This window comes from Sporomusa sp., assembly GCF_035561155.1.
In the GTDB taxonomy this organism is placed as follows: domain Bacteria; phylum Bacillota; class Negativicutes; order Sporomusales; family Sporomusaceae; genus Sporomusa.
Genome location: NZ_DATMYD010000084.1, coordinates 1 through 42,224 on the forward strand (window position 1 = coordinate 1; position 42,224 = coordinate 42,224).

The 42,224-nt window shown below is 45.0% G+C and carries 46 protein-coding genes, 1 pseudogene and 1 riboswitch; of the genes and pseudogenes, 2 read left to right on the plus strand and 45 right to left on the minus strand.

Annotated features, from left to right (window positions below):
• Window positions 1-199 precede the first annotated feature (199 nt).
• From VN447_RS10900 to VN447_RS10935, 8 genes are all read right to left on the minus strand, one after another.
• Complete coding sequence (locus VN447_RS10900; protein ID WP_325525384.1) at window positions 200-733, minus strand: 2-oxoacid:acceptor oxidoreductase family protein; 534 nt, start codon at window positions 731-733, stop codon at window positions 200-202.
• Window positions 733-1,557: a thiamine pyrophosphate-dependent enzyme gene (locus tag VN447_RS10905; RefSeq protein WP_325525385.1), complete on the minus strand. Its 825-nt coding sequence runs from the start codon at window positions 1,555-1,557 to the stop codon at window positions 733-735. Before VN447_RS10905 ends, VN447_RS10900 begins: the two co-directional genes overlap by 1 nt.
• Window positions 1,557-2,696 carry a 2-oxoacid:acceptor oxidoreductase subunit alpha gene (locus VN447_RS10910; protein ID WP_325525386.1) on the minus strand — a complete coding sequence of 380 codons (1,140 nt, stop codon included), beginning with the start codon at window positions 2,694-2,696 and terminating at the stop codon, window positions 1,557-1,559. Before VN447_RS10910 ends, VN447_RS10905 begins: the two co-directional genes overlap by 1 nt.
• Window positions 2,693-2,902 carry a ferredoxin family protein gene (locus tag VN447_RS10915; protein WP_325525387.1) on the minus strand — a complete coding sequence of 70 codons (210 nt, stop codon included), beginning with the start codon at window positions 2,900-2,902 and terminating at the stop codon, window positions 2,693-2,695. Before VN447_RS10915 ends, VN447_RS10910 begins: the two co-directional genes overlap by 4 nt.
• Window positions 2,903-3,066: 164 nt before the next feature.
• Window positions 3,067-4,035, minus strand: coding sequence for a TAXI family TRAP transporter solute-binding subunit (locus VN447_RS10920; protein WP_325525388.1), 969 nt, complete (start codon window positions 4,033-4,035; stop codon window positions 3,067-3,069).
• A 191-nt stretch (window positions 4,036-4,226) separates the two neighbouring features.
• Window positions 4,227-5,762 (minus strand): glycosyltransferase family 39 protein, encoded by a 1,536-nt coding sequence (locus VN447_RS10925; RefSeq protein ID WP_325525389.1) that lies wholly within the window; start codon window positions 5,760-5,762, stop codon window positions 4,227-4,229.
• Window positions 5,763-5,775: 13 nt separating this feature from the next.
• On the minus strand, window positions 5,776-6,696 hold the full coding sequence (locus tag VN447_RS10930; protein WP_325525426.1) for an NAD-dependent epimerase/dehydratase family protein: 921 nt from the start codon (window positions 6,694-6,696) through the stop codon (window positions 5,776-5,778).
• A 13-nt stretch (window positions 6,697-6,709) separates the two neighbouring features.
• Complete coding sequence (locus VN447_RS10935; RefSeq protein ID WP_325525390.1) at window positions 6,710-7,564, minus strand: ChbG/HpnK family deacetylase; 855 nt, start codon at window positions 7,562-7,564, stop codon at window positions 6,710-6,712.
• Window positions 7,565-7,700: 136 nt separating this feature from the next.
• Between VN447_RS10935 and VN447_RS10940 the strand changes: the two genes are divergently transcribed.
• Entirely contained in the window at window positions 7,701-8,039 is a 339-nt protein-coding gene (locus VN447_RS10940; protein ID WP_325525391.1) for a hypothetical protein, read from the plus strand.
• A gap of 59 nt (window positions 8,040-8,098) precedes the next feature.
• Here VN447_RS10940 and folE2 read toward each other — a convergent pair whose 3' ends face one another.
• From folE2 to VN447_RS10985, 9 genes are all read right to left on the minus strand, one after another.
• Window positions 8,099-8,887, minus strand: coding sequence for a GTP cyclohydrolase FolE2 (gene folE2 / locus VN447_RS10945; protein ID WP_325525427.1), 789 nt, complete (start codon window positions 8,885-8,887; stop codon window positions 8,099-8,101).
• A 31-nt stretch (window positions 8,888-8,918) separates the two neighbouring features.
• On the minus strand, window positions 8,919-9,605 hold the full coding sequence (queC, locus tag VN447_RS10950) for a 7-cyano-7-deazaguanine synthase QueC (RefSeq protein WP_325525392.1): 687 nt from the start codon (window positions 9,603-9,605) through the stop codon (window positions 8,919-8,921).
• 31 nt (window positions 9,606-9,636) lie between these two features.
• The gene (locus tag VN447_RS10955) at window positions 9,637-10,716 is read right to left on the minus strand and encodes an HD-GYP domain-containing protein (RefSeq protein ID WP_325525393.1); all 1,080 of its coding nucleotides are present in this window, start codon (window positions 10,714-10,716) and stop codon (window positions 9,637-9,639) included.
• Between the two features lie 115 nt (window positions 10,717-10,831).
• Window positions 10,832-11,782, minus strand: a complete 951-nt coding sequence (gene rnhC / locus VN447_RS10960; protein WP_325525394.1) for a ribonuclease HIII — start codon at window positions 11,780-11,782, stop codon at window positions 10,832-10,834.
• Between the two features lie 10 nt (window positions 11,783-11,792).
• Window positions 11,793-13,001, minus strand: coding sequence for a nickel pincer cofactor biosynthesis protein LarC (gene larC / locus VN447_RS10965; RefSeq protein WP_325525395.1), 1,209 nt, complete (start codon window positions 12,999-13,001; stop codon window positions 11,793-11,795).
• A 9-nt stretch (window positions 13,002-13,010) separates the two neighbouring features.
• A complete protein-coding gene (gene larB, locus VN447_RS10970) occupies window positions 13,011-13,763 on the minus strand; it encodes a nickel pincer cofactor biosynthesis protein LarB (protein ID WP_325525396.1) in 753 nt (250 codons plus the stop codon).
• A gap of 2 nt (window positions 13,764-13,765) precedes the next feature.
• A complete protein-coding gene (gene larE / locus VN447_RS10975; RefSeq protein ID WP_325525397.1) occupies window positions 13,766-14,584 on the minus strand; it encodes an ATP-dependent sacrificial sulfur transferase LarE in 819 nt (272 codons plus the stop codon).
• Window positions 14,585-14,733: 149 nt separating this feature from the next.
• On the minus strand, window positions 14,734-15,192 hold the full coding sequence (locus VN447_RS10980) for a hypothetical protein (RefSeq protein WP_325525398.1): 459 nt from the start codon (window positions 15,190-15,192) through the stop codon (window positions 14,734-14,736).
• Window positions 15,193-15,343: 151 nt separating this feature from the next.
• On the minus strand, window positions 15,344-16,318 hold the full coding sequence (locus tag VN447_RS10985) for a 2-hydroxyacid dehydrogenase family protein (protein ID WP_325525399.1): 975 nt from the start codon (window positions 16,316-16,318) through the stop codon (window positions 15,344-15,346).
• Window positions 16,319-16,563: 245 nt separating this feature from the next.
• Here VN447_RS10985 and VN447_RS23290 point away from each other — a divergent pair, with 245 nt between their 5' ends.
• The gene (locus VN447_RS23290; protein ID WP_414714901.1) at window positions 16,564-16,752 is read left to right on the plus strand and encodes a CC/Se motif family (seleno)protein; all 189 of its coding nucleotides are present in this window, start codon (window positions 16,564-16,566) and stop codon (window positions 16,750-16,752) included.
• 16 nt (window positions 16,753-16,768) lie between these two features.
• Here VN447_RS23290 and VN447_RS10990 read toward each other — a convergent pair whose 3' ends face one another.
• The 28 genes and pseudogenes from VN447_RS10990 to VN447_RS11125 all read right to left on the minus strand — a co-directional run.
• Entirely contained in the window at window positions 16,769-19,861 is a 3,093-nt protein-coding gene (locus VN447_RS10990) for an efflux RND transporter permease subunit (protein ID WP_325525400.1), read from the minus strand.
• Window positions 19,862-21,004 (minus strand): efflux RND transporter periplasmic adaptor subunit, encoded by a 1,143-nt coding sequence (locus tag VN447_RS10995; protein ID WP_325525401.1) that lies wholly within the window; start codon window positions 21,002-21,004, stop codon window positions 19,862-19,864. It lies immediately after the preceding gene.
• 214 nt (window positions 21,005-21,218) lie between these two features.
• Window positions 21,219-22,310 (minus strand): 3-dehydroquinate synthase, encoded by a 1,092-nt coding sequence (gene aroB, locus VN447_RS11000; protein ID WP_325525402.1) that lies wholly within the window; start codon window positions 22,308-22,310, stop codon window positions 21,219-21,221.
• Window positions 22,291-22,824: a shikimate kinase gene (locus tag VN447_RS11005; RefSeq protein WP_325525403.1), complete on the minus strand. Its 534-nt coding sequence runs from the start codon at window positions 22,822-22,824 to the stop codon at window positions 22,291-22,293. The genes aroB and VN447_RS11005 overlap by 20 nt, the downstream gene beginning before the upstream one ends.
• A 27-nt stretch (window positions 22,825-22,851) precedes the next feature.
• Entirely contained in the window at window positions 22,852-24,207 is a 1,356-nt protein-coding gene (locus tag VN447_RS11010) for a secretin and TonB N-terminal domain-containing protein (protein WP_325525404.1), read from the minus strand.
• 7 nt (window positions 24,208-24,214) lie between these two features.
• Entirely contained in the window at window positions 24,215-24,769 is a 555-nt protein-coding gene (locus tag VN447_RS11015) for a hypothetical protein (protein ID WP_325525405.1), read from the minus strand.
• Window positions 24,770-24,808: 39 nt separating this feature from the next.
• On the minus strand, window positions 24,809-25,882 hold the full coding sequence (locus VN447_RS11020; protein WP_325525406.1) for a chorismate synthase: 1,074 nt from the start codon (window positions 25,880-25,882) through the stop codon (window positions 24,809-24,811).
• Between the two features lie 26 nt (window positions 25,883-25,908).
• Complete coding sequence (locus tag VN447_RS11025) at window positions 25,909-26,502, minus strand: type 4a pilus biogenesis protein PilO (protein ID WP_325525407.1); 594 nt, start codon at window positions 26,500-26,502, stop codon at window positions 25,909-25,911.
• A gap of 2 nt (window positions 26,503-26,504) precedes the next feature.
• Window positions 26,505-27,035 (minus strand): PilN domain-containing protein, encoded by a 531-nt coding sequence (locus VN447_RS11030; RefSeq protein ID WP_325525408.1) that lies wholly within the window; start codon window positions 27,033-27,035, stop codon window positions 26,505-26,507.
• Window positions 27,022-28,128 (minus strand): type IV pilus assembly protein PilM, encoded by a 1,107-nt coding sequence (gene pilM / locus VN447_RS11035; RefSeq protein WP_325525409.1) that lies wholly within the window; start codon window positions 28,126-28,128, stop codon window positions 27,022-27,024. The genes VN447_RS11030 and pilM overlap by 14 nt, the downstream gene beginning before the upstream one ends.
• On the minus strand, window positions 28,115-28,387 hold the full coding sequence (locus VN447_RS11040; protein WP_325525410.1) for a late competence development ComFB family protein: 273 nt from the start codon (window positions 28,385-28,387) through the stop codon (window positions 28,115-28,117). The genes pilM and VN447_RS11040 overlap by 14 nt, the downstream gene beginning before the upstream one ends.
• Before the next feature lie 37 nt (window positions 28,388-28,424).
• A complete protein-coding gene (locus VN447_RS11045) occupies window positions 28,425-28,895 on the minus strand; it encodes a hypothetical protein (RefSeq protein ID WP_325525411.1) in 471 nt (156 codons plus the stop codon).
• 41 nt (window positions 28,896-28,936) lie between these two features.
• Entirely contained in the window at window positions 28,937-29,470 is a 534-nt protein-coding gene (locus VN447_RS11050) for a PilW family protein (RefSeq protein WP_325525412.1), read from the minus strand.
• Window positions 29,471-29,472: 2 nt separating this feature from the next.
• On the minus strand, window positions 29,473-29,889 hold the full coding sequence (locus VN447_RS11055; RefSeq protein ID WP_325525413.1) for a hypothetical protein: 417 nt from the start codon (window positions 29,887-29,889) through the stop codon (window positions 29,473-29,475).
• A gap of 16 nt (window positions 29,890-29,905) precedes the next feature.
• A complete protein-coding gene (locus VN447_RS11060) occupies window positions 29,906-30,355 on the minus strand; it encodes a type II secretion system protein (protein ID WP_325525414.1) in 450 nt (149 codons plus the stop codon).
• A gap of 4 nt (window positions 30,356-30,359) precedes the next feature.
• On the minus strand, window positions 30,360-31,091 hold the full coding sequence (locus VN447_RS11065; protein WP_325525428.1) for a prepilin peptidase: 732 nt from the start codon (window positions 31,089-31,091) through the stop codon (window positions 30,360-30,362).
• Window positions 31,092-31,161: 70 nt separating this feature from the next.
• Window positions 31,162-31,587 carry a type II secretion system protein gene (locus VN447_RS11070; RefSeq protein WP_325525415.1) on the minus strand — a complete coding sequence of 142 codons (426 nt, stop codon included), beginning with the start codon at window positions 31,585-31,587 and terminating at the stop codon, window positions 31,162-31,164.
• 37 nt (window positions 31,588-31,624) lie between these two features.
• Window positions 31,625-32,848, minus strand: coding sequence for a type II secretion system F family protein (locus tag VN447_RS11075; RefSeq protein ID WP_325525416.1), 1,224 nt, complete (start codon window positions 32,846-32,848; stop codon window positions 31,625-31,627).
• Window positions 32,849-32,884: 36 nt separating this feature from the next.
• Window positions 32,885-33,943 (minus strand): type IV pilus twitching motility protein PilT, encoded by a 1,059-nt coding sequence (locus VN447_RS11080; RefSeq protein ID WP_325525417.1) that lies wholly within the window; start codon window positions 33,941-33,943, stop codon window positions 32,885-32,887.
• A 14-nt stretch (window positions 33,944-33,957) separates the two neighbouring features.
• Window positions 33,958-35,637: a type II secretion system ATPase GspE gene (gene gspE / locus VN447_RS11085; RefSeq protein ID WP_325525418.1), complete on the minus strand. Its 1,680-nt coding sequence runs from the start codon at window positions 35,635-35,637 to the stop codon at window positions 33,958-33,960.
• Between the two features lie 61 nt (window positions 35,638-35,698).
• A riboswitch (cyclic di-GMP riboswitch) is annotated at window positions 35,699-35,782 on the minus strand.
• A 108-nt stretch (window positions 35,783-35,890) separates the two neighbouring features.
• Window positions 35,891-36,745, minus strand: a complete 855-nt coding sequence (locus VN447_RS11090; protein ID WP_325525419.1) for a shikimate dehydrogenase — start codon at window positions 36,743-36,745, stop codon at window positions 35,891-35,893.
• Between the two features lie 95 nt (window positions 36,746-36,840).
• The gene (locus VN447_RS11095) at window positions 36,841-37,620 is read right to left on the minus strand and encodes a carbon-nitrogen family hydrolase (RefSeq protein ID WP_325525420.1); all 780 of its coding nucleotides are present in this window, start codon (window positions 37,618-37,620) and stop codon (window positions 36,841-36,843) included.
• 11 nt (window positions 37,621-37,631) lie between these two features.
• Complete coding sequence (locus VN447_RS11100) at window positions 37,632-38,135, minus strand: YqeG family HAD IIIA-type phosphatase (RefSeq protein ID WP_325525421.1); 504 nt, start codon at window positions 38,133-38,135, stop codon at window positions 37,632-37,634.
• 296 nt (window positions 38,136-38,431) lie between these two features.
• Window positions 38,432-39,628: a hypothetical protein gene (locus VN447_RS11105; protein WP_325525422.1), complete on the minus strand. Its 1,197-nt coding sequence runs from the start codon at window positions 39,626-39,628 to the stop codon at window positions 38,432-38,434.
• A gap of 18 nt (window positions 39,629-39,646) precedes the next feature.
• Window positions 39,647-40,168, minus strand: a complete 522-nt coding sequence (locus VN447_RS11110; protein WP_325525423.1) for a prepilin-type N-terminal cleavage/methylation domain-containing protein — start codon at window positions 40,166-40,168, stop codon at window positions 39,647-39,649.
• The gene (locus VN447_RS11115; protein ID WP_325525424.1) at window positions 40,146-40,664 is read right to left on the minus strand and encodes a type II secretion system protein; all 519 of its coding nucleotides are present in this window, start codon (window positions 40,662-40,664) and stop codon (window positions 40,146-40,148) included. The genes VN447_RS11110 and VN447_RS11115 overlap by 23 nt, the downstream gene beginning before the upstream one ends.
• A gap of 380 nt (window positions 40,665-41,044) precedes the next feature.
• Window positions 41,045-41,371, minus strand: a complete 327-nt coding sequence (locus VN447_RS11120) for a hypothetical protein (RefSeq protein ID WP_325525425.1) — start codon at window positions 41,369-41,371, stop codon at window positions 41,045-41,047.
• Window positions 41,372-41,955: 584 nt separating this feature from the next.
• Window positions 41,956-42,224: pseudogene (locus VN447_RS11125) on the minus strand (IS4 family transposase); the annotation flags it as partial.

A 42,224-nucleotide genomic window follows, 5' to 3' on the forward strand; every position in this document is an offset into this window, starting at 1 on the left:
TTGTAAAAACTAGTTTGTACATGATCCCAGCGGAACATCACTCAACCCTCTTTCTACCTGTCTTTACTAGTAGTATTCGACGGCTAAGACCTTTTTTCTTTCAAAATCGGTGAAAAACAAGAGGGTTTTTAAGCAGACTCAACAGGACTAAAAAAGGAGTCTCCCAAATTGGAAGACTCCTTTTTTACATGATGCCCGCTTATCTTTCAGCCTGCCCTAAGGCAAAGCCAGTTTCCAGCGCTTTTTTATTGAGTTCTTCTGTGCCTTTAGGGACTCTGGCCAAAACAGCCTGAGTCAGACAATCAAGCCCGACTACACCGGCAAAACCGGCAAGCGCGCCTAAAGCAACGATATTGGCAACCATAACATTGCCTAGCTCATTACGGGCAATATGAGTTATCGGTAGTGCCAGTTTTTTTGCATCTACTGCTGGTTGAGTTTTAACCAGCGTAGTATCGACAATCAACCGGCCCCCCTGTTTTAAGAGATTAATATATTTGTCGCACGCTTCCTGGCTCATAGCAAGGAGAATATCTGCCGAGGTTGCTTTTGGGTAGTCAATCTCTTCATCACTGATAATGACTTCAGATTTACTGGCTCCTCCCCGGGCTTCGGGACCATAAGACTGGGTCTGGATTGTCTGCTTGCCATCGAGAATAGCTGCCTCTGCCAGAATGATGCCTGCTAGAATAAGACCTTGTCCGCCGGTACCGCTCAAGCTAATTTGCCACATTACTTATTCCCCCTTTTGGCCTGAACATGAGCAATAAGCTTGTCATATTCGGCAGTATATTCAGGGGCTTCAGACCGGTGAAGCTCACCGATTAGAAACTTATCTTTGAGCTGTTCTGGTGTGAGTTTGGATGCTGCTTGAACAGGAATAGCTTTTTCCTTCTGCCATTCCATCATTTTAGCCGCCGAACCCATCTTGTTTTTACGCCCGTAAGAAACAGGACACTGAGTAATGGCGTCAATAACTGAAAAGCCTTTGTTCTCGATACCTTTCACAATAAGGTCAGTCAATAAAGTCGCGTGATAAGCAGTGGCCCGGGCTACATAGGTGGCACCTGCAGCAGTGGCCAACGCTCCAATGTCAAACGAGCGCTCAATATGCCCAAATGGCGCGGTACTCGATTTACTTGCCACCGGGGTAAGCGGTGACGACTGGCCCCCCGTCATGCCGTAGATATTATTATTAAAGATAATTGTCGTAATATCAATATTACGTCTGGCAGCATGAATGAAATGATTGCCGCCAATAGCCGTAGAGTCGCCGTCACCGGTAATTACCAGCACGTTCAGTTCAGGGTTGGCCAGTTTAATACCGGTAGCGAAAGTCAGCGCTCGGCCATGTGCCGTATGTACGGTATTAAAATTCATATAGCCAGACGCCCGTGACGAACAGCCGATCCCTGACACAATGATTGTCTTATCCTGTTCTAGCCCCAGCTTATCAATAGCACGGATAATAGATGCTAACACTATACCATTACCGCAGCCAGGACACCAAATGTGTGGAAAAGCTGATGGCCGCAAATATTTTTCAATGTCTGCCATTATTTAGCACCTCCAGCAGCGGTGACAATAGGCGCCAGTATTTCTTCCGGCTTAAACAGTTCACCATCGACTCTGGTTACAGACACAACTTTGTCTTGGCCCACATACCGCTCGATTTCACCGGCGAGTTGGCCATAATTCATTTCTGGTACAATTACTTTTTTAGCATTACTCGTTACACGCTGAACTACATGTCCTGGAAATGGCCAAATTGTTATTAATTTCAAAAGGCCAGCTTTAATTCCCTGCTCGCGGGCATCCTTAACAGCAGCAATGGCGGCACGGGCAGACCCACCATAGGCCACCACCACTACTTCGGCATCGTCAAGAAAATGCTCAGTATACAGCGTCAGCTCATCCTGGGCATCTTCAATTTTGGTATGAAGACGTCCAATCAGTTCTGCAGTAAGTTCATTGGATTGCGTAGGCTGGCCATGGTAATTGTGTACTAAGCCAGTAACATGGTAATAGTAACCTGAGCCAAACGAAGCCATCTCCGGAACACCGTCAGCCTTAGGTCTATACGCCTGATACTCACTGGGCGGTACTGATGGCAGCTTACGGTTCACTATCTCAATCTCATCCAGCGCCGGTAATTCCACCCGCTCACGCATATGGCCAATTACTTCGTCCAGCAACAAGACAACAGGAGTACGAAATTTTTCAGAAAAATTCACTGCTTTAACGGTTACATCAAAACACTCACGCACTGAGGCCGGCGATAGAGCAATGACGCCGCGGTCGCCATGACTACCCCAGCGAGCCTGCATAACATCACCTTGGCCAGGTGAGGTAGGCTTGCCAGTACTTGGGCCTAACCTCTGTACGTTGACAATGACTACCGGAATCTCAGCAATTGAAGCATAGCCAATTAGTTCCTGTTTTAGTGAAAAACCTGGTCCACTGGTAGCAGTAAGTGCCTTGACGCCAGTTAAGGCAGCTCCACATACGGCGCCCATACTAGCGATTTCATCTTCCATTTGGATAAACTTGCCGCCCAGCTCGGGAAGCTTCTCGGCAAGTATTTCAGCAACTTCAGTACTCGGGGTAATGGGATAACCGGCGAAAAAGCGGACTCCCGCCGCCAGAGCACCCTCGGCACAAGCCTGATTACCCTGCATTAAACGCGCCTTGGTCACTTGGTATCCCTCCCAGCATTCTCTTCTTTAGTTACTTTAACGGCATAATCTGGGCAGCGAAGTTCGCATTGACCACAGACAACACATTTATCAGGATCTTTTACGTAAATTTTGCCCATGTCGTCTAAGTCGAGGACAGATTTAGGACAAAAGTACACGCAGATACCACAGCCCTTACACAGCTTTGGCTTAACAGACAGTGCCATAACAACTTTTCACTCCTCTTTCAGGTCGTGTCGAATTACGGTTGACTATATCCTGTATTATTATAAGCTATAATAATGGGTTATTCAATATTTCCTGAATATACTTAATATAGTTTCACCTAAAGGCCGACACCCTTAATGAAATTTACTCCTAATATTAACCCCTATTTAAGTACACCCTTTTCTTTAAAATACCTTGCTGCACCAGGATGGAAAGGCACTGGCATTCCTTTAACAGCCGTTTCCAAGGTAAGTTCTATACCTTTAGCGTGAGCTTGGGCTAACTCAGCTTGGTTTTCAAACAGCGCTTTAGTAATATTGTAAACCACATCTTCTGGTACTTGCGGGCCAACAATGAGTGTAGCACTTACAGCCACTGTTTTTATGACTTCAGACTGGTCTTTGTAGGTGTTAGCCGGGATAGTAAAAGAAGCCAGGAACGGATACTTTTGAGTTAGCCGGGTAATCTTGTCGTCAGCTAATGATAGAATTATTATATTCTGCTGGGAAGAAACATCCTGAATAGCCGAGTTGGGGATACCAGCTGTAACCAAGAAAGCATCAAGACGCTTACCCTTGAACTGATCAGCACTTTCAGCAAAGGAAAGATATTGGGGAGTAAGGACTTGGTAGTCTAAACCGAAAACATCAATAAGCTGGCGGAAGTTGGCTTCGGTACCACTGCCAGGCGCGCCAACACCTACTTTTTTTCCTTTCAAATCAGCAATTGTGTTAATACCGCTGTCAGGGCGCACCACCAGTTGGATAACCTCAGGATATAGTACTGCAATACCAGTCAGGTTAGGCAGCTTCTCTCTGAACGATTCTTTGCCATTATACGCATAATCTAACATGTCGCTTTGAACTATGGCCAGTTCTGCCTCCTTTTTATTTACAAGACGCAGATTTTCAATAGAAGCCCCAGTCAATTGGGCAGTTACATTGACGTTCTGAACCTTGCTGTTAAAGATTCGGGCCATTGCGCTACCAAACGGGTGATATGTTCCTGCCGTACCGCCAGTAGCCAGAATCATTTGCGTCGGCTTTTGTGATGCTGCTCGGTTGCCACCGCAACCGACCAGGCTGGCAGTCACCATTATACATACCAACAAAACAGCTAAAACTTTTTTCATAATCTCCCCCCTTAAAGATAATGGTATCAGCATATCTAAATGGAATTACATTTAGTAATAATATTGAATGGCACTGTAACTTTTCCCTGCTTTGCACCACTGCAAGGTTATAAAAAAAGATCACCTAGGCACATTTACCTAGGTGTATGAGTATATGTTTACATTAAAACATACGGCTCTTGAGTCCCATGTTATTCTTTAATTAAAATCATTCTATCAGCAGATTCAGACATAACTTTGACCTTATTCCGGTCAGCTTCTGTCAGTTGCTTATATTCGGCCTGTTGAATAACAATATAGGCTTTACCTGGTGAATTAACTACAGCCGCTAATTCCTGTGCCTTTATTTCACTTCCATAAATATTTGTATAAAAGGTAAATCCAGGATGAAGAAACTTAACAATATAGACTGGAGATCTGCCATCATAGTTGGCTACAAACTCCTGAGCTATATATTTCGAGGTAAAGTATGGGGCTGCTCCCGAGAACAGCATGCCGACAAGCACCATGGAAAATAGCAACATTCCAATTACCTGAGTGAAAAATGCTTTACCTATCTGTCTTCGCCATATAAATAACACTGTACAAAGCACCATTAAGATGAACAGTGCGGTCGAAATCATGATTCCAGCAGACAAGGCAGGCATCAGCTTCAAGCCAGTGAACATACCCGCAATAAGCAGCGCAGACAAGACAGCGAGTATAATCGGCCAAGCAGTCCTTCGTTCTCTTGAGGCCCAAATCCGGTCAATATACCATCCGACAATAAGTGCCAGCGGCGGATACATCGGCAATATATAGGATACCAATTTAGTTTGGGATATCGAAAAAAAGATGAAAATGAAAGCTGCCCAGATATTCAAAAACAATAATACCTTGCTATTCTCATGGCCGCTTTGCGTTATTGAAGCCCATATTGATTGGAGAAGCATTGATGTCCACGGAAAAAAACCTAATATTAACACTGGAATAAAGTAATACCAAACTACTAATTCCGGGTGCTCTGGAGAAGTAAAGCGGGTTACATTGTGAAACCCCAGAAAAGTGTCAATAAAAGCGCTGCCATGAACGCTGTACATAAACAAATACCAGGGTAAAGCAGTAACCGCAAATAATCCAATTCCTGTAGGAATTTTCATTTCTTTGAGTAGGCGAAAGCGACCAGTAGCAGCTAAATACAGGAATATGACAGCACCGGGGAACAGAAAACCCACTGGCCCCTTAGCAACTGTAGCCAAACCAGCAAAGATATACATTACATAGTAACGCTTTGTAATAAAGCCTAACAAAGCAAGTGTCAGACAAAAATTCAGGGTAATATCAGTAACAGCCGCTTTACCAAGATAAAAATATTCAATACTTGTTGCTAAGACTAGTGCCCCGGCCATCGCCGCACGTTTATTAAACAAGTCCCGTCCAAACCAGTACAATGCTAATACTCCAGCTACGCCCAAAAGCGCCGAGGGAAAGCGAGCCGAAAACTCACTAATCCCAAAAATTTGGAAAGCACCAGCTACTAACCAATAGTACAGTGGAGGCTTATCATACCAGTATTCTCCATAAATTCGTGGAGATAAAAACTCGTTAAAACTCATCATTTCTTTGGGAGTTTCAGCATAAACAGGTTCATCAGGATCTAATAATGGAATGCTCCCTAAGTTAAAAAACATAATAAGCAGAGCAATAACTGCAACAATCCAAAAACTACTATCTAACCGCCTGAGCATACTCGTCCTCCGTTTATTTATTTAAAGAATAATATGTTCGCTGCAAACCTTCCGCCAACGGCATCTGAGGCTTCCAATAAATATCGTTAACAGCAGCGCGATTTGATAGCATTGAGTGATAGATATCCCCTGCTCTGGCCGGTGAGTATAGTTTATCTACTTGCTTACCAGCTGCCTCCGCCAATATAGCAACCAAGTCATTAACACTAATTTGCGTCTGAGTGCTAATGTTATATACCCGGTTTGCCGCCGTCTGGGGTGCCGTAAGCGCTTGACAGTTTGCTTCAGCCACATCGCCGACATAGATAAAATCTCGGGTTTGTCCGCCATCACCAAAAATATGGACAGGTTGATCCTGATAAATTTTACGGGTAAAAATGCTGACTACCCCGCCTTCGCCGCCTTCGCCCTGTCGTTCGCCATAAACATTGGCATAGCGAAGAGCGACATAATCTACCCCGTGGATCTGACTGTACAGCGCCAGATATTTCTCACCGGTTAGCTTAGTAAGCCCATAGAAAGAAGCTGGATTAAGAAGGCCATCTTCAGCGATCGGCAGGCTGTCTGCATCCCCGTATACGGCCGCACTTGAAGCAACGACTACCCGTTTGACACTCGTCCGGCGGCACGCTTCCAATACATTCACCAAGCCAAGCAAATTCACCCTACAGTCAGTGTCCGGATGCTCAATTGAATACGGCACTGCTGTCTGAGCCGCAAGATGCACAACATAATCAAACTTTTCCCGGACAAACACCTCTGGCAAGTCATTACTTACTATATCCATTTCAATAAACTTTGCACCGGCGTTAATATTGGCACGCAAACCGGTGCTCAGGTTGTCTATTATAGTAACATCCCACCCTCTGTCGATCATTTTATCAACAGTATGTGAGCCAATAAAGCCGGCGCCGCCAGTCACTAATGCTTTCATCATCAATCATCCTTTATCTGTTATTCATACTGCCAAACGACACAAGCGCAATCTTGCGTTTCTTTAAGCAGTCTGCTACCCGTGGGCTGGTAACAGCGCCCAGTTCCTTTTGCCAATGATAATCCCAAGCAAAAACAGGATTTAATATCGCATCATCCAGTCCAGGATGAACCATAATTTCAGCAGTGCCGTCAGGCAGATTGTCAATAATTTTGAGAAAGAATCTTTCTTCCATACTACCGCCGGCTAACATGCCGTAAAAATGGTCAGGCACAGTCAGTCTGGCACGCCGCGCCTTCAACCGGGCCAGACTAGCCAAAACACTAAGACCAGAGCGGCCAATGATCCGGCCGGCAGATGGTCTAAACCCTCCAAAGAAAAGCAATGGTTCAGCCGGAATTCGTATGGCCGGGATACTAAATTCCCTGGCAATATCAATGACAACATCAATAATCCCCGGTACGATATGCATATGCTGATGGCTGTCCAGATGAGTAACATGAATTCCAGCCGCCAACACTTTTTTGACCTGGGCCGTAAGTTCACGGTGCACATCACCAAGGCGGATGCTTGCAGAACAGAATTTTTTTAAAAATACCGGATATTTAGTACAAAGCATCCCGTCTTGATCAACCAGCGAAGATATTTGCTGAGGTTCAGCTGCCGGGCTTCCGCCTACCAAGGTAAGATGGACGCCAATCCCAAGCTTCCGGTGATCGGCCGCTAAGGCAGCCGCATGGGCAAAAGCAGGGGCGCCGGCCATGATCGTGGTACTGGTTATACATCCATTAGTATGTCCTTTAATAATCCCAAGATTAATATTCTCGTGCAGGCCAAAATCATCAGCATTTACGATTAATTTTTTCATAGCTACCTCGATGGTAATTTTTACACATGTACAATCACTGGTGGGCAAAAAATCCCTGGTATGACTTGATAAGCGATTTCTGATACTATTATTGGCCACGCGGCCAAATAATAAAAAACAGGGAGGTAATCACACTATGACACAATCCAAACAAAGCAAACAGGCTGAAAGCAAACAGCAATATGGTACTATGACTGCTAAACTGGATGCCAACAACGATTACTCCAGCAGTACTTCCAGCAACTCTGCCACTTCCGGAACTGCAGGAACTGCAGGAACTGCAGGAACTTCCGCTACCTCTTCTACTACTGCTTCAAATGCTGCTACCTCAGCTGATCTGAACCAATTAAGCAAATTGGCTAAACAATCCCAAACCGGCAGCGCCACCTCGGCTGCTACCAATTCTAAAAGCCAAATGGCCAACCAGACTATGACTGCCAAATATGACGCAAACGGCGACTACAGCGCCGAATAACAAGGTAAACCAAGTGCGGCGCCGGACTATTCTCACTGAATGGTCCGGCGCCGCTCTATTTACCTGGCAACTATCTCGGTATGCGCGGCATAGGCGCTGTGGTTGTGAATGGATTCATAGTTCTCGCATTCTACTTCAAACCACTGGACGCTATCTATCTGGCGCAACGTGAGTACTAAATCCCTAAGCACATCTTCAACAAACTTTGGGTTTTCATATGCCTTCTCAGTGACATACTTTTCATCTGCGCGTTTTAAGAGTGGGTATACCTGACAACTGCCTTGCTGTTCCATCAATTCTGCCAGATCTTCAATCCAGATAAATCTGCCGTGCTGATGTTTTATCTTTACCCGCATAATGCCTCGCTGATTATGCGCTCCGTACTGAGATATTTCTTTACTGCAAGGACACAACGAAGTAAACGGTACAGTAATACCAAACATAAAGTCCAGATGTTCACCCTTGGCCAGGCTGGCTGAAAACATACAATCATAGTCCAACATACTTTTGAAACCGCTTATCGGAGCCGTTTTTTCGATAAAATATTTAAAATAGATATCAATATGCGCCCGCTGGGCATGTAAGCGGTCAATGGTGTCTGTCAGCATATACTCAATTTCCTTATAGGACACCGGTTTTTGACTCCAATCGCTGAGGATTTCAATAAACCGGCTCATATGCGTGCCTTTAAACTCTTGGGGCAAATCAACCGTAAGCTTAATTTTTGCCAGCACCGTCTGAAACGAACCGCTCTTGGTCTTAATTAAAAACGGTAAGTGAACGTCACTGACTCCAACTTTTTGAATAGCGATACCGCGCTCGTCGCAGCTGTTTTGAACATCTTTAATGCTGTTGCGTCCTTGAGTCGTTTGATTCATTTTATTCACTCCTAGTACGATACAATATAGGGTCAGTCAGGCCAGCCTCGGCAAATCCCTTAATGCGAAGGAGACAACTGTCACATTGTCCGCAAGCCTCAGCTCCACCCTGATAACAACTTGTTGTCAGGTGAAGCGGCGCACCCAGCCTGTTCCCTAACAGCACAATATCCCTTTTGGTCAGATTTATCAGCGGCGTTTCAATCATCGTTTTCCGGCCATCTTCGGTAGCCGCTTTTGTAGAATAATCGGCTAACTGCTGGAACAAGGCAATAAACTCAGGCCGGCAATCAGGATAACCTGAGTAATCAAGCGCATTAACGCCAATGTATACCCAGTCAGCCCCAGTTACCTCAGCATAGCCAAGCGCATAGCTTAAAAAAATTAAATTTCTGGCAGGTACATAAGTAACGGGTACCCCGGTAGCGCCGATATCCCCTTCTGGAACAGCCAAACTAGTGTCTGTTAGCGCGCTGCCGCCAATAGCCTCCATATTGGTCTCAATGACCAAGTGACGGTCAACATTATAATGCTGAGCTACACTGGCTGCAGCTGCAAGCTCCCTGCTATGCCGCTGGTGATAGTTAAAGCTGATTGGTAAAAGCTCATACCCCTCACTGCTGGCGACAGCCATACATACAGTCGAATCCAATCCGCCTGACAGCAGCACAACTGCCTTTTTGTTCATAAGCGATCCCCTTATCCTGTGTTTATTTACATTAAGCCCTGACAACGCTAACAATGCTCAGGCTCTTATTACGTTCCAAATCTATATATTCTTGGTCCTGAGTCACAACGATCGGCCTAGAAGCCATAAATTGTCCTAAGTAAATAACCTCAGCGTGCCGGCCATCGCTTAATTCAACGATATTGCCAACAAAATAGTCGCGAACGTTATTTAAGAAAACGGTGCTGATAGCCGGATCAAGTTTGTTGAACATTTCTCCAACAATCATTTCGACAACAGCAAAGGGCGAAACTTTGCGATGATAAACACGGTCAGAAGTCATCGCATCGTAGATGTCTGCAACCGCAATAATTTTTGCATATTTGTGAATTTTATCACCAGAAACAGTGAAGGGGTAGCCGCTACCGTCAAAACGCTCGTGATGCTGGAGAACTCCGTATATGACTCCTCTTGGGGCATTTGGCGTATCACGGACCAGCTGATAGCCTCTGATTGTATGAAGACGCATAATCTCCATTTCTTCATGTGTAAGCTTGCCAGGCTTATTCAGTATTTCAAGTGGAATCTGGGTCTTGCCCACATCGTGCAACAACCCGGCGAGCACCAAGTCTTGTAATTTTTGACCGGCATACCCAAGCCATTTGCCTAACACTCCGCAAATAACAGCAACATTAACAGAGTGGTGAAAGGTATAGTCATCCTGCCGGCGCACCATATGCATATGATTAATTACGCCAGTTGAGTTGATAAGCGGTTCAATGGCATTATCCACTAATTCACGCATTGTAGTAAGCGGCACTTCTTTAAAAAAACGAAGCTTTAAGAAAGAATCTTTTAACAAACTTACCGTATGGTCATAATCAGCATAAAACTTCTTCTGAAGAACTGTTTCCGGAATGGAAAAATCGATTTCAATCTCTGAAGATAACAGTTCTTTAATAAACACAGTGCTAATATCCCAGAACTTTAAGCCTTCAATCATGCTCGCTGAAAGAATTGTGCCTTCACTTAAAATGACTTTATCATCATGGGTCAGTACCATTCGTCCAATTTCCATGCCAGACTCTACAGCGCTAATAGGATACGGCTTAATCCGGTACTTGGTACTCACCTTTCTTCCCTCCCCCGCTCAGCTGGCCATCTGAGTCATTAGCGAAAAAGTTACAATATTAACAATATAATTTTACATGATTTCGTTTTTTCCTGCTAAAAAATTACCAAATTACTTATATCTGCTCAAAAGTCTTAAAATGAAGCTTACAAACTTGCTTTAGCGCGTCTTTTCCATACTTACCGGCAAAATCGCGAGCGACTGGCACCACATGGACTGCACCCTTGGGCAAGGTTATGCCAAAGCGGGCTGTAAGAGCAGCCATGCTTCCTAAGAAACGATCCCGGGCCAAAATAGAGGCTGCAGCAACAGCAACATTTCGCTCAGCTTTGTGCATCTGAACCAGCGTAATCGTCCTGCCTTTTTCCATAAGCTCGGCCTGAATAAACCGCTCATGCGCAAATTGGTCAGCTAAAGCAAACTGTGCCGGTTCTTTAGCAAGCAGACTTTCAAGCGCCCTGGCATGTGAGAACGCCAAAAGGTGATTAAGATTTCTCCCTGCACTGCTAAATTCACTATATAACGCGTTATAATCGGCAGGTGTCCACTCCAGCTCCACAAATTTCCCGGCGCATTCCTCGCGGATGCGCTCTGCCAGCGCTCGATTTTTCTCATCTGACAGCGCTTTGCTGTCTTTTACACCAACTGCTGTAAGTCTACTGGCTGACTGGGCGTCAACAAGCACAGCAGCCACGACCAATGGACCAAAAAAGTCACCCTTGCCTGACTCATCAAGGCCAATCCATTTATTATCAAAGTCTTTTACATATTCAAAGCCGGGCGGGCGTCCGGCAAGCATTTGAGACTGTGCGGATCCCGCCCCCGGGGCAGTTGGTGTTTGCCCTTGGGTGATGGCCGAAACTGCCTCTTTAAGCGGTGACTGCGAGCCTCCTACTACAATACTAATGCCTTTCTTGCCGCTATAAATATTGACGGTTACAACTTCCTGGCCATCTGAGACTTTTAGCTGCCTGCCGTAATTAATTGGCTTATCTGCAGTTATTTTAAGTCCAGCTTGAGAAAAGCGTTCAGACAAAACAGCCAGCCTTGCGCTTAATATATCCATTCAAATACCTCTAACAAAATGACATAGCTTCTTTAAGAGCTAAATGCTGGATTACCTTGAGCGGCAGGCCCAGCTCCTCGGCTATTTTACGGCAGTCTTCATATTCGGGTGCCACATTACATATCTTACCCCGGTATGAACTAATTTTTACCTTTACATCTCCCCAGGGAAGCCCCACAACTATAAACTCGCGATTGGCCACAGCCCTTGTTACAGGATAGAAACGCATACCGATTGACGTTGTCTCTTCTAAAATAACCTCAGCTATTTTTGCCTGACAGTCCTCCATCAATAGCGCCGATAATTTAGTCGCTGGCCGGCCTTTTTTCATGATAATCGGTGTCAGCCAAACGTCAAGCGCACCTGCATCAAAGAGTTTCTCCATTATATAGCTGTAAAGCTCAGGGTTTTGATCATCAATATTGGCTTCAACCACCAAATATGCCTTGTCTTCCTGTCCCTCTATTTGTCCTTGTATGGCGTCTGCCGGCATTTCTCCCAGATATAGCCGTAAAACATTGGGAATATCCAGTTCCCACGTACCGGCGCCATAGCCAATTTGACTACTAATAAAGCCGTCAGGCATGGGGCCGTAACCTTCGCCCAGCGTTGCCAGAACCGCCGCTCCAGTCGGGGTTACCAATTCTTTAGCAATATCCCCTTGGTAAAAGGGGATACCGCGCAACAGTTCAGCGGTAGCCGGTGCCGGCACCGGAATAAGACCATGACAACACTTGACAAAGCCACTGCCGACATGAAGACGGGAAGCATAAATTTGTTCAACGCCTAAATAATCAAGCGTCCAGGCAACCCCAATAATATCGACAATCGAATCAACGGCGCCCACCTCATGGAAATGGATTTCGTCAATCGGAACGCCGTGAACCCGGGCTTCGACCTCAGCCAAACGGGTAAATATCCGCTTACTCGTTTCTTTAACAGCAGGTGTAAGTGCTGAGTGATCGATAATGCCCACTATGTCAGCCAAATTGCGATGATGATGCCCAGAATCATCTACTTGGACATCTAGATATAAGGCACTGATACCACCTTTATCAACCCTTGTTATTGACAACTCGTATCCGGTTACAGGCAGTTTTGCCAGTTCGGCCCGGAGTAGTTCTTCAGGCGCTCCGATGTCAATTAAAGCACCAAGCAGCATATTACCGCTGATGCCGGCAAAACAGTCAAGATATATAATTTTACGTTTTCCATCCATAATTTCGAATCACCTCATATGATTAATAATACTTGCTAACCGGCCTGCACCAAAACCATTATCAATATTGACAACACCGACTCCGGCCGCGCAGCTGTTGAGCATACTTAATAACGCAGATAGACCGCCAAAATTAGCACCATAACCGATACTTGTCGGCACAGCAATAACCGGTTTTGCCGCCATGCCGCCGACTACACTGGCCAGTGCTCCTTCCATACCTGCTACAACAATAAGAACATTGGCCTCTTCAATCAGTTTCCGTTGGTCAAGGAGACGGTGAATGCCAGCCACACCGACATCATACACCCTTTTAACTTCATTGCCCATCATCTCGGCAGTAATGGCAGCTTCCTCAGCCACTGGAATATCACTCGTCCCGGCACTCATAACTAAAATAAACCGTTCATTATCCACCGGAGGTTTTTGGCGTTCGATAGTAATTAACCTGGCCAATTCGTGATACTCGGCATCAGGCAAAACTCTTTTTACTGCGTCATACATCTCTCTGGTGGCCCTTGTAGCTAAAATACTGCGATTATAGTCAGCAAGCCTATTCATAATGGCAAGAACCTGCTCCACTGTTTTCCCCTGGCAAAAAACCACTTCGGCAAAGCCTTGCCGTAACAGTCGGTGATGATCAAGCTTTACAAATTCCAAATCTTCATAAGGCAATATTTTCAGTTTTTCAAGCGCTTCATCCAGCGATAGACCGCCTGCCTTAAATTCTTTAAGCAGACTGCTTACATAATTAATATCCACTTCTACACCTCGTCCAGCGTCTCATTCATGCTTCCTGTGCGATATCCGTTTAAATCAAGTGTAACATATGTAAACCCAAGCTTCTTAATACCTGCCACTATGTCCGCCACAACCTCTGATTGAGTCAAAAGCAGCATAGCTTCAGGCTGCACCTCAATTCTGGCCAGCGTATCGTGGTGACGGACCCGTATCTGGCCTGAACAATACCTACGCACCAATTCCTCGGCCTCTTCAACCTGGTTTAACCGCTCAGGGGTAATCGGCAAACCATAACTCAGTCGAGATACCAGGCAGGCAGCACTGGGCTTGTCCCAGGTAGGCAATCCCCATTCCTTCGATACTGCTCTAATTTCGGCCTTGGTAAAACCCGCGTCAAACAATGGGCTTTTTACTTTAGGCAATTCGGCAATCGCCTTCATGCCAGGCCGAAAATCCCCCAAATCATCGGCATTCGTTCCTTCAGCTACCCAGCCATAACCCTGCTGCTCAGCCCAGGCAACTAATGCTGAAAAACGTTCCTTTTTGCAATAATAACACCTCTGGGACGTATTGGCAACAAAGTCAGCATTATTCATCTCGCTGGCCGCCAGTATTACATGCTTGATACCAATGGCCTGTGCAATAACCTGCGCATCAATTTTTTCCCTTGCCGGCGACGACTCCGAACAAGCCGTTACCGCAATAGCTTTATCTCCCAGAAGCCTATAGGCAGCTGCCGCTAAAAATGTACTGTCCACACCACCCGAGAATGCAATCGCCACACTGCCCAGCGTTAACAGAAAATCATTAAGTTTATTTACTTTATCGTGCAATACAGTCATTACAGCATCCTCCAATTTATTATAGCTACTCGAAGAGATTACCACGCTCTCGATATGGCAACATAAAGACATAATGTCCCTTATGGGCATTATGTCTTTATAAGAATTCAATATGAACAGTCAAAATCCTGTTTGGGGTTATCTTTTTTTTAGTTCTGCAATTGGAGAACTGGATGAGAGCTTTTCAATAGCACTTCCAAGGTCTCAATAATTTTTAGCTGTGTTTCTTCCATCAACAAAATTCCATGATTTAATAACATAATTTGCGGCTTAAGCCGAATTTGCGTCTCACGGACAGCCATTTCCAAATGCCCGATAGCTAACTCCATTTGTTCAGCAGCAGCCAAAACCTGACTATCAAGCAATCGCTCTAACAGTATATAATGGTAGGCTTGCACTAGCTGCGCAGCCTGGCTGTAGCCCTCACTATTGTAGTGATAACGGGCAAATTCTGAAAAATGATTAACAAACTCGGTAAATTCGTGATTGGTAGCGAGCGTCATATCAGATACTGCACTATAGATTAGTTTGTTTAGCTCATGAATATAGCTATTTTGCACCCTCATTAATGCCAGCAAATTATTAAGGTCTTCCACCTGGTTAAACAATGGCATCACCCCCAAGGCGGCGCGTCTAAGAACATTATAGTGTATGTTATTCAGTTTCTAAGTATTATGTCACTAAAGAACAATGAAAGCCGCCGCTGAGCTGTTCGGTAAGAACGCCCGGCGGCGGCTAAAAACCTTTTTCTATACTAGTTTATTTGTAAATATCAGGATTGACGCAGGTAAGAGGCTTGTTGCCGGTAAGGACGGCAATAATATTGTTAGCGGCAATTTCAGCCATGGCGTTCCGGGTTTCAATTGTTGCATTACCAAGATGCGGTGCCAGAATAACATTGTCGAGCACCTCAAGACCTGCAGTCACTTTAGGTTCAAACTCGTAAACGTCAAGCGCCGCACCGGCAATTGTTTTATTTCTCAGCGCCTCGAGCAAAGCTGCCTCGTCAATAAGCGGACCACGTGCTGCATTGATAAGGAAAGCTGTTGGCTTCATGCTGGCCAGTTCTTTAGCACCAATCATATGCTTCATCGAAGGATTGTAGCTCTGATGGAAAGTCAAGAAATCAGACTGCTTGATTACGTCTTCAAGCGGCATGAATTCAAGCCCCAGCTCTTGTTCTATTTCAGGGCTTAGACGGGTACGGGTATAATATATTATTCGCATGTCAAAGCCTTTGGCACGTTTAACTACCGCTTTACCAATGTTGCCCATGCCAACAATCCCCAGCGTCTTGCCTGTTACTTCGACCCCTAGGTGATACAGCGGCGCCCAACCGGTAAACTTGCCGGCGCGCGTGGTTTTATCACCTTCAACAATGCGGCGGGCAATAGCCAAAATAAGACCCCAAGTTAAATCGGCAGTAGCATTAGTTGAAACTTTAGGGGTGTTAGTCACTGGTATTTTCCGGGCCGTGGCTGTAGAAACATCAATATTATTAAAGCCAGCACCATAATTGGCAATAATCTTTAAATTAGGATTCGAGTTAATAATATCAGCATCAATACTGTCAGAAAGCAGGCAAAGCAGCGCATCTTTGCCTGCCAGGCCATCAGTAATCTCCTGTTTACTTAAAAGGCGGAGGTCGTTATGCATTGTTACTTCAAAATGCCTGGACAGCATATCGGCCGCAATCTGAGGAATAATCCCCGAAACAAATACTTTCTGCTTCATGTCAACAGCTCCTTTTTATTTACCTGCCTTGAATGTATTATCATTATATATTTTACCAAATTTCGCTTATTTATGGTAGACTCCACCAGCAGGATAACCTGTCTTTCATAACGAATAATTGGGGAAAGAAAATCAAGGAGGCACTTTTTATGGCAATGCTTTCAATGACTGACCAAGCCCTTGAATATATCAAATCCCGTGGAAAACCGGTATATCTTGAACTTTTTCAGGTCATTAGCTGCTGAATTGATTTAAGAGAAAGCCCGGCTGTACGCCTGGGCCAGCCGCGTAACCCTGAAAACTACAATCTTGAAGAAATCCGGGGCATTATGGTATATATCCCTCATGAGCTGCCCAACATACCACTGACCATTGCCCTCAGCAGCTTTTTCTGGTTTAAGAGACTAGTTATTGAAGGCTGGCAGCTAGCCTAAAAAGAAAGCCCTGGCGTTAAACGCCAGGGTTTCTTTCTGTCATATTCGGTTTTACTGTTTTAAAATAATTTTGCATCTTATCAATGAGAAGATAGACCAGCGGGATTATGACAAGCGTCAGAAAGGTCGATGTGATTAACCCACCGATCAGCGAGACACCCATCGAGGAGCGAATTTCAGCCCCTGCGCCAATACCCAACGCAATCGGCAACATCCCAAAGATCATAGCCATGGTAGTCATTAAAATCGGTCGCAGCCGCACAGAACCAGCCTCTACCAGCGCATCAATAATCGGCACCCCTTGCTCCCGTTGCTGATTGGTATAGTCCACCAGCAAAATAGCATTTTTCGTTACCAGACCCATTAGCATGATAACACCAATCAGGGACATAATGTTGATCGTATTTCCTGATATCAATAAGCCAAGTACAGCCCCAACTAAAGAGAAAGGCAATGACAGCATAATTGTCAACGGATGAATAAAGCTTTCAAACTCGGCTGCCAATACCATGTAAATCAGAATAACGGCCAGTATCAGTGCTTTACTAATCTCTTTAAACGAGCTTTCCATCATCTGCGCTTGGCCTACCAGCTTATGAGTATAACCCAGCGAGAGATTGAGACTAGGAATAATTTCTTTCACTTTAGCGATTACTTCGCCGGGAGTAGTGCCAACCGCGTTAGCATAAACAATGACTTGCCGTTGGCGGTCTTCGCGGTCAATCTGAGTTGGGCCGGATGAGAGCTTGACTTCAGCAATGTCCCCCAGCCGGATAAAGCCATTCTTACCGCTAATACGAAGATTTGCCACATCTTCCAGACTAAGCCGATTTTCCTGTTTTAGCTGGACACGCATATCATAGTCACTGTCAGCCACATTATATTGATTTTTAGCCGTTGAGCCTAGAAAGGCAATTTGTACAGCCTTACCGGCTGCAGTCGCATCTAGTCCAGCATCACCCAACCGGTCTGGATCAAATTTCACCTGGACCTCAGGTTCAGACTGCTCACTCGATATGTCAACATCGGTAGTGCCGGGAATCTGCTTAATTTTCTCGGCCAGTGTACTGGCATACATGTTTAGCGTATCGAGTTCCGGACCCCGCAGCGCTACCTGAATCGGACGGGAATCGCCTCTGCCCTGGCTTTGTCCTGTCGATACAGATACCTTTAGCCCTTTGACATTACGGAATTTAACGCGAAGTGAATCCATAATCTGCATCATGGAACGTGAGCGCTTACCTGAGTCTACCAGCCGTATACCGACCATCGAACGGTAAACCTGACGGTTCATACCGACGACCATATACGCTGATTCAAGTTCAGGGATAGCCATAACTTCTTTTTCGACCTGAGCCACCAGCTCTTTATTGCGTTCGATGGAGGTTCCGGCCGGCGCCATCATATTGATATTGAATTCGCCCGAGTCATATGTAGGCTGAAACTCTGACCCCAGAAAGGGCATCAACAGCGCATTAAGGAAAAGAGATAATAGGGCCAGCGCTACAAGCTTCTTGGGTCGCTTTAGAGCCCAATATAAAAGCTGCCGGTAGTTTTCCCGCAGAGACTCAAAACCTTGTTCCCACTTATCCAGCAGCGCCTCCAACCAGCGCAGTTGGCGGCCTGCTGCATCATGATTTGCCTTGAGCCAGTACGCTGACAGCATCGGCGTAAGCGTAAAGGCTACAAACAGCGAGAAAGCTACAGCAAACGCTACCGTCAAGCCGAATTGCTTAAAATACTGGCCGATGATCTCGCCCATGTTACCGACAGGAACAAATACGGCAAGAATAGAGAAGGTCGTTGCCAAAACGGCCAAGGAAATTTCTTTAGTCCCTTCACGTGCCGCATCCATGGGACCTTTCCCTTCCTCCATGTGACGGAAGATGTTTTCTACAATAACGATGGCATCGTCAATGAGGATGCCTACCGCTAAACTAAGGCCCATTAGCGACATGTTGTTAAGTGTAAAATTCATAACCTTCATCAAAAAGAAGGTGGATATAATCGAAGCAGGAATAGCAATTGCACCAATCACTGTAGCCCGCGTGTTGCGCAGGAACAGGAAGGTAATGGCTACTGCCAGTAAGCCGCCAAAAACCATGGATACCATAACATCTTCGACACTATTTCTAATATAAATAGCGTTATCCCGAACCTTAGTCACCTTAATGTCCGGTGGGAGAACATTCTGCTCCAACTGTTGCATAGACTGCTTTACTTTTTCAGCTACACCCACTGTATTCGTGCCTGACTGCTTCTGAATGGCAACAATAACGCTGGGTACACCGTTTGTCGCGGCATAGGTCCGCTCTTCGCCCCAGGTGTCTTTTACACTGGCCACTTCATGAAGCCGCACCAAACGCCCTTGCTGGTTAAGCACAATAATTTTTTTGATGTCATCAACACTTTCATATTTGCCAATCGTTCTAACTGTCAATTCAATGCCTTTTTCAGTAACCCGTCCGCCTGGAGTATTGACATTATTGTTATTAACAGCGTCAAGTAACTGTTGCAAACTAAGACCATAGGCCTCTAGCTTACGTGGGTCGGCCAGAATTTGGATCTCCCTTTGAGCAGCGCCGTACACACTGACCTCAGCTACCCCTTCTAGCTGCTGGAGCTGGTCTTTAACAATATCCTCAGCAATCTTCCTAATCTCACCCCGTTGCCGAGTATCTGATGCCAGGCTAAAGGTGAGAATAGACTGCGCAGTAATATCATACCGCTGCACTACCGGTTCATCAATCTGTTCTGGCAGCCGCCGCCGGACACCGGCGACCTTTTCCCGCACATCATTAGCAGCCATCTTCGGGTTTGTCCCTAACTCAAATTCAATGGTAGTCTGGGATACGCCCTCTCGTGATACCGATGATAGTGTCTTAATGCCCGCAACCGAGCTGACAGCGTCTTCAATCGGTTTGGTAATAAGGCTCTCCATCTCCTCTGGTGAGGCACCTGTATATGTAACGCTTGCCATGACAAGGGGAAACTCAACATCAGGATAAAGATCAATACCAAGACCGGGATACGAGTTTAAGCCAAATACCACCAGCAGCATAACCAGCATGGTAGTAAATACTGGTCGTTTTATAAAAACGTCAATCATTTACTTGCCAGCCTCCCCGGGCGCTCCCAGTCTGACTGTTGAACCGTCTCGCAGTTTGTTTTGGCCAGCTATTACAATGTTCTCGCCTTCCTTAACACCATCAACCACCTCGGCCCAACCGCCGCCGACATACCCTAGTTTAAGGGTACGCTGCTCAACTTTGTTGTCAGCGGCAAGCACATAAATTGTCTTAATATCTTCCCGCATGACCAACGCTGTTTCAGGCACTACAACCGCTTTCGCATGGATCTGTCCAGGAACTTCAACTTTTGCAAACATACCAGCCTTCAGGATATTTTGCTGATTAGGGATTGAAACTTCGGCAGTAAATGTACGTGAAGGCATGGCAGCTACCGGCGACAGCCGGGTAATAGTCCCGACAAACTCCTGACTGCCAAGAGCATCCACCTTGACCTTAACGCTAGCACCTTGTTTTAGCTGAGCAATCTCGGCTTCACCTACAGTGGCTTTTGCCAACAAGGTGTTAATATCAGCCACTGTCACAATCGATGACCCTGCTTTTGCGTAAAAACCTGATTGCAGGTAGCGTTTGACTACCACGCCACCACGTGGCGCAGTCACAGTAGCACCTGTTAGTTTGCTATCATATAGGGCCAATGCGCCCTCAGCTGCCCTGACCTGGCCAGCAGCCAAATCCCGCTTAGTCCTGGCCGAATCAAGAGTTTGTTCCGATACAGCGCCCTGTTTGGCCAGCGGTTCCATCCGTCTGAAATCAAGTTCTGCCTGTTCAAGATTGGCCCGAGCCTGAAATAAGTTGCCTTCGGCCTGGATAACCTGAGCCGCAAGTTCCCCCATGTCAAGCACAGCTATTGTCATCCCGGCAGAAACGGTATCACCCTCATCCACAGTAAGCTGATCGATACGTCCGTCAACTTTGCCGGAAATATCGGCGCTCCATACCGGTTCAAGATTAGAGGAAAAGGTTAAAACCGGTGTAACATCGCGTCTGGTTACAGCTGCAACCTCAACAGCAACAGCCTGCCCTTGTGACACTCGTCCAGCCCGCTCTTTACTAGCTTGCATGTTACTATAAATCCGGTAGCCAACAATTCCAGTCAAGACCAGTGCAATAACTGATACAATAATAATTGCTTTTCTCTTCTTGCTTGCCAACCTGCTCATTCCTCCAAAAGAAAAAATTACATACCCAGTTCCTATTCGACAGCTAAATAGGCTCTCCTGCCATGCAATGTTAATTTTTCGTTGCGGTTGTACATGCTAAAATTACCAAAAGAGGCTGGGGGAAAACTTAGAGATAAGTTAAATAGTAAAAGCAACTCGACTTTAGAAACTCAGAGAGGGAGTACCAGTCTGGTACTCCCTCTCTGAGTGCTTATTACTGATTTTCTGTTAGCTGGGACAGCACAGCTCTGACATGCTCTTCAGATACATCTTGAGTAATAGTCACCCGGCCAATGTCTTGCATCAACACCCAGTTGACCTTGCTATCAACAACCTTTTTATCTCTTGCCAAATACCCCAGCAGTTCGTCTGTTCCGTAACCGGGAGCAGTCAAAGGTAATCCCATAGCATTAATTAACTGTTTTACCGCGGTGCACTCTGCCAGACTGCATAAATTCAGGCTGCTGCTGAGTAGCGCCGCGCCGTGCATTCCAATGGCTACAGCCTCGCCATGATTGTACTCAGAGTAGCCGCCTACCCCCTCTACAGCATGACCAATGGTATGACCGAAATTCAATATCATGCGCACAGAGGTTTCCCGTTCATCCTGTGCGACAACCTCAGCCTTAAGCTGACAGCAGCGGCTGATAACCTCGGTCAATACGGCGGGATTCCGCACCAGAATCGAATCCACATGGCGGGTAAGATAAGCGAAAAAACCGGGGTCAGCAATGACTCCGTATTTGACTACCTCTGCCAAACCTGCCTTTAACTCGCGTTCAGGCAATGTGTCTAATACCAATGGGTCAATCACCACCAACTGGGGCTGGTAAAAAGCTCCGATCAGATTCTTACCCAGAGGGTGATTAACAGCCGTTTTACCACCAACGCTTGAATCTACCTGAGCCAACAGTGTTGTCGGCACCTGAATAAACGGCACGCCGCGCAGATAAGTAGCAGCAATAAACCCGGCCAAGTCGCCGATTACGCCGCCACCCAAAGCTATAATTGGCGACTTGCGGTCAAGCCCCAAACTTATCGCTTTAGTAAAAACTTTATCTGCCGTAGCCAGTGACTTAGAGCTCTCGCCGGGTTCAACAACCAAGACACTGGGCGTGAAACCGGCTGTAATCAGGCTGTCAACCAGTGCCCCAGAATATAGCGAATTGACGTTCTCATCTGTTACGATAAGCGCTCTTCTGCTAAAAGGCATATCCTTCATTAACTGACCGACCTGACCAAGACCAGCGGCCTGAATATGGATGGTATAACTATGGTCTGCTAAGTTAACTCTTACTTCGGCCACGCAGATGCCTCCCTTCGCGTAACAGCGCAATGATCTTTTCCGCCACATGATGCGGCGGCAGGCAGGTAGTATCAATCGTGTAATCGGCCTTCATATAGAGACTGGCCCGGTCACTAAACAGCTTGGAAACACGTTCGGCCCGGTCTTCACAATCTAACAGCGGCCGAACCCCTCGCCGGGAAGTTCGCTCCAGGATCGTTTCCAGTGAAGCTGTAAGCGCAATGATTATGCCAGTATTTTTTAGCCTGATCATGTTTTCCTGCTTAAGCACAACACCGCCGCCAGTAGCGATCACCGCATTGTTATAACGGGATACCCGGGAAATCACATCCCGCTCAAGCTGCCGGAAGTGATTTTCACCATACAGTTGAAAAATTTCACTGATGGCAAGGCCTGTTTGTATTTCTATTTTCTTGTCTATATCAATAAAGGTACGGTTCAGCCGGCCTGCCAACAAACGCCCAGTGCTGGTCTTGCCAGTTCCCATAAACCCTATCAAAACTATGTTTTTCATTATTCCTCCGGAAAAGAGTTTAAACCTCTATTTAACAATACGTGCTGTAAGAAAAATCATTACTTCTGTTTCGCTCTGATAGTGGTTTGAATTTTTAAACAACCAGCCAAGTAGTGGTATATCACTTAAAAAAGGGACTACTCTTTTGGTATCACTTGATGTAGATCCGATTAGACCGCCAATTACCATAGTTTCGCCATCTTTCATGCGTACTTTGGTTTCGGCCTCTCGGGTAGTAATCCGATAAGCTTTCATCTCCGAAACTAGAGTTGGAGTACTAACTTCAGTATACACATCGGCTGTAATTAATCCTTGGTTATTTATCCTTGGAGTAAATGTAAGTTTTATACCGGCATCAATATATTCAATCGTCGTGGTCGTTTTTCCGTTTTCCGTTTTCTCATTAAGTACAGGAATACGATCGCCGATAAGAATTCTGGCTTGCTGCCCGTTTAGTGTAGTAATTTTCGGCCTAGCAAGAATCTTAGCATCGCCATTGCTGGCAAGAGCATTAATCTTAGCTTGATAATAGAACTCATAGGGAATACCTTCAGGAGTACGCCCGAATTGGATGATTCCACTTCGGGACTGCCGGGTTACTTTCCCTGGTTCATACGCTATTACTTGGCCGTCGGAGTTTGTAGTTACTTTAGGAGACTCTACGTCAGGCCACTGGGGTGTGGCTTCCCATGTCCATTCAATTCCTAGTTCCTTAGTTTTATCTTTATTAACGGCTACAACCTGTGCCTCAAGGGAAACCTGCTGGTATGGAATGTCAAGTTCAGACAATAACCGCCCCACTTGTTCGGCCTCTACCGCGGTCCCGTAGAAAACCAGCATATTAGTAGCAGTGTCGACCTTAAATCGGCCACCAGCTGCAGGGGTTGACTTGTTACCCGGCGCTGCCCCTGTTTTAGCACTATCAGCTGTTCCTTTACTACTTAACTTAACCTCTGCCGGTTTCCCTCCTCCGCTTGAACTGCCTGATTCGGGAAATGCTAATGAAAGAATTTCCATAGTACTTGCTGGATCAGCATATTGCAACTTAAAAAAGTGAACACTCCCAAAATTACGCCCGAGCTGTTGGGAATCGCCAACTACAATAACATCACCGATCCGCTGATAGGTTAACCCTTTGGTCTTTGTAACTAAATCTAATGCTGTTTCAAAGGGGATATTCTTGAGTTGAATCGTAATATTACCAGAAACCGAATCATCAACCACCACATTGACTTCCCCAATGGTTGCCAGGGCGGTAAGGACATCACGCACCTCACCATTAGTGACATTCATATTCACTTGGGGATTGGCTGCTGAAACTCCCGTTACTGCGAGAAAAAAGAGCGACAGCGCTAAAACCATTGATTTCATCAAATAGCGCATGTATTTTTCACCTTTCTAAAGTCAAAACTTTTCTACCTTGTGGGCCCCATAGAATAGCAGAGCTTTCCCCAACTGATAAAAGCTGATATGGACCAATATAGTCTTTAATCTGATATGACCGGCTAACACCGGCGTTTTTAATTATGGCAACATTTTGCCCGCCGCCGCCTACTACGCCAACAAGTACCAGAGGAATTTCCGGCGCTTTGGGAGGCGGTGAAACAGTACTCTGCTCACCCGTGAAATTGGTTTGCGGCTGTGGTGTAACCGGCACCGCTACAGGCTGAAATTCTTTGGGAACAGCAAACGGATCACGCACCACGCTATTTGCGGAATAACCTTGGGGCATTACCGGCTGAGTCGCTGCTTGCGGAGCAGTTGAAATACCTTGTTGAGAATTTTCCGGGAGACTGCTTGAGAAGGCAGCCAGCCCAGGAGTCCAACCAAAGTATACAGTCGTCGCCATTATACAGCAACAGACAATCATGATCCACGTGCTGCGCTGTTTACGCAGCTTGAGGTATTCAAGCTGTTTGCGCTGTTTGCGAGTAAGTTTCTCCACAATTTCAACTCCTCTCATGCCAAACTTCATCTAACGTAGTTATTTATTAATTCGGGTTTGATAATTACCTATAGTTGCTTTTAAATCTTCGATACTATCGCCGCCGAACTTTTCTAACAGTGCCTGGGCTAAGACAATTGCTGCCATGGCTTCGGCAACTACAGCGGCAGCCGGAACAGCACTTACATCACTTCGTTCAGTGTTAGCCTTTTCCGGTGTTTTATCGACAATATTCACAGTATTAAGCGGCTTCATCAAGGTTGGGATTGCCTTCATGACAGCCCTGAGGACAATATTCTCGCCATTACTGATACCACCTTCAATACCACCAGCATTGTTTGTACGCCGATAATAGCCCTGATCGCAATCATGATATATTTCATCATGGACTTGACTGCCAGGCAAATTAGCATAGGCAAATCCGGCGCCAAATTCCACACCTTTAATCGCTTGAATTGACATAACCGCAGCAGCCAAGCGTGTGTCCAGACGTCTGTCCCACTGTACATGGCTACCCAAACCTGGCATAATGCCAGCAGCAATTACTTCAAAGATACCCCCAAGCGAATCACCTGCTGTCTTGGCATTGGCAATAGCGTTTATCATCGCTTCTTCTGTCTGAGCGCCACCTATGTTCAAGACTCTAGAAGTAATTGTTATTCCCGCCACAGCTAGCAGTTGCTTAGCAATACTGCCAACTGCTACACGGGTTGCTGTTTCCCGGGCACTAGCCCTTTCAAGTATATCCCGAATATCTTGCCGCTGATATTTTAAGATACCGGGCAAGTCAGCATGTCCTGGGCGTGGAGCAGTTACCTTGTCACCGTAGGGTTGGCCAAATACAGACATTCTCTCTTGCCAATTTTCCCAATCACGGTTAGTAATGACTATTGTTAGGGGACTTCCTAAGGTAATACCAAACCGCACACCAGAGGCTATATCGGCTTTATCTTTTTCAATTTTCATTCTCCCGCCCCGGCCAAACCCCTGCTGGCGTCGAGCCAGATCGGCATTAATCTCATCTAAATCCAGCTCTAACCCAGCGGGAAGACCTTCAATGATCGCTGTGAGCGCTGGTCCATGCGACTCACCGGCTGTTAGAAATCTAAACATTTAAACACCTCTGTTCGTAAGAGAACTTACTTTTTTACTGGCGGAGACTTAGCTGTCTGCTGCTGTGCAGCCTCAGGAGAAACACCGTAGCTGTAGATAGCTAACGTAAGTCTAACCTCTAGCATTCCCTGCCTTACCTGAATATTAGCATTACTAGTCGAATTAAATCGCTGGCTATTCTCAATCTTATTCATAAATTCGAGCAGACTGTTAAAGGAGCCTCGTATTTGAATCTCGACAGGAATTTCTCGATATCCGTTTTTGTTTACAGGGGCCGAAGGTTTAATTTCGGACAGACGTACGCCACTAATTTTAGCTGCTTGCTCAACTTCTTTTAAAAACTCACCTATTTCCGGCTGATTAGGAAGCTTGGCTTCTACCTGTGCAACTTTTAAGTCTACTTCCCGTACATGCTGCCCTGGGTCAGGATGTTTCTGGGCATATACTTCAATAGTTTGTATACGCTGGCGTTCTGTTTGGTATTGCGCTAAAAGTGTGTTGATATGCTGTCGCTGAGGCGCTATTATCCAAAAATAGATTAGAATAGCTGCTGCGACTAATCCAACACCCAATATGATTGCTTTTTGCTTAAGACCTAATTTAGCTAGCCACCCTGTCACAACTATATCCCCTTAAGTTTAACAGTCATTTCAAATTTCGTGTAAGAATACTTGGCATCCTGTTCTGCCTTTATTAGCACAGGCTCAACTAACAAAGCATCCTGCTCTAATTGTGTTATAAAATTAGCCAAATCCGGGTATGTCATCGCGTTACCTTTAATTAATATAATATTTTTGTCACCGGCACCCAATTCTGAAAGCCAGACTTGCGGCGGTGTTATAACTCCAAAATGAGAAAGAATGGCATTCCATGATTTCCTGTCAGTTGTTAATTTAATCAATGTATTTTTTTTCTCATCTAAGATGTTTTGTTTAGTATTGGCAAGTTGCATCTTATCTTGCGTTGGCCGTAACAACACATATTGTTGGCGTGCGCTCTCAATTTGCTGTTCTAAAGACCATATTATGTAAGTATTGTAAGCAAACATACTAGAAAACAGCATGATGAATACGATAATGAACAGTAATACAATCTTCTTAAATGGCCATTCAGAGCGCCTTTCGGACGGCGGGAGTAAATTAATTGTTATCATAATTGCCTCCACGCATGGCAAGACCAATAGCAACAGCCATCTGTGTCGATATACTACGTAAATACTGCTCATCGAATGAAGAAATAGCGGTTAGGCTATTGAGTGGATTATGCTGCAGGACCTGAACATCACCAAGCAGAGCCGTCAAATGTTGCGGCAAATTATCAAGCTTAGCACCACCGCCAGTGAGATATATTCTATCAATAACCGCTTCTCGGTTTTGCACCTGGTAATATTCGAAAGTACGCCGCACCTCACGCGCAAGTTCGGCAACAAGTAATTCCAGCCGCTGATGTAATATTGGCAGTTCACCCTCAAAATCGGGACGCTTCAGCAACCCAGCCTGACGTTGTTTCAAACGTTCAGCTTCCATATAGTCGAGTTCGAGAGTTTGCATAATTACCTCGGTGAACCGGAGACCACCGACAGGAATAAAGCGAGTAACAGACGGACTTGAGCCTTGGAAGACGATAACCTGAGAAGCATCATTGCCTATATCAATAACTATGGCGTTTTTTGCGTCAGCCAATGTCCGGTACAGGGCGAGTGGTTCGATATCAATTGCAAGAGGCTTACAGTTAGCCTCTTTTAACACAGCGATTAATGTATTTACAAGATCATGTGGTGCTGCCACCAGCAGCACCCTTATCTCCAACTCACTTTTTCCCTGCCCTATTACGGCAAAATCATAATAATAGCTGTCTGGCTCATAGGGAACGTATTTTTCCAAGTCCCATTTGATAGCCTCTTTAAGTTCTTCCTTACTCATAGCGGGAAGCATTACTTCCCGGACAAACACTGACCTACCAGATACAGCCACAACTACTTCCCTTGACGAAATCCCGCTCGTAGACAACAACCTTCTAATAATATCGGCAAGGGCCTCAGCATTCGCTACATACCCATCTTGCATAACGTTTTCTGGTAAATCAATTAGACCTACAGCCTTAAGTACTGGCTGTCCGTTATTCAACAACACTTCTGCCGCTTTAACATGCCCTGTGCCAATATCAATTCCAACAACGTTTGAAGGCCGTCTTATTAGCCATTCCAGTAGCCGGTTCTTTACAATGTCAAATCTATTTAGGTTCATGATGAGGTCGACTAGATACGATTTGCACAGCATGACTAATAGCGGTAAGAATATCGACGTTAAACTGCTGTTCTAGCGATTTAACTCTAGTAAAGGTTTCCCCTTGGCTTGTCACGACATAGCGAGGTGGTAAAAAATTCAAGGCCAGTGCAACTACGTCGTAGCGACACTTTTCACACTTGCAGACGTTTCTGTGACCGGCAAGTACCTCATCAAGCCGTTGCCATACTAAGTCTTCCATAAAGTTTTTAAGTTGCATAAATTATCCCCTTTATGTGTAAGATTCACTGTTCAAGCTAGGTATCCCATTTGAACCTTTCAGCACTGCTCACATTTACCGACAACCATTTTAGAATGGTAGCCTCATAGTTATGTCGCCCAACCATGGAAGCATAATTATAAACTCCACTATCAAGATGGAAAACTACTTTTCGGATAGCTTTATTTACCATACCTGTCGACTCAATACGTTTACCGGCAGAATCATTAATAACCACTACAGAATAGCTGCCATCACCAAGCGAAGCTTTAACAGAGCTTTTCCCCCAATTGGCGTTATGAGAAAGTTCGACAAGCCCCCTTCGGACTCCTGCTTCAGCCAGACATTGTGCCGCGACCCCGTCACGAAAATTGGCAGCCATAGTAACTTCAGCCGAGCTTAGATATAGAAAAGCCCCGCCGATGTTTCCTAATATAGCCATGGCAATAATAGCGAAAAATGACGCAGCCCCAGTCTCGCTACTTATCCACTTCCGGAAATCGAGCATCTCCACCTACACCCCTTCAGGTCTAGTAACGTGGTCTTACTTCATTCATGATTTAATACCGCCATTGCCGACTGACACGTAAACGTTGCTCCTGTTGTTTTGTCTTTCGCCGTTATCTTAATGGTCGCCAACCTTCCTTGAGCAGTAAACATCGGCGTTCCGTCCGGATTATCAATGATGATAATTGAGCCCTCTTGATCATTCACGCCATTACCTGCAAAAGGTTGCGGCGACCCGCTCCCTTGCGTAATGCAGAGTGCCTTAGTCTCGGGATCAACTCCAAAAACAATTATGCCAGCTGCTGATTTTATTCTTAGCGTTTTGCCGTCAGGACTACTCACAGTGTAGGCATATCGAACCTGACGTGCGATGGTATCTACGGCAATCCGGACAGTCTGATGAATTTCCACGTGGCTCTTACCCTGTTGCCAGGAACGAAGACTAGTAAATAAAAGTCCAAAAATAGCAGACATCAACAGGACTGTCAAACCCAGCCCTATCATGAGTTCTATCAGTGTAAACCCGGACTGCCCTTTAATATTCTTTATAAGATCCTGCTTTATCACCATATTCATCACTATGGTGAACCAGATTGCGGCATTTCCCGGATTACATATGTTACCAAAGTAACAGCGGCTTGTGCATCAGTGCGGGCTGCCTTAACCGTCACCTGGATAATTCTCTGTTTAGTTGGATCGGGGTCCCGACCACTATCTATAGCTACAATATGACGAGTATAATGAATATCATTTAAGATTAGTGTCGGCGGATCATATGTATAAGGTAAATTCTCAGTAGACCAGTCTTTTACCTTCATACTTTCGATCTGTTCCTGTGCCAAGTTTGTAAGAACAGTATACTCGGCCCCACTGACAGTTGCATGGGTAGCGGAAATAAACATAGCGGCGAAAGCAACAAGAGCTACAGACACAATGACTGTAGCGAGAATTACCTCTACAAGGATATAGCCCTGTTGGCTTCTTATACCAGCCATTTACTTCGCCATCCTACTAATAAGGTGTGTTAGAATTATTTGTTAACCGCACACGTCCTGTTGGTGACAGAATAACATACAAAGATTGGGATGTGACCTTGCTCTTTAACTCTATAGTGTACTCGCCCGACTGTACACCCCCATTTACTCGGAACTGGATATCAGGAGGGTATCCCATCAATTCAACGGTATCGGGAAGATACACCATTCGAATGGTATTAGGTCCATCAGTAAAATTATAGTGGGGAGTACCATCATTAATAAAGCGAATTTTATAGACATGGCTTGTACCAGCATTGATTGCCGTTTGCTGTAGACTACGAATATCTGCAACAAGGTTTCTGGCGGTTGCCTCTAGTTCATGTTGAGCTATCGTAGAGCCAAGTGTGGGAACAGCCAAAGCTGACAATATACCGATAATGGCAATCACAACAAGAACTTCTATTAATGTAAATCCTCTCTGCATAGCCTCACCTGGAAATATAGAAGTACCAGCGAATCAGATCATAACCATACATCATACTAACAAAAGCACCCAGAGCGATAAATGGGCCAAAAGGAATGAAGTCCTTGCGGCTTTTTAACTTTAGAAGAAGCAGTAAAGCGCCACCGATACCACCTATGATAAAAGATAAAAACAAAGTGAGTAGTGTTAGCTTAAGTCCCAACCATAGACCTAAAGCGGCTACAAACTTGATGTCGCCGCCACCCATGCCGCCGCGGGTAATCACGGCAATAATGAGTAGTAAGCCACCGCCAGTGAGGCTGGCTGTAAGCATGTCTGATATTGTTGGATAGCCAATATATAGATTTATACCAACACCAGCTACAAAAAACCAAATAAGGACTTTATCCAGAATAAGCTGATGGTCATAATCAATAAAAGTAATTACTATGAGGAACGAAGTAAAAGTAAGTACCTTAATAAGCTCCGGACCTAGGCCAACAACTTGGAAGCACCATAGGAACAAGACTCCGGTGATGATTTCAACCACGACATATCGTGGGGGAACTGAAGTACCACAATAGCGGCATTTGCCTCGAAGAAATAGATAGCTAATTACAGGCACTAAATCACAAAGGTGGAGACGCATATTACATTGTATACAATGCGACGGTGGTCGAATTATCGACTTATTTTGTGGCAACCTATAGATGCACACGTTAAGGAAACTCCCTACTATTAATCCCATCCATAACATTCCAATAATCAACAAATTCTCCCCACTTAAACTTATCCAAGGCGGTTCACCCGCCTTGGATAAAAAAAGATTACCATGCTGTGTACGTACTGCTACCGGGTGAATTACGGGTAGTATTACTAGAGTCAGCTCCACTTAGTACGTAGCTTGCTGGAGTACCACCATTTGCAGCAGTATAGGTGTATGCTATGTCCACACCTTGCGCGTCCTTCGGCCATGCTGCTATATAGGTCTTTACCAAACCAGATCCATCGTCCTTTTGAGCACCGACTAAGTTCGTAGGGTAGGAACCTTTTGCTGCGTAAAATTGAGACAAAGCAGTATCGACTGTACGCATATCTGCTTTAAGTTTAGCATCTTTTGCGGAACTCGTAGAATTAGAAAGTTTCGGAACCGCAATTGCAGCTAATATGCCGATAATAGCAATAACTACCATTAGCTCGACTAGAGTAAAGCCCTTTTGGTTTTTCATGCTGTTTCTTATTTTCATAATCATATCTTTCACCTCCTTCCAATTAATTTCAGTTTTGATGTCATATCGATGCACCAAAATTAGACATTACATCAAACATAGGCAGCATAACTGATATAACAATAAACCCAATAATGACTCCAAGTACCCCAATTAAAATAGGCTCCATCATACTACTCAGCCTACTAACCATATCATCAACATCACTATCATAAAAATCAGCGATCTTCTCCAGCATTTTATCTAGTTCCCCTGTTTCCTCACCAATGGCCACCATTTGCACTACCATAGGGGTAAAAACGTTGCTGGCGCCCAGCGGTGTGGCCAAACCAAGCCCTTCACGAATACTGTTCTGAGCTGTAGTCAAGGCTCTTGCCATACTGAGATTGCCTGAGGTCTTTTTCACTACTTCAATGGCGGTAATAATGGGCACGCCGCCCCGCACCAACGTTGACAGCGTGCGGCTAAAACGGGCGATAGCCACCTTGCGCCACAACAGGCCAAACACTGGTAAAACAAACATCAACTGATCCATAACTATCCGATATTTAGGCCGACGCGCTAACAATACCAGTCCATAGCCAGCCAACACCAGAATAGCTGCCAACCATACGCCGTAGTTAGTGAGAAAACCGCTTAGTTCCAGGAGAATACGGGTGGGCAACGGCAGTTCGACCTTCATGCTCTCAAACATCTTCATAAAGGTCGGCAGAACAAACGTTAGAATAAAGATGACCGCCAATATTGCCATGCCAATAACAACGGCAGGATAAACCATAGCCGACTTAACCCGCTCATTAAGCTTATGCTCTTTTTCGAAGTGAGTTGCCAGCCTGCTGAGCACCTCGTCAAGCACACCACCCACTTCCCCGGCTTCCACCATATTGATCATGATATCAGGGAAAATATTGGAGTGCTCGGTCATTGCCTTTGACAAGGTTTCACCTTCTTGCACCTTCTTATAGATGACTTGAAGGGCTGTTTTGAGTTTGGGATTGTACGTCTGATCAATTAAGATACTTAGGCAGGCTACCAGCGACAGCCCTGCATCGACCATTGTGGAAAACTGCCGGCAGAACACAGCCAAATCTTTGATACTTACCCGCTGCAGACTATTTAACAGTGCACGGGTAAAGGAGCCAGATTTTTGTACTTTAATCTGAGTAACAAAATAGCCTTTATCGCGAATATAGGCGGCGACTGCGGCTTCGCTCTCGGCCATAATGTTGCCTGACAGCAGTTGACCATTGCGATCCCTGGCCTTATATATGTATGTTTTTGCCACCTATTGACACACCTCTATATATCAAGTAAATAACAGTTAGCCATTGGCCAAGCGGACAAAGGTTTCCTGGTCCATCGCCCTAGCCAGCGCTTCATCATATGTCACAATACCACGTCTGTACAAATCACGCAGCGACATATCCATGGCCTGCATTCCGGTCTTAGCTCCTGTCTGGATGACCGATACAAGCTGATGGGTTTTACCCTCGCGGATTAGGTTGCGCACAGCCGGAGTGGCCATTAAGACTTCCACTGCGGCTACCCTGCCAGCATCATCACGACGCGGCAGCAGTTGCTGGGCCACAATTCCCTGCAGAGTAAGCGATAACTGAATTCTGATTTGTTGCTGCTGATAAGGTGGGAAGACGTCAATAATCCGGTCAATTGTCTGCGCGGCATCACCGGTATGTAACGTGGCAAATACCAGATGTCCGGTTTCAGCAGCAGTTATGGCAATGCTAATGGTTTCCACATCGCGCATCTCACCCACCAGAATAACATCAGGATCTTCCCGTAGTGCTGCCCGCAACGCATTGCCAAAAGACTTGGTATCGGCGTTAATTTCTCGTTGATTGACAATACTTGTTTTATGCTTGTGCAGATATTCAATTGGATCTTCCAGGGTAATAATGTGACAGGCCCGCTCGGTGTTAATTAAATCAAGCATAGCGGCCAGTGTCGTAGATTTGCCACTGCCTGTCGGCCCGGTGACAAGTACCAGTCCACGCGGCTTGCGCGCCAAGGTTTTTAACACTTCGGGATGGCCCAGTTGTTCCAGGGTTGGCACCTGTTCAGTTACTACCCGGATAGCAATAGCGATTGAGCCGCGCTGCCGGAAAGCGTTCACCCGGAAACGGCTCAGGCCAGTTATAGCGTAGGAAAAATCAATTTCGCCAAGCAGCTCAAACTTTTCCCTCTGCTCCGGGTTTATGATGGCAGTAAGGATTGCTTCTGTGTCCTTGTACTCAAGCCGTGGGTATTGAGTGGTTGTCAAACTGCCTTGCAGCCTAAAAATCGGGGAAACCCCTACTGTAAGATGAATGTCTGAGGCTTGTGCCAATACCGCTTCTTTTAACAGACTGTCTATATTAAGCATATATGTGCCCCCTATTATGTTCCGGCGTAGGCAACCCGCATGACTTCGGCCACTGTTGTCAGCCCGCTAAGTGCTTTGGCAATACCGTCCTGACGCATTGTTTTCATGCCTTCACTCATAGCAATGTTTGCAAGTACATCGCTTGATACTCTCTGATTAATTGCCTCGCGTACAGCTGAGCTGACAGCCATCACTTCGTGTATTGCCATCCGTCCAAGATAGCCGGTATGACCGCAGCGTGGGCAGCCAGCCCCCCGGTACAGAGTAATCTCATCCTCAGAGCTCATTCCCAAGAACTGCCGCTCGGGCGCTTCAGCCTCAGGCTCATATTTTTGTTTGCAGTCAGGGCATATAACTCGTACCAAACGTTGGGCAACAATTCCGAGTACAGAGGAAGCAACCAAAAAGGGCTCAATCCCCATATCAATCAACCGGGTAATGGCACCAGGTGCGTCGTTGGTATGTAGCGTACTAAACACCATGTGACCGGTAAGTGCTGCCCTAATGGCTATATCGGCAGTCTCAGTATCCCTGATCTCACCTACCATGACCACATTAGGGTCTTGACGCAGTATTGACCGCAGACCATTGGCAAACGTTAAACCAGCTTTGTGATTTACCTGAACCTGGTTTATACCGTCTAACCGGTATTCCACCGGATCTTCAACAGTGATAACATTTTTATTGGGCGTGCTGACTTCTGTTAGTGTCGAATACAGCGTTGTTGTTTTACCTGAGCCGGTGGGCCCGGTAACAAGGATCATACCGTAGGATTGGAAATATAGCCTGCGATATAACTTTAGATTCTCAGGAACAAAGCCCAGGCCTTTAATATCTAAAATAACTGCTTTCTTATCAAGTATCCGCAGAACCACTTTTTCACCGGTGATTGTCGGCAGTGTCGACACCCGTAGGTCAATATCCCGGCCAAATTCCTGCACTTTTATGCGGCCATCCTGCGGTAGTCTTTTTTCGGCGATGTCCATTTCACTCATAATTTTTATCCTGGAAATAATGGCCGCATGGGTATGACGCGGAAATGTCACCACTTCACGTAGTACACCGTCTACTCTAAACCGGACTCGAAGCGACTTGTCCTGCGGTTCAATATGGATATCGCTGGCTCGTTCTTTGATAGCTTGACTGATAATGGAATTGACAATGCTGACTACCGGTGCATCGTCAGTCATTTGGATTTCAGCAATACTGCTGGCATCATCAGCTTTAAGTTTGTTAACAGCCTTTTCTACCAAATCCTGCACACCATAAGACTGGTTAATGGCACGCATAATCTCGCGTTCGGCGGCAATTACCGGTTCGACTTCACAACCTGACGCCATCCTCACATCATCTAAGGCGTAGAAATTCGTAGGATCAACCATGGCCAACGTCAATTTACGCCCATCTTTTTTTATGGGAATTACCTGATAGCGTTCTGCCAATGATACAGGTATCGTTGCGGCAATTTCATGGGCTACATTCATTTTAGCCATATCAACCCGAGGTACACCAAGCTGAAACTCTAAAGCTTCAATCATGCTGACTTCAGTGATATAGCCTAAATTGATAAGTACCTTTCCCAATCGTTCACCTGTCTTTTTTTGGACGCTTAATGCCTTTTCCAGTTGTTCCTGACTGAGAATGCCTGCTTCAATGAGCAAGTCCCCCAGTCGTCGTTTACGGTTGTTTAACATGTCCTTTGCCCTCATCCAAATAGATATAAAAAAAGCAACCGGCATAGCAAAAATAAGATATTTTGCATATGGTCGGTTGCACTACTTGCTCCGCCTGGGCTAAGTGCCCAAATAAAGTGCCAGGCTTCATTGCTTCCCACATTACGAATTCGCATTCTTTTTTTGTGTTAATTACAGTCATAGATTATATTCGCATGGAAGCTATTTAATTCCTTCTTGATCGACATTATAAACTTATTAAATTTGTATTAATTTATCTGCTTAAGCCATTGATGAGGGCCTTCCGCATAATCTCTCGGGGTGCATTGCAACCTGTCCAGAAATGGTAGGCAAGGGCCCCTTGCTCAACAAGCATGCCATCCCCGCCAACAGCAATATGTCCCCGGCGTAAGGCTTCAGCCATAAATTGCGTTTCTAATGGATTATAGACTAAGTCAGAAATAACAGCAGACGGCTTTAAGAGTTCCCAATCAAGCGGAGGCTGGCAGGTTGCATTAGGGTACATACCTAGTGGCGTCGTATTAACTACAATGTCGGCAAGCGACAGAGCTAGGGCAAATTCGGGGCTGTCCCAGGTGGCCCCAGTGACGGATGCATGCCCAAGAAACAATTCGGCTACACTAGCAGCCTTAATATTGTCACGCGCTCCGATGGTTACTGTGGCAATGTTACTCTCGATGAAACCGGCAATTACAGCGCGCGCCGCGCCACCGGCACCCAAAATGACAGCATGTTTACCCGCTGCATCGAAACCAGCCTGCCGCAAAGAGCTGATATAACCGCTGGCATCGGTGTTATACCCAATCATGTGGTTCTCTTTTATGACTATGGTATTAACAGCGCCAACCAGCTTGGCGCTGACATCGATTTCGTCCAAATAGTCCATGATAGTTACTTTGTGTGGAATAGTGACGTTTACACCTACAAACCCCAATGCTTTTAGCCCGCCGACAGCTGTTGCCAGGGACTCCGGCGGCGCGGGCAGCGGCAGGTACACAAAATCAAGACCACAGGCGGCAAAAGCAGTGTTATGCATAGCCGGCGACAGCGAATGGCTGAGCGGCCAGCCTAATAGGCCGACCTTCTGTGTTTTTGCTGTTATATTCATCCTAGAAACTCCTTTCTGGTAAGTTGGGATACGGAGAAAAAACGAGATTGTTTCACTGCTGTTGGCAATGATGAAAGGCTAGTAAGATAGCAATCTTATCTCACATAGATATCCGGTCTCCGGTCGGTAAAAGTTGGCATCGCCAGGCGGGACTCTGTCACCTTTTCCAGGTTAATCTTGCCAAAAATAATACCTTCTTGGTCGCCGCCTTCGGCCAATATCTCGCCTTCAGGTCCAACAAGAAGTGAATGTCCGTAGAAGGGGCTGCCTCTGTGCTCGCCTACACAGTTCACGGCACAGATGTACATGTGGTTCTCAATGGCTCTGGCCTGAACCAGGGTCCGCCAATGCCCGCCGCGCGCCGCAGGCCATTCTGCTGGTACAAAAACAATTTGGGCGCCATTTAAGGCCAGCGAACGGAACAGCTCCGGGAACCGCAAGTCATAGCAAATGCTGATTCCAGCGTTAACACCGTCTAGGGAAAACGAACCAAGTTTAGCGCCGGGAGCAAAGAAACGTTCTTCGCCATACATGCTGAACAAGTGCACCTTCTCATAACTAGCAACAATAGTGCCCTGTCTGTCAATGACTAGAGCACTATTATAAATATGGTCATTAATCCTGAGTGGAATAGAACCGGCGACGATGTTCACGCCGGAGTTCCGGGCAATAGCCGTTAGGCGACAAATGAACGGCCCGTCGATAGTTTCAGCAGCCTGAGCTACATTTTTAAGTGCGTAGCCAATTGTCCAAATTTCTGGCAGTACAATCACATCAGCGTTAACCGCAGCTTGACTGATAAGAGTAAGCCCTTTATCTTTATTGCCGGCAATATCGCCGGCAACAACGTTCATTTGCAACATTGCGATCTTCACATCAAGTCCTCCTACAGCCGGCCTGTGGTCTTTAACAGACGTATCGCTAGTTTTTCCAACTGACGGGTGATTTTTGTACCGATAAATTCTTGGGGCGCTAGCGGCTTGACCCAGATGGTAAATAGGTCTAAGCGATTGCCACCTAAAATATCAGTGAACAATTGATCGCCAACTACAGCCACCTCAGCCGGAGTTAGTCCCATAACTTGTACTGCTTGTCGAAATCCTGTCCGAGATGGTTTTAATGCCCGGGCGACAAAGGGCGCACTGCACTGAGTAGCTATTTGTCTAACCCGTTTTTTTCCATTATTTGATACCAGACACAGTTTAAAGCCCTCGCCGCTCAACTGACTAAGCCAAAACTGCATATCAGGACATAGATCTGGACTGTTCCAGGGAATGATGGTATTGTCAAGATCAAAAATTATCCCGCGAATACCACGCTGCTTGAGCATATCCAGATTAATGTCATATAAAGTGTTTACCGCCATACAAGGCACAAGCAATTTGAGCAATTTTTCCTCCCGAGTCAGTAATATACAGTTAACAGAAATTATAGCATGAGAAAAGGAAAAACGAAAGAGATTGCCACGCTCGCAATTCCCACCGAAAACGACCATTACAATCGATGTTAACTAAAAAAAGAAACAGACACCGCATAAAACGGTGCCAGTCAACCTACTTTAAGTAATCCTACTCAGGTATTTCTATTTATCTTCCTTGGCATGGATAACTTCAAATCAGAGAATAGCGGGACCACGGCTTCGCTATTCGGCATCTGTGTCTCTAATCTCGGACGTACGCCATAATATCACTTACCCCAGTCTGTAATGACATTAGCGTCGTAATTTAGAGTCCCTCCACCTAGAGTTAGTTTTTTGCCTGCCGTTACTGAACCGGTAATCGTGGTGTTATCATTCATCGTAAAATCTCCACCTGCTATTGCTACACCTTTTATTATTTGGGCACCGGAATTAAGTGTAATATCTTGCTCACTCATCAAGAGAGAATACCCATTTATCTTCCCGTTAATTATTATGGGTTGTTTTGCATAAAATTGGAAATTACCAGTCAGAATTGCGTTCCCATTAACGGTTATCCCGTGATCAGAAATAATTATAAAATTAGTTTTCTTATCTGTAGTAATGTTGCCACCAAGGGTGATTTGCCCTTTTGAAAAGATTACTACATGGTTTCCGTCTTTCGCATAATAGGTTGTATCTTGGTTGGTACTAAAACCAGTGTCATAATAGTTTCCAGATAGAGTGAAATCTCCTGATTGAGTAGGCGGATTATTTTCACTATATTTATCATAATCTTTCCAATTAAGCGAGACAGGTATTGGTGGTAAATCCAGGTACTTCTCATAAAACAAGGGATCGATGCGAGTATTATGGTCGACTACTTGGTTGGATTTTGCGTTTGTCACAATAGTTCCGTTATTTATGTTAAAATTTGGTTCTATTACAAGTTTATTGCCTTGATTGTAAACTGCATACGGTAGAGGGGTAACATCAGGTGGTGGCGGCGTGTTACTCCCTCCTGAATTAGGAATATCAACCCTATATTGGGCAATAAGCGTTCGTTGAATATTGCTTTCTCCATGCCCACGTACGTTAAATGTATATATTAGGGGTTGGCCTGGTGTTGGTGCTCCTGACATAGTTACGGAAACATTATAGTATACGTCTGTGTTTGAGGTACCATCGGATTTCTTTAGCCCAACTAAATAATTGTTTCCATCATTTAGTTCTGTTGGTATTGTATAGCGGGTATTAATATCTGTCCCGGTATAGCCCTTTATGCTGTTATTAAGTATGAGAGTTGAAGCTCTTATACCCGTTTCAGCGGCAAAGTTTGCTTGAGCAAGTTTAACTTGGTCGGTAGATAAAAACAATATATTATTTGCAGATGTACTTAGCGCAGCCATTCCCAATAATACTACCATTGCCATAACTGCAAAAATAGTAGCAGACCCATTTTGTCCACGCAAGTGTTTAGTTATCATGAAACAACCACCTTCAAATTACTTAAATCCGCCAAAGGCTACAATCATATTTTGGTCGGTCCCATTGGTAGATCTACGTACCACAATACGGACGCTATTTGTGTCAACCGAATAAAATTCCACCTTAGAGAAGGGGACATTTAGGAGATCCTGTGTGCCATTTGAAGGAACCTGATCTACCACCACTCGCTTCATTGAGGAATCATTAGGGTCAGCAACTGTGTAAATTGTCCACGTCACCGGTGTAGCCACTGTTTTGCTAGGGTCATTTACAGTAAACGTTATTTTATCTTTATCAGTAGATGTCAAAGTATTTGAGAAACGAACAATATTATTTATCCGTTCTAGTAAATTATTACTATCAATTTGATCTTGTACGTGGTTTAAACGATCAGAGTTATTCTTCCATCCAATCACAGATGTTGTAAACAAGTTCCCTATACCTGCAAAGACTATTCCCATAATGGCTATCGCGATAATTAACTCAATTAGCGTCATACCACGGCTATTTAAGTACTTACTGAACTTTAATCGAAACATAATTTAGCCCTCCGGAGAAATTCGCCTCAGACGTAAAGAAGTAGTCAGACATGGCGATTTGCTCCTGTCCGTTATTTCCATTCCATGAGACAGTCATCCTTACACCTTGTAGTCCGGGGGAAGGAATTTGAGAAGGGTCATCGCCATCAGGTATTCTCGTAACAGATACTAGAAAATTAAGGCTTACATTGCCTGGTCCCGATGGAGCGTTTGCTGAATCGATTATATTTTGAACTTCCGTACTGATTTCAGTCCAACGAGTGTCATTCTTAGGGTGATTTTTTCGTTGAAGGTCGTTAAATTGAGACTGGATAATTCTAATCGCCATAGTCCTATGATCGGACGCTGATCGGGTCTTGGTCAGCATAATTAAAGTGCCTGCTAAGGCCGTCAATGCGATAGATAATATAGTTATGGCAACTATCACATCAATATAGGCCCAACCACGCTGGTTTTTCAGTATACAACCGATGCCCCTTCGGTATTTCCGAATCATACTCTTCCTCCAAGTATTAATGTGATTCTTCTAATATGCTAATTTACAATTTCAAGTCGCTATTAGCAATAGTTATAGCCGCTAGAAGAGCTATACAATATGAAAACTCATAATATCTATATTCGATTAGCTTCAAATATTCCCTTTCTAATGCTTACAAAAAGATGGTATCCCCCAACCAGCGCCGTGGACAACCATCTTAGATCAGACACTAGGCCGGGACTCTCTAAAAGAAATTACCCATCGAAATTAACGGCGAACAGCTCCATACCTTTTTCTGCAATTTATCCAGATACGAATGTGGGCGGATTTCGGGATGGTAAAGACACTCTACACTGGCGTAAAAGTTATGAGGTCTACGTGCAGAATGGTCCGAGACATCACCCCGGCCTCAGGAGATTGGTATTAGTCAGCATCGCTTTAATATATTTACTGCGTCTAGACTTAGCAAGTAATTGATCATAACCATAATTTGAATCAATAATCACGTTTATTCCACTTGCTTGCAAACTTGCGGCCAACTTTGCAATGGCCTTTGCTTGCAGCGTAGATTCACCTGAGCAAACTACAAGCTGGACATTTGATTCAATAGCCAGCAGAAAAATAGCCGTAATATCAATATGTTGATAATCATCTTGATCAGTGTTGTCTAAATTAACAGTTATACAGGTTGAATCCTTTATGACATCGGAAATGCGAAGGTTCATACTCATCATCTCCAAACATTTGTTCGTAATTATATTTTAGAACAAATGTTTGTATGTATAAAGTGGTAATAAATAGAAAAACTTGCCGTCTTGGCAGGCAAAAGAAACACGGTCACAAGTCCGTAAGTGGGGATTCATCTATTGATTCGAATCTGAGTCACTTCACACCCTGCAATTTCAATCTCCTTATTTCTATATAAGGCAGATTTGCAAAGTCGAAGAAGGTTTGTCGAAATATTTACCATGCGACATGTGGGTTTCATGGTGTTTTTCCTTCCTAGCGATAGTTTTAATATTACTATTATATAGAAGAAAAGCCACGCAGTCGATGGAATGTCTAGGAAACAACAACTATATGTACACGTTTACTCTTAATCAGAATCTACCGTCTTTGCTCTACTCAAAATTAATCTAATAAAATAAACCGTCCACCCGAAGGAAGACGGATATTAAGGGAAAGCGTTCTATATTAACAGAGCGGAGCCGCTCTGAGCTCATATGTATATAATAATCGCCAAATTTTAGAATTTGTTTAGAACATAAAATCCACCTGAAAATTTTATGCAGGCAGATACCTTATTTGCTCAACTTTCGCAGCACAAATTTGGCAGGTAAGCCTTGATATAGCTGGGTAGTCCTGCAAACCAGTGCTGTAGTTGACTTTTGATTAGCTTCACGACTGATTTCTTTACCTTTTTTGAAACATCATTCAATATCTCAAGCAATTGCTGCAAGGCAACTGCCCACTCTAAGTTGCTAAGCTCATCACACATGGACAAGAATAATCCGCCTAAAGTGCGTTCATCGGACTGCTGGCGGTGCTGCCAACTTAACAAGATATACCGTGCGAAGA

Bases quoted from the DNA above. Each gene is read 5' to 3' on its own strand.
- VN447_RS10900 (WP_325525384.1), bottom strand. From the start codon at position 733: ATGTGGCAAATTAGCTTGAGCGGTACCGGCGGACAAGGTCTTATTCTA.
- VN447_RS10905 (WP_325525385.1), bottom strand. From the start codon at position 1,557: ATGGCAGACATTGAAAAATATTTGCGGCCATCAGCTTTTCCACACATT.
- VN447_RS10915 (WP_325525387.1), bottom strand. From the start codon at position 2,902: ATGGCACTGTCTGTTAAGCCAAAGCTGTGTAAGGGCTGTGGTATCTGC.
- VN447_RS10920 (WP_325525388.1), bottom strand. From the start codon at position 4,035: ATGAAAAAAGTTTTAGCTGTTTTGTTGGTATGTATAATGGTGACTGCC.
- VN447_RS10925 (WP_325525389.1), bottom strand. From the start codon at position 5,762: ATGCTCAGGCGGTTAGATAGTAGTTTTTGGATTGTTGCAGTTATTGCT.
- VN447_RS10930 (WP_325525426.1), bottom strand. From the start codon at position 6,696: ATGAAAGCATTAGTGACTGGCGGCGCCGGCTTTATTGGCTCACATACT.
- VN447_RS10935 (WP_325525390.1), bottom strand. From the start codon at position 7,564: ATGAAAAAATTAATCGTAAATGCTGATGATTTTGGCCTGCACGAGAAT.
- VN447_RS10940 (WP_325525391.1), top strand. From the start codon at position 7,701: ATGACACAATCCAAACAAAGCAAACAGGCTGAAAGCAAACAGCAATAT.
- queC (WP_325525392.1), bottom strand. From the start codon at position 9,605: ATGAACAAAAAGGCAGTTGTGCTGCTGTCAGGCGGATTGGATTCGACT.
- rnhC (WP_325525394.1), bottom strand. From the start codon at position 11,782: ATGGATATATTAAGCGCAAGGCTGGCTGTTTTGTCTGAACGCTTTTCT.
- larC (WP_325525395.1), bottom strand. From the start codon at position 13,001: ATGGATGGAAAACGTAAAATTATATATCTTGACTGTTTTGCCGGCATC.
- larE (WP_325525397.1), bottom strand. From the start codon at position 14,584: ATGACTGTATTGCACGATAAAGTAAATAAACTTAATGATTTTCTGTTA.
- VN447_RS10985 (WP_325525399.1), bottom strand. From the start codon at position 16,318: ATGAAGCAGAAAGTATTTGTTTCGGGGATTATTCCTCAGATTGCGGCC.
- VN447_RS10990 (WP_325525400.1), bottom strand. From the start codon at position 19,861: ATGATTGACGTTTTTATAAAACGACCAGTATTTACTACCATGCTGGTT.
- VN447_RS10995 (WP_325525401.1), bottom strand. From the start codon at position 21,004: ATGAGCAGGTTGGCAAGCAAGAAGAGAAAAGCAATTATTATTGTATCA.
- VN447_RS11005 (WP_325525403.1), bottom strand. From the start codon at position 22,824: ATGAAAAACATAGTTTTGATAGGGTTTATGGGAACTGGCAAGACCAGC.
- VN447_RS11010 (WP_325525404.1), bottom strand. From the start codon at position 24,207: ATGCGCTATTTGATGAAATCAATGGTTTTAGCGCTGTCGCTCTTTTTT.
- VN447_RS11020 (WP_325525406.1), bottom strand. From the start codon at position 25,882: ATGTTTAGATTTCTAACAGCCGGTGAGTCGCATGGACCAGCGCTCACA.
- VN447_RS11030 (WP_325525408.1), bottom strand. From the start codon at position 27,035: ATGATAACAATTAATTTACTCCCGCCGTCCGAAAGGCGCTCTGAATGG.
- pilM (WP_325525409.1), bottom strand. From the start codon at position 28,128: ATGAACCTAAATAGATTTGACATTGTAAAGAACCGGCTACTGGAATGG.
- VN447_RS11040 (WP_325525410.1), bottom strand. From the start codon at position 28,387: ATGCAACTTAAAAACTTTATGGAAGACTTAGTATGGCAACGGCTTGAT.
- VN447_RS11045 (WP_325525411.1), bottom strand. From the start codon at position 28,895: ATGCTCGATTTCCGGAAGTGGATAAGTAGCGAGACTGGGGCTGCGTCA.
- VN447_RS11050 (WP_325525412.1), bottom strand. From the start codon at position 29,470: ATGAATATGGTGATAAAGCAGGATCTTATAAAGAATATTAAAGGGCAG.
- VN447_RS11055 (WP_325525413.1), bottom strand. From the start codon at position 29,889: ATGGCTGGTATAAGAAGCCAACAGGGCTATATCCTTGTAGAGGTAATT.
- VN447_RS11060 (WP_325525414.1), bottom strand. From the start codon at position 30,355: ATGCAGAGAGGATTTACATTAATAGAAGTTCTTGTTGTGATTGCCATT.
- VN447_RS11065 (WP_325525428.1), bottom strand. From the start codon at position 31,091: ATGTTATGGATGGGATTAATAGTAGGGAGTTTCCTTAACGTGTGCATC.
- VN447_RS11070 (WP_325525415.1), bottom strand. From the start codon at position 31,587: ATGATTATGAAAATAAGAAACAGCATGAAAAACCAAAAGGGCTTTACT.
- VN447_RS11080 (WP_325525417.1), bottom strand. From the start codon at position 33,943: ATGCTTAATATAGACAGTCTGTTAAAAGAAGCGGTATTGGCACAAGCC.
- gspE (WP_325525418.1), bottom strand. From the start codon at position 35,637: ATGTTAAACAACCGTAAACGACGACTGGGGGACTTGCTCATTGAAGCA.
- VN447_RS11090 (WP_325525419.1), bottom strand. From the start codon at position 36,745: ATGAATATAACAGCAAAAACACAGAAGGTCGGCCTATTAGGCTGGCCG.
- VN447_RS11105 (WP_325525422.1), bottom strand. From the start codon at position 39,628: ATGATAACTAAACACTTGCGTGGACAAAATGGGTCTGCTACTATTTTT.
- VN447_RS11110 (WP_325525423.1), bottom strand. From the start codon at position 40,168: ATGTTTCGATTAAAGTTCAGTAAGTACTTAAATAGCCGTGGTATGACG.
- VN447_RS11115 (WP_325525424.1), bottom strand. From the start codon at position 40,664: ATGATTCGGAAATACCGAAGGGGCATCGGTTGTATACTGAAAAACCAG.
- VN447_RS11120 (WP_325525425.1), bottom strand. From the start codon at position 41,371: ATGAACCTTCGCATTTCCGATGTCATAAAGGATTCAACCTGTATAACT.